We start from the raw sequence: 51735 nt of genomic DNA, 5'->3' as shown, positions 1-51735 counted from the left end.
AATGGAACGGCGGACGGAGACCCAGGCTCTCCCACGGGCTTGGTGTCCCAAAGGTGCGTCGGTCTTCCATCCGCCACCGCGATCGGCATTACAGCCTCGATAGCGGATAAAGGGAAGTTACAAAGGTGCCCGAAGGGCGGATGAGGGGGGCCGCGGGCGCAATGTTGGATGTAGCTCTCAAACCGCCGGGCACTTGTCCGTATTCGAATAATCCACAGTCCCATCGGCCTTAAACACCTCCGGGTTCTTCGTGTAGAACGGCCCGACCACCAGCGGCTTGCTGGGTAGCATAGCCGCCTGATCGACATCGGAGACGAACTGCGTCTGCAGTTCCTGCAGCGTCTTGCCATCGGCGGCCACCAGCTTGATCTTTGCCCCGTAAGGTTTGTCCTTGCGCACGCAATGGATTGCAGGGCTCTGCAGCGTGATCTTGTCCCAGGCGGGAAAGATCTTTTCCTGCAGCACGATCGGATCGCCGCCCGCCGGGTCCTCGAATTCAGCAATCGCCACCGTCCCATCCGGGATCGGCGAGGTCTTGCGCAGCGTCACCAGATAGGTGGCGGTCGCCACGCGGTAGTTGAAGACGAAGATGTGGCCGGATACCTCGACCATCTTCTCCATCTCGCGCTGGCAGCCTGCGATCAGCAGGGCCGAAAGGCCGAGCGCGGCAATCGCGTTGATCTTCATGGCGTCTCCTCCTTCTTGCGCCGGTAGTGGCGGCTGGCCTTCGCCCGGTTGCCGCAGACGGTCATGTCGCACCAGGCACGGCTTCTGTTCTTGCTGCGGTCGATGAACAGCCAGCGGCAGTTGCGGCAGATCTTCATTCTCTCGGGATCAGGCATGGCGATCAGCCGCAGCGCCGAATGCGCCGTCGCCGCGTCGAGCCCGCCCGGCGCAGCCCCGCGCAATGCGGCGGCAATCCGCTCAAGCAGATCGGCCAGAAGGCCACCATCATCCTCACCGGCCACGCGGCTGCGAAAATAGCGGTCGGTAGCCTCGCGCAGGCTGAGAAAGGCCGGGCGGTTCGCTGCTTTGACCGGCATCATATCACCGAACAGAGCCCGCTCGGCGCAAAACGCCGCCGCCGCGGCCGGAAAGCTGTCGAGTTGATCGGGTGTTGCGAAGCGATCGATGCTCTGCCCGGCGTCATGGCGCAGGATCACGCTGTTGGCGACATCAAGCGCGAGCGCGCCTCCGGAAAAGCGGTGTTGGGTCCAGGTGAAGCTCATGATGAAAATATAACTGGTAAAAGCCATTTTGCCAGTTATTATTTTACCGGAAATCCGGAGGACTGGAATGGCCTATCTTCTGCAGCAGCTGGCGAATGCGGTGCCTCTTGCGGCACTCTACGCCGCGCTGGCCTTCGGCTATGCGATCGCCTTCGGCGTCACCAAGCGAGCCGACATCACCTATGGGGCGATGTTCGCCTTTGCCGGGCAGATGCTGCTGCTGTTTACCGACTTCGCCTATAACCGCCTGTGGCTGATCCTGCCCGCGGCGCTGGCGATCGGCGTTGCCATGTCCTTCGTCTATTCGCTGCTGACGGGCTTCTGGATCGGCCGCAGCATCATGCAGCCTCTGGTGCGCCGTTCCGCCAACACCGTGATCGTCGCCGCACTCGGCGTCACCATCCTGTTGATGGAGACCGCAAGGCTGGCGTCGGAGACCCGCGAGATCTGGCTGCCGCCGCTGCTGAACGGCACTGTGGTGTTCTGGAGCGATGCCGCTTTCAAGGTGACGCTGACCTATATCCAGCTGCTCAATACGGGATTGATGATCCTATTGATTGGGGTGGGAACGCTGATCCTGCGCCGCACATCGCTCGGGCGCATCTGGCGGGCTGTCACCGACGATCCCATGGCCGCAGAACTCTGCGGCACCAGCGCCAGCAAGGTATTCCTCGTCGCTTATGTCGCCGCTGCCTTCGTGGCGACGGTCTGCGGCATCCTCACCACCTTCTATTACGGCTCGATGGATTTCGGCGCCGGCCTGCTGTTCGGCCTAAAGGTGCTGATGATTTCGGCTGCAGGCGGCTATTCCGATCCGTTGAAATCGGCGGGCGGGGCGGCAGGCATCGGCTTTGCCGAAACTCTCTGGACCGCCTACGGCCCGTTCCTCTGGCGCGACTTCGTCGTCTTTTCGCTGCTGGTCTTCCTGCTGGTCATGAGCAGGCGCGAGCGGGCGATACCTTGACTTTCAGTTTCTAACTGCAACCGGCCCGTGAGCCGGTTGCGATTTCAGACGCATATGGCTATGCGGCTTGGATTAGCATCCAAGTCACTGCTCGGCCGGCGTAGGGAGGCATCATGTTGCCTTTGGCAATAGGAGCGGTTGTGGTGGGAGTGCTGGTGACTTTCCACACGCCGCTTTCCGGGCATTTCTGGCCGGTGCTTGCTGTAGTTCCGATCGACATCGCTATTCTCCTTTCTCCCGCCGGTTGACTTTTCAGTCGCAAAAGAACAGCATGTCGAGGCTGTCAAAAGCACTCGAACAAAGAGGCGGCGGGACCGCTTTTGTGTTCTGTGGGTGAATCGAGCTGGAACTCGATTCACCCAATTCCATATTCTCCCCGCTTATTTTTACGGTCAACGACGATTCGCAATTTGCATCGCCGTGGATAAGCTCGAATTTACAATGCTGCACTGCGACGAAGGCTTTGTTGACCTACATGTAGTGCCTGCGGCAATTAATCGCATAGATATGGTATGTGCGCAAGATCGATTCTTGAGCGATGTCACGCGAACAATCCTGTGAATAACCGATTATCCACAAGTCATTCACAGGGTTTCAACAGCTGGACTCACTTCCACTTGTCGCGGGCGACATCGTCGCTGCGTTTGGACTCGATCCATTCGCCGGTCTTGCCGTCCTTGCCATACTCCTTCTTCCAGAAGGGCGCTGACGTTTTCAGGTAATCCATGACGAAGTTCGCACCGTCGAAGGCGGCTTGGCGATGCGGGGCTGCGGCGATGACGAGGACAATGTTTTCGCCGGCGGCGATCTTGCCGAAGCGGTGGATGGCGGTCAGGCCGTTGAGATTGAAACGCTCGATCGCGAGATTGGCAATCCGCGTCATCTCGGCTTCGGCCATGCCGGGGTAATGTTCCAGCTCCAGCGCGTCCAGCGTCCCGCCTTCGTCGCGGCAGAGGCCGGTGAAGGTGACGATGGCGCCGATGCCGGGGTTGCCCTTGGAGAGCAGGTTGAGCTCGCGCTGCAGGTCAAAGTCTTCGCGCTGGACGCGGATGGTGGGGGAGGTGGTCATTGGTGCAGTTCTCGCCTTGATCCGCTGGGCTCGCCAGATTCTCCCTCATTCCTGTGCTTGTCACAGGAATCCAGCCACCGCGCGTCTGCGCGGTGAATGACTCCGAATGAAGACAAATGTCTCTCGCGCCCAAGGACTTGGGCGCACTGGATTCCTGTGACAAGCACAGGAATGAGGGGGAGATTGGGGTGTGCGATCCTGCCCATCATCAGCTTTCCGGGTGCGAGCAGTCGTCGCTTCTCACCCACCCGTCATCGGCGGAAAGATCCCGATCTCGCGGGGCGTGCCGATCGGTTCGTCGTGCTCCACATGCTCCTGATCGAGCGCCACGCGGATAACGTTTTCATATTGAAGCGCGGTCTCATACTCTTCGCCCAAGCCCTTCAGATGACTCAGAAGATCGGCGACGGTGACGACGAAGGCGGGGAGATCGATCTCCTCCTCGCTCTTGCCGATCCGCTCGCGCACCCAGGCGAAATAGACGAGACGCGTCATCACTCTTCGTCCACGATATGCTTCAGGCCGGCGCGGAAATAGTCGTAGCCGGTATAGATCGTCAGGATTGCCGCGACCCAGAGCAGGCCGATGCCGATCTGCGTCGTGTAGGGCAGCACGGCGTCACCGGCCGGGCCTGCCAGCAGGAAGGCGATGGCGACCAGCTGCAGCGTCGTCTTCCACTTGGCGATCCGCGTCACGGGAACGCTGACCTTCAGCGCCGCCAGATATTCGCGCAGCCCGGAGACCAGGATTTCGCGGCAGAGAATGATGATCGCCGCCCAGATCGACCAGCCGGCAATCGTGCCATCAGCGGCAACCAGCAGCAGGATCGAGGCGACCAGCAGCTTGTCGGCGATCGGATCGAGCATGCGGCCGATATTCGAAGTCTGGTTCCAGATGCGCGCCAGATAGCCATCGAGAAAGTCGGTGACCGAGGCGATGACGAAGATCCAGAAGGCGACCCAGCGGGCGAGATCCGAGCTCTGCAGCCGTCCCTCGACGAAGAAGCAGATGACGATCAGCGGCACCGCAAGAATGCGTCCGTAGGTCAGCAGGTTCGGGATATTGTATGCGCGCGATGCCATGAATCTGTTCTCTGAAATGATGTGCCCGTAGATGACGGCTTTGGCCCTCGACCGTCAACATTCTTTCTGGTTTTCGCTGTCCTTTGCGTGGAATTTGCGACCGTGACAGCCTATTTCGCGGCGTCGTCGTGAAAATGATTGTAGACCACCTTGGCGACCGCCTCCGAAATACCCTCGACCGCCATCAGATCCGAAAGCGCGGCGCGCGAGACGGCCTTGGCCGTGCCGAAATGCTGCAGCAGCGCGCGCTTGCGCGACGGGCCGATGCCGCCGATCTCGTCGAGCGGGTTCTTGACCATTTCCTTCTTGCGCCGCGCCCGGTGCGAGCCGATCGCGAAGCGGTGCGCCTCGTCGCGCATGCGCTGGATGAAATAGAGCACCGGATCGCGCGGCGGCAGCGAGAAGCTTTCCTTGCCCGGCGGAAAGAAGCGTTCGCGCCCTGCTTCGCGGTCGACACCCTTGGCGACGCCGATGGCGATGACGCTGTCGGTGATGCCGAGTTCTTCGAGGATCGCCCTGACAGCCGTCATCTGCCCTTGGCCGCCGTCGATGAGGATGACGTCGGGCCAGGCAGGGAAGGGCATGTCGGCGGCGTCGATGCCGGCAGCAGCGGGCTGCGAACGATCAGGAATGCCTTCTTCCTTGATCAGCCGCTGGAAGCGCCGGGTCATCACTTCCTTCATCATCCCGAAGTCGTCGCCGGGGGTGATGTCGGTCGATTTGATGTTGAATTTCCGGTACTGGTTCTTCACGAAGCCCTCAGGCCCCGCGACCACCATGCCGCCCACCGCATTGGTGCCCATGATATGCGAGTTGTCGTAAATCTCGACGCGTTGCGGCACATAGGGAAGGTTGAAGGTGGTCTTGAAACCGTCGAGTAGCCGTGACTGCGATGCGGTTTCGGCGAGCTTGCGGCCATGCGCCTCGCGGGCATTACCGACGACGTGATCGACCAGGTCGCGCTTCTCGCCACGCTGCGGCACGAGGATCGAGACTTTGTGCCCGGCCTTCTCGCCGAGGGCGGCCGACAGCAGCTCCATCTCCTCCACCGTTTCCGACAGCATGATCTGCTTCGGTACCGGCTTGTCGTCGTAGAACTGCGCCAGGAAGGCACTCAACACTTCGGCGCTCGTCAGCTGCGGGTCGGCTTTCGGGAAATAGGCGCGGTTGCCCCAGTTCTGTCCGGTGCGGAAGAAGAACACCTGAATACAGGAAATCCCACCTTCGTGGTGGATCGCGAAGACATCGGCCTCTTCGACACCGGCAGGATTGATGCCCTGATGGCTGGAAACATGCGACAGCGAGGCGAGGCGATCGCGATAGACGGCGGCGCGCTCGAAATCGAGATCCTCGGCGGCGGCATTCATCGCTTCCGCCATATGCGCCTTCACCTTCTGGCTCTTGCCGGACAGAAAGTCCTTCGCCTCCTGCACCAATTCACCATAGCCGGCATCGCTGACCTCGTGGGTACATGGCCCCGAACAGCGCTTGATCTGGTAGAGAAGACAGGGGCGGGTGCGCGTCTCGAAGACGCTGTCCGTACAGGTGCGGATCAGGAAGGCGCGCTGCAGCGAATTGATCGTGCGGCCGACGGCGCCAGCAGATGCAAAGGGTCCGAAATACTCGCCCTTGCGGGCACGCGCGCCGCGATGCTTGAAGATGGCCGGTGCTCGGTGATCTCCAGTGATCAGGATATAGGGAAACGACTTGTCGTCGCGCAGCAGCACATTAAAGCGCGGCCGCAGGCGCTTGATCAGATTCGCTTCGAGAAGCAGCGCCTCGATTTCCGTGCGGGTGGTGACGAATTCCATGTGGGCCGTCTGGCGGACCATCTGGGCGATGCGGTTCGAGTGGACGCGCCCCATCGCATAGTTGCTGACGCGCTTCTTCAGGCTTCGCGCCTTGCCGACATAGAGCACGTCGCCATCGGCATTGAACATGCGATAGACGCCCGGGCTGTTCGGCAGCCGCTTGACGAATTCGCCGATCAGCTCCTGGCCGATCAGGCCGGTTTCGTTGATCCCGCCCTCGTTCCAGTCGATCCCGGCCGAAATCGGCGAGGCGGAAGGTTCACCTTCCACCTCGATATCGTCTTCGTTCTCGTCGGCTTCATCATAAAGAACACCGCCATCCGGCAGCTTCTTGGCATTCATTCCTTGATCTCCAGCACATCCGGCGTCTGCCACGCGAGATGCTGGCCGCCGTCGAGTGCAATCATCTGGCCTGTGACCGAGGGCGTTTCGAACAGAAAACGAATCGTCCGTCCGAATTCCTCCAGTTCAGGACCTCTCTTCAAGATAAGGGCTGCGACCTGCGCTTGGAAGTCTTCTTGCCGTTGCCGCTCGCTTGGAATCGACGGCCCGGGGCCGATGGCATTGACCCGGATGCGCGGCGCCAGCGCCTGCGCCATGGTTTGCGTCGCCGTCCAGAGCGCCGATTTCGACAGCGTATAGGAGTAGAAGCTCGGCCGGAGCGCCCAGACGCGCTGATCGATGATGTTGACGATCAGCCCATCGGCAGCCTGCGGCAGCTGCTCGGCGAATTTCGCAGCCAGAATCGACGGCGCCCTGAGATGGACGGCAAAATGCTCTTCCCATATCCCGGCATCGAAGGCCCGCAGCGAATCCTCGTGGAAAATCGAGGCGTTGTTGACGAGCAGATCGAGCGGTCCAAGCGCGTCGGAGGCCTTTTGAATCAGCTTTTCCGTCTCATTTATTTTTGTGAGGTCGCCCTGGACCGCAACGGCCCGATGACCGCTTTGCCGCAATTCCGCCGCAAACTCCTCCGCCTCGGCGAGCGAGCCGTTGGCATGGATGGCAACCGAAAAGCCGTTATCTGCCAAATCCTTGGCAATGGCGCGTCCTATTCTTTTGGCTGCACCTGTTATCAGGGCTGCCCTAAGTCTCTTCTCGCTCAAAAGCTTGCCTTCTTAACCCGTGATTCTAGGTGCTTCCTATATAGGGGCGGGTACACATTAGATAAATAGGGTGCCGCGATTGCGCTGTGGGTGGCGATATTCTATGTATTATTTGAGAATATAGATCGGTAAAATAAGTATTCATGATTTAACCATTCGTTATGGTTAATAAATAGTCTGTTGCGCTATAGCAACATCGAATTTCAGCCACCCCGCCGCCACAATCATTTCACAATTTGGCTCTTTCAAATCCGCAATTGGGCTCCACTTTCACCCTCGATCCGAGAGGGACATCTAGTAATTGCTCGCGAATGCTTCGGTGTAAAACAGTTGACGAAGAGCGCGGGACTGAAAGGAGACAAGTATGCGTACACTCATTGCTAGCCTGATGGCTTCTGCCTTCGTCGTAGCCGGGTTCACCGCTGCAAACGCTGCCGATGCAGTTGACCAGGTCCCGGAAGCTCCGGTAGCCCAGAACGAGCCGGTTACCCCGGCCGGTAACTGGGAAGGCTTCTACCTCGGCGGTGCAGGCACCTACAACATGGGTGACTTCAACAACAGCCGTAACGGCTACGCCATGGGCGGTCAGCTGTACACGGGCTACAACTGGCAGGCTGGCCAGATCGTTTACGGTGTTGAAGCCGACCTCGGCTATTCCGGCCTTGATCACTCGGCTGGCGGCATCACCGAAAAGAACCGTTTCAACGGCTCCGTTCGTGGCCGCGTCGGTTACGACCTGAACCCCTTCCTGCTGTACGGCACGGCCGGTCTGGCTGCGACCAACAACAAGGTTAGCGGTCTCGGCGACTCTGATAGCAAGATGGCTTACGGCTACACCGTCGGCGTTGGTGCAGAAGCTTTCGTCACGAGCAACATCACGGCTCGCGTCGAATACCGCTTCAGCGACTACCAGGACAAGGACTACAATCTGGGCGGCACGAACGTTTCGCGCGGCTATGACGAACAGAGCGTCAAGGTCGGTATCGGCGTAAAGTTCTAATCAGATCATCTGATCAACGAAAAAGCCGGGGTTTTGCCCCGGCTTTTTTGTGTCTGATTATTGCGGCTTGAAATCGGAATAGGTGGGGAATTTCTTCTCGAATGTCCGCAGCCAGCCGATCAGTTCCGAGTGATCGGCCTCCCACTGTCCCTTGAAGCGCAGATCGAGATAGCCGATCGTCGCGGCAAGAGCGAAATGGCCGCCATGCAGCTTCTTGCCGAGTTTCGGCGGATGGGCGCTGATATGGTTCAGGCCGCTGACGGCCTTCTTCCACTGCCGGTCGATCCAGGGTTGGTGGATTTTTTCCTCATCGCGGAAGCGGCGCTCATAGACGATCGCCAGCAGGCAGTCGCAGATGCCGTCGCAGAGCGCTTCGAGGATCTCGGCCTCGGTGCGCTTGCCGTTCTTTTCCGGATAGAGCTTCCGTTTCTTCAGCCGGTGGAAATAGTGCATGATGGCGATGCTGTCGAAAACCGACGTGCCATCGTCGGTCAAAAGCGTCGGGATCTTTCCGAGCGGATTGTTATCGACGAGGATCGCCGGACCGGCATTGGTGTCGACGCGAATCTCGGTGACATCGAGCTCGAGATAATGCGCCGCCATGCGCACCTTGCTGGAGTAGGGCGATGTCGTGGCGCAGAGAAGCTTCATGTTTCACCTGTGAAAATGCATTGGCGCGGCGGACTATTCCGCACGCTGCCGTCATGGTCAATCGTTTGCGACAGCCTTCTCTTCACCGCGAAGCCAGAAGGCACGGTGCGACGCATAGCGGTCCTGAGCCATGATATCCTTGAGGGCAGGGAGCATGCGGTGCAGCTCGTCCTTCAGCGTGAAGGGCGGATTGACGATGATCAGCCCCGAGCCGGTCAGCCCGGTAATGCCGCGGTCGCTGCGCACGCTGAGTTCGGCGCAGAGGATTTTCGGAATGCCGGTCGCCTGCAGTGCCTCGTGGAATTCCTTGACCGGCGCGCCCTTCTTCAGCGGGTACCACAGGCAGTAGGTGCCGCCTGGAAAACGCCGATAACCCTTGACCAGACCATCGACCAGCCGGTCGTATTCGCCATCCTCTTCGAACGGCGGATCGACCAGAACCATGCCGCGCTTTTCCTTCGGCGGCAGATGCGCGCCGAGCGACAGCCAGCCGTCGAGCTCGGTGATACGAACGTGATGATCGCCCTCGAAGAGGCGGTGCAGCCGCGCGAAATCCTCGGGATGCAGCTCCATCGCCGACAACCGGTCCTGCGGCCGAAACAGCATGCGCGAAAGCTTTGGCGAACCGGGATAATAGCGGATACCACTGTCAGGATTGAGCTCGCGAACCGCCGAGAGATAAGGCTCCAGCAATTCGGCGACCTGCGGATCCAGATCGGCTTCCATGAGTTTGCCGATGCCGGTCTGCCATTCGCCGGTCTTCTGCGCCTCTTCGGAAGACAGGTCGTAAAAACCGATGCCGCCATGCGTATCGAGCACGCGGAAGGCGGCGTCCTTCTTCTGCAGATAGCGGATCAGCCGGGCCTGAATGGCGTGTTTCAGCACATCGGCAAAATTGCCCGCATGATAGATATGGCGGTAGTTCATCGTTGCTGATGCCTGTCATGAATTCGCCTGATCGGCGCACTTTCCGGCTTTTGGCCGCTTTCCGGTTGGCATATAGAAATCACATGAACATTGCGACCCCCATTCACGCCAAATCCCGGGTCGGGCACACGGCCTGTCCCCACGACTGTCCATCCACCTGCGCGCTGGAGGTCGATATCACCGACGACGGCCGGATTGGGCGCGTGCGCGGCGCGGGCGACCACAGCTACACCTCGGGCGTCATCTGCGCCAAGGTGGCGCGCTATGCCGAGCGTCTCTATCATCCCGACAGGCTGATGCACCCGCAGCGCCGCAAGGGCGCCAAGGGGGCGGGGAGCTGGCAGCAGATTTCCTGGGACGACGCGCTGGATGAAATTGCCAATGCCTTCGTCAAGGCGGAAGCCAGGCACGGCAGCGAAGCGGTCTGGCCCTATTTCTATGCAGGGACCATGGGCTGGGTACAGCGCGATTCGATCGAGCGCCTGCGCCACGCCAAGCGCTATTCCGGCTTCTTCTCGTCGATCTGCACCAATCCCGCCTGGACCGGCTTTACCATGGCGACCGGTACGCTGCGCGGCCCGGATCCCCGCGAGATGGCCCGCACCGATTGCGTCGTCATCTGGGGGACGAATGCGGTTGCGACGCAGGTCAACGTTATGACCCACGCCATCAAGTCGCGCAAGGAACGCGGCGCCAAGATCGTCGTCGTCGATATCTACGACAACCCGACGATGAAGCAGGCCGATATGGCGCTGATCGTCAGGCCCGGCACCGATGCCGCACTCGCCTGCGCCGTCATGCATGTCGCCTTCCGCGACGGCTATGCCGACCGGGCCTATATGGCGAAATTCGCCGACGATCCCGCCGGTCTCGAAGCGCATCTGAAGACCAAGACTCCGGAATGGGCGGCTGCGATCACTGGTCTCTCCATCGGCGAGATCGAGGCGTTCGCAGCCCTCGTCGGCCAGACCACGAAGACCTTCTTCCGCCTCGGCTACGGCTTTACTCGCCAGCGCAACGGCGCGGTCGCCATGCATGCGGCGGCCTCGATCGCCACCGTGCTCGGCTCCTGGCAATATGAGGGCGGCGGCGCCTTCCATTCGAACAGCGATATCTTCCGCATGAACAATGCAGAACTGACCGGCAAGTCGATGAAGGATGCGGATATCCGCATGATCGACCAGTCGCAGATCGGCCGGGCGCTGACCGGCGATGCCGTGGCGCTCCGCCATCGCGGCCCGGTGACCGCGATGCTGATCCAGAACACCAATCCCGTGAATATTGCCCCCGAACAGCGCCTCGTGAAGCAGGGCTTTGCCCGCGACGATCTCTTTGTTGCCGTCCACGAGCAGTTCATGACCGATACCGCCGAGACGGCCGATATCGTCATCCCCGCCACGATGTTCGTCGAGCATGACGATATCTACCGCGCCGGCGGCCAGAACCACATCCTGCTCGGCCCCAAGCTGGTCGAGCCGCCGGAAACCGTGCGCAGCAACCTCTTCGTCATCGAGGAGCTGGCAAAGCGCCTCGGCGTCTCCGATCGCCCGGGCTTCGGCTTCACGGCGCGTGACATGGTGGATCGCGTCCTGAAGGACAGCAATCTTCCCGATTACGACTATTTCCTCGAACACAAGTGGTTCGACCGCCAGCCGGATTTCGACGACGCGCATTTCCTGAATGGTTTCGCCCATGCCGACGGCAAGTTCCATTTCCGTCCGGACTGGGTAAACGGCGCCGCACCGAACAAGCCGCCCGCAGCCGTCGGCGCCCTTGGCCCGCACGAGGAGCTGCCGCAATTTCCGGATCAGGTCGATGTCATCGAACTGGCCGACGCTGAGCATCCGTTCCGGCTCGCCACCTCTCCGGCCCGCAACTTCCTGAATTCGAGCTTCGCCGAGACCAAGACCTCGCGGCAGAAGGAGGGACGCCCGGAACTGATGGTCAATCCTGAGGATGCGCTGGCACATGGCTTGGAAGCCGGTGATCTCGTCCGTATCGGCAACACCAGAGGCGACCTGCGTATCCACGTGAAGGTCACCGAGGAAGTGAAGCCCGGCGTTCTGATCGCCGAGGGACTGTGGCCGAACAAGGCACATGTCGATGGCGAGGGCATCAATGTGCTCACCGGCGCCGATCCTGTTGCGCCCTATGGCGGTGCTGCCGTCCACGACAACAAGGTCTGGCTACGCAAGGACGCCGCATGACGAAATTCGAGAAGGCTGGCGCGAAAATCGTCAGCGAAACCGTGCTCTCCAGGGGCTGGACCAAGCTCAGCGCCTACAAGATCGATTACACGGATTCGGACGGCATCACCCACCGCCTCGACCGCGAGGTCTATCACCGCACGCCCGCCGCAACGATCCTGCTCCATGATCCCAAACGCGGCACCGTCGTGCTCGTGCGCCAATACCGATTGCCGCCGGACCTCCACGGCGAGGCGTCCTTCCTGTTCGAAACCCCGGCCGGGCTGCTGGATGGCGACGAACCGGAAGCCGCGATCCGCCGCGAAGCGATGGAAGAGACCGGCTTTCAGGTCCGCGATATCCGGTTCCTGTTCAAGGCCTATAGTTCGCCCGGTTCCAACAGCGAAGTGGTGCACTTCTTCGCCGCCGAGATCGACACGTCGGATCGCGTTTCCGATGGCGGCGGGCTGGCGGAGGAGCATGAAGATATCGAAGTGCTGGAAATCCCGCTCGATGACGCGCTTGTTATGATCGGAAGCGGCGAAATTCTGGATATGAAGACCATCATCCTGCTGCAGTGGGCAGCGATGAACAGAGAGACGTGGCGTTAGCCGGAAAATAATGGCGCGCTCCGGCGTTTCATCCGCCTGTCACGAATCCGGCCTATGCGCTGCGGTTTGTCCCCGCCTTGCCCCAATCAGGAGAAAACCATGTGGCTCAGTAATTTCACGCTCGTCCTTCCCGGTGAAATCATCAGCCAAGGCTCGGTGCGGGTCGAGGATGGCGTCATCGCCGAAATTCGCGACGAGGCTGTCGCGGGTGCTGCCATCGATGGTGGCGGACGGTTTCTGATGCCGGGTTTCGTCGATCTGCATGGCGACATGATCGAGCGCGAGATCGCGCCGCGCCCGAACGCGATGATGCCGATCGATTTCGGTATCCATGAGCTCGACAAGAAGCTCGCAGCCGCCGGCGTCACCACGGCCTATGCGGCGATCTCCTTTGCCACCGAAAGTGTCTACGGCCACGTCCGTTCGCTGGAAACGACCTCCGCCGTCATCGAAGGCATCAACCGGCTGCGCAATTCGCTGCTGATCGACCACAAGGTTCACGCCCGCTACGAGATCACCAATGTCGGCGCTGCTCCGGCGCTGGAGAAGCTGCTCGCCGCCGATCAGGTCGATATGGTGTCGCTGACTGACCACACGCCGGGGCAGGGGCAATACAACAATATCGAAGCCTACGTCACCAGCATGTCGGAGCGCCGCGCCATCACCAGAGAGATGGCGCTCGAAGTCGTCCAGAAGCGCATCGCCATGCGCGAGGATCCGACAATCGACGTCAAGCTGCGCGAGATCGTCGCGCTGTCGCTGCGCCACAAGCTGTCGCTGGCCTCGCACGACGACGACAGCGCCGCCAAGGTGGCCGAAATGCATGATCTCGGCGTGACGATCAGCGAATTCCCGGTGACGCTCGATGCCGCCGAGGAAGCCCGCCGTCGTGGCCTGTGGACGCTGATGGGCGCGCCGAACGCGCTCCGCGGTCAGTCGATGTCCGGCAATCTGAGCGCGCTTGACGCCGCAAGCGCCGGCCTCTTGTCCGTTATCGCTGCCGATTACCACCCGGCCGCATTCGTCCCCGGCATCTTCAAGATCGCCGACGCGATGGAAGGCAATTTGCCGGCAGCCGTTGCCATGGCAACGTCGAACGCAGCGCGTTCTGCGGGCCTCCTGGATCGCGGCGAGATCGCCATCGGCCAACGCGCCGATCTCGTGGCGGTCGAGAAGGGCGACGTGCACCGCATTCGCGCCACGTTCCGGGCGGGGCGGTTCGTCTATAGCGACGGGACGCTGCATCCGCTTCAGGCGATCGCGGCCTAATCATGAAAGCAGCGGCACGCCTTCGCGCGCTGCCGCTGCGATCAATTGCTTGTCCAGTGTGGCGAGCGGTAGCTTGGATTCGATTGCCAACGCCAGATAGGCCGCGTCGTAGGCGGTGAGCTGATGCCGCTCTGCTAGGTCGAGAATCATGTCGTCGCTCGACGAGCGCCGCGTGAAGATGCTCAGTCCACGCAAGAGTTTCACACCCTCACAAGCCTTGTCGAAGTCGATCCGATTGCGCTTTCTGGCCATCATCAGGACATTGCGCACTTCATGCCACAGCAAGTCGGGAGCAATGGCATCAGAGGTTTGAAGGTGAACGAACGCGGCAGCCGCGACCGATGAGCTTTCGTCTGGGAGAACCCAGCTGCAGACAACAGAGGAATCGACGACGAATTTGGCCGTCATCGCCGGCCGGTCGCCTTCCATTCCGCAATTTCCTCCTGCGTGATGGCAGGCATTGTCTTCCGGAAGGCACGGATGGCCTCTATCGCTTGCCTGCGCTTCTCGCCATCCGCAACGACCGCAGCCATCTTGGCCACCGGCATCCCGTCGCGAACGATGACAATCTCCTCGCCCGCTTCGACCATGGCAAGAAGCTCAGCGAGCGTTGTATCATCTATGCTGACGGTTATCGTCATGCGCGTGCTCCATCGATAGCGGAGCCATGATGATCCGCATCAGCGGACCGGTCAACCGTTACCCGATCAGCGAAATCACCCGGTCCGTCCCCGCCGAAGCCGCACTACCGCTCCCGACAGCCTTGCCGCCTTCCATCCGCACCTTGCCCTCGGCAAACAGGCGGAGCGCCTGCGGATAGAGCTGGTGCTCAACGGTCAGCACGCGGCCTGCCAGGGCATCCGCGGTATCGCCTGATAGCACCGGCACAGCTGCCTGGCCGATCACCGGGCCTTCGTCCATGCCCTCGGTGACGAAATGCACGGTGCAGCCGGCGATGCGCATGCCGGCGTCGATGGCGCGCTGGTGGGTGTGGAGGCCCGGGAAGAGCGGCAGCAGGGACGGGTGGATGTTGATCATCCGGCCCTCGTAACGCTGGATGAAGGTAGCGCTCAAAAGGCGCATGTAGCCGGCGAGGCAGAGGATATCAGGCGACAGCGTATCGAGCGCTTCGAAGATCGCAGCCTCGTGGGCGTCCTTGCTGGCATAGTCCTTGCGCGCGAAGGCGAAGGTCGGGATGCCCTCGGCAGCGGCCTTGGCGAGGCCGCCCGCATCAGGCTTGTCCGAGATGACACCGACGATCTCGGCCGGAAAGTCCGCAGCCTTGGCGGCCGCGACCAGCGCCATCATGTTGGAGCCGCTGCCGGAAATGAAGACGACAGCGCGTTTGCGCGGTGTGCTCATAGGCCGAGCGTACCCTGATATTGCGTGCCCTGGGCACCTTCGGCGCGGGCAATCATCCGGCCGAGAACGACGATCTTTTCGCCTTCGGCTTCCAGGGCCTTGGTGACGGCTTCGACGTTTTCAGGCGAGACAACGGCGATCATGCCGACGCCGCAGTTGAAGGTGCGCAGCATTTCCTTGGCTTCGACGCCGCCGGTCTTGGCAAGCCACGAGAACACGGCCGGAACCTTCACAGCAGACAGGTCGATTTCGGCAGCCAGATGCTTCGGCAGAACGCGCGGAATATTCTCGGGGAAGCCGCCGCCGGTGATGTGGGCGAGCGCCTTGATCGCCTTGGTCTCGCGGATCGCCTTCAGGAGCGGCTTCACATAGATGCGGGTCGGCGTCAGCAGCGCTTCGCCGAGCTTCTTGCCGTCGGCAAAGGGTGCCGGTGCATCCCAGCCGAGGCCGGAAAGTTCGACGATCTTGCGCACCAGCGAGAAGCCGTTGGAGTGAACGCCGGAGGAGGCGAGGCCGAGAATGATGTCGCCTTCGGCAATGTCGCCAGCCGGAAGAAGTTCGCCGCGCTCGGCAGCGCCGACGGCAAAGCCTGCGAGGTCATAGTCGCCGGAGGAATACATGCCCGGCATTTCGGCGGTTTCGCCGCCGATCAGCGCGCAGCCTGCGTCACGGCAGCCGGCGGCAATACCTTCGACGATCGCCGCACCCTGGTTCGGGTCGAGCTTGCCGGTGGCGAAATAGTCGAGGAAGAACAGCGGTTCGGCGCCCTGGACGACGAGGTCGTTGACGCACATGGCGACGAGGTCGATGCCGACGGTGTCGTGATAGTCGGCGTCGATGGCGATCTTCAGCTTGGTGCCGACGCCGTCATTGGCGGCGACGAGAACCGGATCCTTGAAGCCAGCGGCCTTGAGATCGAAGAGGCCGCCGAAGCCGCCGATCTCGCCGTCTGCACCCGGGCGGCGCGTCGAGCGCACGGCGGGCTTGATCTTCTCCACCATCAGGTTGCCGGCATCGATATCGACGCCTGCATCGCTATAGGTCAGACCGTTTTTTCCAGACTGGCTCATGCTGATCTCCGATGGCTGGTTCAGGCGGGATTTAACCCTGTGTCACATGCGGGTCGCAATTGCATGAGAGTGCGCTTTATGCAAGGCGGTGCATGGAGAAAAGCCCCAATTTCCCGCTCTTTTCATAGGCGCGGCGCGGTTTTTCGGCAGCAGGGTTGACCATCTTCCGGGCCGCATCCTATGTGCTTGAAAGGTGGTTGCGGCTGAAACCGCGCCGCGATGCGGGATGAACGGGGTAATCGATGCCAAATCAGGTCAGCGGAACAAGTCTGAAGCGCCAGGTCTTCTTCTGGCTCGGCGTGCTCGTTTTCTTCATCCTCTTCCTGCTGGTTTTCAGCTCCATCCTGCTGCCGTTCCTGGCAGGCATGGCGATCGCCTATTTCCTTGATCCGGTCGCCGACAGGCTGCAGCGCATCGGCCTCAGCCGCATGATGGCGACGGTGGTCATTCTCGTGTCCTTCGTTCTGCTGATCGTCGTGGCACTGATGACGCTGATCCCGATCCTGGCGAGCCAGTTCACCGACTTCGCCGGCAAGTTCCCGGGCTATATCGATCAGCTGCAGCAGTTCATCACCACCTCGCAGAACTCGCTGCTGCCGGAATGGATCAAGAGCCAGCTCGGCACCATCAAAAACAATTTCTCCGAGATCCTGTCGCAGGGCGTCGGCTTCATGACTGGCCTTTTCGCGCAGATCTGGAGCTCCGGCCTCGCGGTCGTCAACCTGATCTCGTTGCTGATCGTCACGCCCGTCGTCGCCTTCTACATGCTGCTCGACTGGGACCGCATGGTGGCGCAGATCGACCGCTACATCCCGCGCGATTACGTTGCCAATGTCCACCAGATCGCCCGCGAGATCGATCAGGCGATTGCCGGTTTCATTCGCGGGCAGGGCTCGCTCTGCCTGATCCTCGGCATCTATTATGCTGTCGGCCTGTCGCTGGTCGGCCTCAATTTCGGCCTGCTGATCGGCCTCTTCGCCGGCATGATCAGCTTCATCCCTTACGTCGGCTCGATGCTCGGCCTGCTGATCGCCGTCGGCGTCGCCATCGTGCAGTTCTGGCCGGATTATATCTGGGTCGGCGCCGTGCTCGCGGTCTTCTTCAGCGGCCAGTTCCTGGAAGGCAACATTCTGCAGCCGAAGCTCGTCGGACATAGCGTCGGCCTGCATCCGGTCTGGCTGATGTTCGCGCTCTTTGCTTTCGGCGCGCTATTCGGCTTCGTCGGCCTGCTGATTGCCGTACCGGCCGCCGCCGCCGTCGGCGTTCTTGTCCGCTTCGCGCTGTCGCGCTACCTTGAGAGTGATCTTTACGCGGGTCAGTCGAAGCCATCTGTTATCCGCAAGTCCAAAGCCGACACGAAATGAACGACGTAAAGCGCAAGGCGGGAGAGCAGCTTCCGCTGGTCTTTTCTCATGATACCGCAAGCGGGCGCGACGATCTCCTGATCTCCGACCGGCTGAGTGCCGCCGTCACCATCGTCGATGCCTGGCCGCAATGGCCGTCGCCGGTTGTCATCCTCGCCGGTCCGGTAGGCTCGGGAAAGTCGCATCTGGCAAGCATCTGGAAAGAGCATAGCAGCGCCACCAGCATTCATCCGAAGGCCGGGGCGCAGGCGGCGATCGCGGCTGCCAATGGCCCGGTGCTGTTCGAGGACGTCGATCGCGAAGGCTTCGACGATACCGAGCTCTTCCATGTCATCAACAGCGTACGCGAAAACGGCCACAGCCTGATGATGACCAGCCGTCTTTGGCCGATGTCTTGGCCAGTGGAGCTTGCCGATCTGCGCTCGCGGCTGAAGGCGGCGACCGTCGTCGAGATCGGCGAGCCCGACGAAGAGTTGCTGTCGCAGGTCATCGTCAAGCTGTTTGCCGACCGCCAGCTTAATATAGATGACAAACTCGTGCTCTATATCGTCAACAGGATGGAACGCTCGCTGAATGCCGCTCAGACGATCGTCGAGCGGCTCGACCGGCTGGCATGGTCGCGGGGGACCAAGATCACCCGGGCGATGGCGGCTGAAGTATTGAATGAATTGGGAAATTCAGGCCCGCTCGATTGACTGTCACAGTTCCGTCGTGAAACTGATATAATTCGCAGGGACGAATAAACGGGACGGACCGACATATGGACAGTGCAGTTGCCGAGCATCAGGAACCGAAGCCGGAAGCGCCGTCCGCCGTCCCCCCGCTGGAAGAGTTGCTCTCAAGCCCGGAGCGCTTCATCAACCGTGAATTCTCCTGGCTGCAGTTCAATCGCCGCGTCCTTGAAGAAACGCTGAATACCGAGCATCCGCTGCTCGAGCGCGTCCGCTTCCTGTCGATCTCGGCGGCCAACCTCGACGAATTCTTTATGGTCCGCGTCGCGGGTCTGGAGGCGCAGGTCCGCCAGAACATCGCGGTCCGCACGCCCGATGGCAAGACGCCGGCCGAGCAGCTGGACGCCATCCTGCAGGAAATCGACAATCTGCAGATGGAGCAGCAGGCCTCGCTCGCGGTGCTCCAGCAATATCTGGCCCGCGAAGACATCCTGATCGTCCGCCCGGGCGCGCTGAGCGACGTCGATCGCCAATGGCTGGCAACCGAATTCGAACAGGCGATCTTCCCGGTGCTGACGCCGCTGTCGATCGACCCGGCGCATCCGTTTCCGTTCATTCCGAACCTCGGCTTCTCGATCGGCTTGCAGCTGACCAGCAAGCATGGCCGCGAGCCGATGACGGCGCTGCTGCGCCTGCCGCCGGCGCTCGACCGCTTTGTCCGCCTGCCCGATGACGGCAACACCATCCGCTACATCACGCTCGAAGACGTCGCGAACATCTTTATCCACCGGCTCTACCCGGGCTATGAGGTGCAGGGTTCTGGTACCTTCCGCATCATCAGAGACAGCGATATCGAAGTCGAGGAAGAAGCTGAAGACCTCGTGCGCTTCTTTGAGACGGCGCTGAAGCGTCGCCGCCGCGGCAAGGCGATCCGCATCGAGACCGATTCCGAAATGCCGCCCTCGCTCCGCCAATTCGTCGTCCAGGCGATGGCCGTTCCCGACAATCGCGTCGCCGTTCTTCCCGGTCTCCTGGCGCTGAACACCCTGTCGGAGATCACCAAGGCGCCGCGCGACGATCTCCGTTTTCAACCTTACAACGCCCGATTTCCCGAGCGCGTCCGCGAACATGCCGGTGATTGCTTCGCCGCCATCCGCGAAAAGGACATGGTGGTCCACCATCCCTACGAGTCTTTCGACGTGGTGGTCCAGTTCCTGCTCCAGGCTGCGCGCGATCCTGATGTCCTGGCGATAAAGCAGACGCTTTACCGCACTTCGAACGACAGCCCGATCGTGCGTGCGCTGATCGATGCTGCCGAATCCGGCAAGTCGGTGACGGCGCTAGTCGAGCTCAAGGCGCGTTTCGACGAGGAAGCCAACATCCGCTGGGCCCGCGACCTCGAGCGTGCAGGCGTGCAGGTTGTCTTCGGCTTCATCGAACTGAAGACCCATTCGAAGATGTCGCTGGTCGTACGCCGCGAGGAGGGCAAGCTGCGCAGCTACTGCCATCTCGGCACCGGCAACTATCACCCGATCACGGCGAAAATCTACACCGACCTGTCCTTCTTCACCTGCAATCCCGTCATCGCCCATGATATGGCGAACATCTTCAATTTCATCACCGGTTATGGCGAACCCGAAGAGAGCATGAAGCTCGCGGTCTCGCCCTATACGCTGCGCTCGCGCATCCTTCGCCATATCGACGAAGAGATCATGCACGCCAAGAACGGCGCCCCGGCGGCGATCTGGATGAAGATGAATGCGCTTGTCGACCCCGAGATCATCGACGCGCTCTATACGGCAAGCCATGCTGGCGTCGAGATCGATCTCGTCGTGCGAGGCATCTGCTGCCTGCGTCCGCAGTTGCCGGGTCTGTCGGAAAACATCCGCGTCAAGTCGATCGTCGGGCGCTTCCTGGAGCACAGCCGCATCTTCTGCTTCGGCAATGGTTATGGCCTGCCGTCGGACAAGGCGCTGGTCTATATCGGCTCGGCCGACATGATGCCGCGCAATCTCGACCGACGCGTCGAAACGCTGGTGCCGCTCACCAATCCGACTGTGCATGAACAGGTTCTGTCCCAGATCATGCTGGGCAATATCATTGACAATCAGCAAAGCTACGAGATATTGCCCGACGGAACGTCTAGGCGCATGGAGGTGCGCAAGGGCGAGGAGCCGTTCAACGCGCAGCAGTATTTCATGACAAACCCCAGCCTTTCCGGCCGCGGTGAAGCCCTGAAATCCAGTGCGCCCAAGCTGATCGCCGGTCTGCTTTCCGGCCGGACCAAGAGATAACTGGACCTGCATGGTTGAATCAGAAGCCCAGGGGCGCCTTCCAGGGATTGCCCCGGTCTCCGTCGTTGATATCGGATCGAACTCGATCCGTGTGGTCATCTATGAAGGCATGTCGCGCTCACCGGCGATCCTTTTCAACGAAAAGGTTCTTTGCGGCCTCGGCAAGGGCATCGCGCTGACCGGCAAGATGGACGAGGCCAGCGTCGAACGCGCGCTCACCGCGCTCCATCGCTTCAAGGCACTCTCCGATCAGGCCCGCGCCGCCACCATGTATGTGCTGGCGACAGCCGCCGCCCGCGAGGCATCGAACGGCCCGGATTTCATCCACAAGGCCGAGACCATCCTGAAGCGCAAGGTGCGCGTGCTCTCGGGCGAGGAGGAGGCGAAGTTCTCCGCACTCGGCATCGTCAGCGGCTTCTTCCATCCTGACGGCATCGCCGGCGACCTCGGCGGCGGTTCGCTGGAACTCATCGATATCAGGGAACGCGAGATCGGCACCGGCATCACGCTTCCGCTCGGCGGCCTGCGCCTGTCGGAATATGCCGGCGGCTCGCTCGACAAGGCCCGCAGCTTTGCGCGCAAGCATGTGCGCAGCGCCGCAAAGATCCTGGGGCAGGGGAATGGCCGCACCTTCTACGCCGTTGGCGGCACCTGGCGAAACATCGCCAAGCTGCACATGGAACTGACTCAGTATCCGCTGCACATGATGCAGGGATACGAAGTCACGCTCGACGGTATGATGCAGTTCCTCGATCAGGTCGAAATCGCCAGGGACAGCAAGGACCCGGCCTTCCAGGCCGTTTCCAAGCATCGCCGCGCGCTGCTTCCCTTCGGTGCCGTCGCCATGAAGGAAGTGCTGAGCGCCATGAAGCCCTCGATCATCTCCTTCTCGGCGCAGGGCGTGCGCGAAGGCTATCTCTATTCGCTGTTGTCGGAAGGCGAACGCCGCGCCGACCCGCTGCTGGCCGCTGCCGGCGAACTGGCGATCCTGCGTGCCCGCTCGCCGGAACATGCCCGCGAGCTTGCCGAATGGACTGGGCGGATGATCCCGTCCTTCGGGATTTCGGAGACGGAGGAAGAGGGGCGCTACCGCCAGGCCGCCTGTCTGCTCGCCGATATAAGCTGGCGCGCCCATCCCGATTACCGCGGCCTTCAGGCGCTGAACCTGATCGCCCATTCCTCCTTTGTCGGTATCAGCCATCCGGGCCGAGCCTTCATCGCGCTCACCAACTACTACCGCTTCGAAGGCTTGCATGACGATGGCTCGACCGCGCCGCTGGCAAAGATCGCCGGTCCGCAATTCGTCGAGCGTGCCAAACTGCTCGGCGGCCTGCTCAGGGTCGTCTATCTGTTCTCGGCATCGATGCCCGGCGTCGTAAAGAACCTGCATTTCCGCAAGTCTTCACAGCCGGATGTCGATATCGAGCTGGTCGTCCCGCACGATTATCACGACTTCACCGGCGAACGCCTCGAAGGCCGCCTGCAGCAGCTGTCGAAGCTGACCAACAAGCGGCTGGCTTTCGTTTTCGAGTAGGCGCCCGGACGGCTACGCCGCGTTCTGCGGGAAGAGGGCGCGGCGCGTTTCCTCATCCAGCGTATGCTTGAAACTATGGTCCTCTTTCATCGCCAGCGCCCGCTGCACGGCGGGCCGCTCCGACATGCGCTGCATGAACCGCGCGACGTGCGGATAGTCTTCAAGCCCTCTCTCGCCGAACACGTAACCGGCCGAAGCGGCCCAGCCCCAGAGGGCCATGTCGGCGATCGTGTATTCGTCGCCAGCGAGCCAAGGCGATTGCGAAAGTCTGGCATCGAAGACGCGGTAGTGCCGCTCCAGCTCCTTGACGTATCGGTTCTTCGCATAGGGCAGATCTTCCGGCGCGTAGTGCAGGAAGTGGATCGCCTGTCCCGAGAAGGGCGAGAGTCCGGTCGCCACCAGCTGCAGCCACGACAGCATCGCTGCCTTGCCGCCGATCCCGGCCGGAATGAAGCGCCCATGCTTTTCCGCGAGATACAGCAGGATGGCATGCGAATCGAAGACCGTGACCCCGTCGTCGACGAGAGCGGGAACCTTGGCATTGGGATTGATCTTCAGAAATGCCGGCGCGTGCTGCTCGCCCTTGAAGATATCGACCGGGCGGACGGTAAAGGCAAGGTTCAGCTCTTGCAGCAGAACCGCGACCTTCATCGAGTTCGGTGTCGCATGGAAATAGAAATCAAGCATCGGAAATCCTCATAAGCGCTGATCGCAACCTTCGACGATGGAAGGTTCAGGCTGAAGATGCCGATGCCCGGGACGCCTTACCAATCAATCCGGTGGATCGCACCTAGCGCCGGGATCGATGCCTATCCGGATAGTCACGTGCCGCCTTTCCGCGAGACGCTCATCACCATCTTGCGCAGCCACATATGGGCGGGATCGGCGCGCATCTTCGGATGCCAGAAAACATTCATGCTGAAGGGAGAAAGCGCGACCGGCGGCTCGAACAGGTCGAGCGATTGCGTGAAGCGCTGGAGGAACCGCAGCGGCAATGTGCAGATGCAATCGGTGCTGGCGAGCACGAGAGGCGCCATTGCGTAACTCTGAACCGATACCGAAACCTGGCGCTCCCGGCCGATTTCCGCCAGTGCGTTATCGATCATTCCGGTGAAATGGCCGCCAGTCGTCGAGATCAGCAGGTGATCGAGGCGGCAGAACTCGTCGAGACCAAGCTCGCCCGTGCCGCGCGGATGACCGCGCCGCTGGGCGGTCATGAACTTCTCTTCGAACAATGTGCTTGATATCAGCTCGTTGGAGCCATCCTCTGCGGCCCCGACGAACAGGTCGATCTCGCCCTGTTCCAGCAGCCGGGCAATCCTCGACGTGTCGGGCAGGGTGAAGGCGATCTTCAATTCGGGCGCGTGCGCTTTGATCAGCGGAATGAGGTCGGGCGCCAGGATTGCCGCCGGATTGTCGGTTGCGGCGATCCGGAAGACGCGCTTGCTCGTCAGGGGATCGAAGAGGTGGGCGGTGTTGACGAAGTCCTCGAAGCGCTCCAGCAGCCGCGCCAGCTCCGGCTGAAGGGCGATCGCGTGCGGCGTCGGGGTCATGCCGCGGCCGGAAATAGACGGAATGAACAGCGGATCGTTCAGCAGGTGCCGCAAGCGGGTCAATCGTGCCGAGAGCGCCGATTGGCTGATATTCAGCCGGACCGCCGCATGGGTGACGTTCGGCTCCTTGAGAAGCGCATCGAGCGTCATCAGCAGTCCGGAATCGAAATCTGAAATTCGCTGGCCCAATCGCATGCTCCCTGATCACGGTCACCGCCGTTTCAATATAGGAGCGAAACACGTTGTCATAGGTGGATTGCCATCGGCGTCGCGGAAGGCGCTTCGGCCGGTATCAGGAGACCGGCCGAGACTGTTGTTTCCAGCGAGGATTTCAGGCCTTCACGCTAGAAGTGCGATAGGCCGCAATGGTCAGCCAGATCGCTGACACGAGGAAGTAGAATGCGCCGAAACTTGCATAAGGCGCGATGTCCAGGATGCCAGGCATCTGAGTGCCGAGGGACTGACTGATCATGAAGCCGCCGGCCAGCGTCGATTGCGCACCACTCAGCACCATCGCCCATTGCGCGCCGTACGAGCGCCAGCGGCGTACGCCGGTATAGAGCTGCAGCAGCCCCGACAGGATCGCCCAGATGCCGAAGGCTGCGAGAACTGCGTGATTGTCCTTCATCACCGCGAGAATGACCACGATTGTCATGACGGTGCTGGCGGCGACGTTGAGGCTTTGGGACGGGTTTACCTTGAGGCCGCCATTGGCTCTGGCATCGACCAGATTGGCAGCGGCATCCCAGGCCGGATACATGACGAGCAGGATAGCCGCGATGGCAGGATGCGCACCAAGGGCAACGGCTGCGGCCACCCAGGCAATCGAGAATATTGCGCGGGCGAAATAGTAAGACCGCAGCCAGTTGGTCTGCGATGAGGATTGAACTTGCATGTCAGGCTCCTTATTTTTACGTCTACCAACTAGTAGGTAGTTAAATTTAGGGAGTCAATGCTTTTGATGTTTTTCTCGCAAAAGGCAGGCGGCTTGACATTTTTGCCTACCAAAAGGTAGGTGATGCTCATGGAGCAATCGACCTCAGAAAAAATCCTCGATATCGCGCAATCCCGCATTATCGCCGGCGGCTATAATGGCTTCAGCTATGCGGATATTTCGGATGCGATCGGTATTCGTAAGGCGAGCATCCATCACCACTTCCCGACAAAGGCCGAACTCGTTTCCGCCCTTGTCGGCCGCTATACGGGTCAGGTGAAGTCCGGCCTCGGAGGAGTGCTCGAGCAGATACCGCAGCCTGCGGCACAGTTGGATGCCTATGTCGGCCATTGGCAGAAATGCATCGCTGATGCCTCGCTGCCATTCTGCATGTGCGCCATGCTGGCAAGCGAGATCCAGATGCTGCCTCCTGATGTCGCATCGCTGGTTCGCGGCCATTTCGAGTATCTCGCCAGATGGCTGGAGACGGTTTTCGACGCCGGGGCCAGGCACAATGTCTTTCGCCTCAACGCTTCGCCGGAAGCCCATGCACAGATATTCATGGCTTCGGTTCATGGGGCCATGCTCTCCGCCCGTGCCCTGGACAAGCCTGAACTCTTTGCCGCGGTTATCGGCCCGCAGGTCGCCGCACTGAAAGCATAATTCATTGTCCGGAAATCCGGACAGCCCGTTCGGATTGTCTGCGGTTATCGCTTCGGCCCGCTTGCCCTATCTCTCGTGTTATTCAAACGGAGATAGACCATGTCCAATCTTGAAAAGTCCGGCACATACGCTCTCGGCCACCGCAAGGTGAAGCGGCTCGGCTACGGCGCCATGCAGCTCGCAGGCAAGGGCGTTTTCGGCCCGCCGAAGGATCGCGCCGAGGCGGTTGCCGTGTTGCGCGAGGCAATCGAAAGCGGCGTCGATCACATCGATACCAGCGATTTCTATGGCCCCCACGTCACCAACCAGATCATCAAGGAAGCCCTGCATCCATATCGGGACGATCTCGTCATCGTCACCAAGATCGGCGCAACGCGTGGCGCCGATGCCTCTTGGAACCCGGCCTTCTCGAAAGAAGCGCTGACGCAGGCGATCCATGACAACCTGAAGAACCTTGGTTGCGATGTCATCGAAGTGGTCAACCTTCGTGCGATGTTCGACGTTCACGGTCCGGCGGAAGGCTCGCTGGAGGAACCGCTGACGGTACTGGCCGATCTACAGCGCCAAGGCCTCGTCAAGCATGTCGGGCTTTCCAACGTGACCGCCAGGCAGATTGCCGACGGCCGGAAGATCACCGAGATCGTCTGCGTTCAGAACCAGTATAATCTCGCCCATCGTGAAGACGATGCACTGATCGCGCAGCTGGCCGCGGAGGGCACAGCCTATGTGCCGTTCTTCCCGCTCGGCGGCTTCTCGCCGCTGCAGTCTTCGACGCTTTCGGAGGTCGCCGGTGAACTCGGCGCAACGCCATTGCAGGTGGCGCTCGCGTGGCTGCTACAGCGATCGCCGAACATCCTGCTGATCCCCGGCACATCGTCGCGCGGCCATCTCCGCGAAAACCTTGCGGTCGCCGATATCGTTCTGCCCGCCGAGGCTGTTACGAAGCTCGACGGCATCGGAGCTGCCAAGGGCGTATAATCTATAAATAAGGGCGCCCGGCTTTCACCAGGCGCCCTCGTTGCATCCGGAAAACCGAATTACTTCGCGTTCAGGAACTCGCCCACCTCGAGCAGGCTGAATTCGTTGTTGTCAGCCTTGTCGACGGCGCGGCCGGCCGAGAAGGGCAGGTTGTTGTCGTTGCCGATGATGATGTGGGTGGCATCGACGCGATCGACATTCTCGATCGTCACGAACGGCATGTCGTAGACGCCGTCCTTGCTGCCGGCCTTCTTCTTGTTGTCGGGGTCCTTGATATTGAGCAGATCGATATAGCCGATCTTGCGAACCGCCTTGCCAACATTGGCGTCGTTGAACTCGATCTTGTAAACGCGCTTCAGCTCTGCAGGAGCCTCGAAGCAATCCGGCTTCGGCTGCTTCGGATCGGCGCAGGCCTTGTCCTTGGTGCCGGCGCCATTGTCGCGCTCGATGACCAGAGCGGTCGTCTCGTCCAGCATGTTGAAGTCGCCGATCGATGCGCCCTTGTCTTCGAACGGGTAGAACCAGCTGCGGCCGGTCCACTTCTTCGAGGCGACGTCGAATTCGATGACGCGGATCGCAGTATGGCCATCGACCGTTTCCATCTTGCCGTCGTCCTGGAAGAGCGCGCCTTCGAGCAGACCGTAGAGCTTGGCTCCATCCTTCGACATCGCAAGTCCCTCGAAGCCGCCGGAGCGCTTCAGGTTGAAGACCGGGTTCTTGCCGACGGGCGTGCCCGGCAGCTGGATCAGCGCGTTGTCAGGCGAGATCACCGGCTTGCCATCGACAACAGTCGGGATGACCTCCGTCAGTGCGCCCTTCGCGTCGAATTTCAGCAGATAGGGACCGAACTCGTCGCCAACCCAAAAGCCGTCGGCAACCGGCTGCACGGATTCGATGTCGAAGTCGGCGCCGGTCAGATAACGGGTGTCCGAGCCTTCCATGACGATCGGGAAGGGGGCGATCTTGTTCGGGTCGGAGAGGAAGAGGTTCTTGACGACTTCGGCCTTGTTGGAGGCCCAGTCGAACTTCATCTGATGTAGGAAAAGCATCGAGTCGGACGAGGTGAACTTGGAGCCGAAGCCGTTGTCGGACAGCGTCCAGAAGGTGCCGTCGGCCATCGTCTTGATACCGGAGAAGCCCTGGATCGGCTGGCCGTCGAACGGCAGCTTGAGGTCGGTGACGCGGGCGCCATCCTTGCCCGGAACGGTGCCGAGCGCTTCGGTGCGCTTGCGGTCAACAGTCGTGAACTTGCCGGAATGCTTCAGGAATTCAGGTGCATCGGCAGGAGCGGGTGTCATCGTGTTGGCAGGCAGGATCGCCTGGCCTGCGAGCGTGGCGGTAAATTCCTGCTGGTCGGCCGAAGCGGACGTGGCGATCAGAAGCAATAGGGAAACGGAAGCAAAAAGAGCTTTCTTCATGGAGACCCCCAAAAAATGAAGTGGCGGTCTCGATTAGCAGCCGATCTATGTCGCCGCGTTGACTGTTGAGTGAAGCTTTGGTGACTGCGCCGAAAGCGGGATGGCTTGCGCCAGCGCCATGACGCCGAGGCCTTGGCCGCGGCCCTTGAGCGCATGCACGCCGAGATCCTCGGCATTGACGAAATCCGGCAGCGTCATGCGGCCGGCGAGTTCGCTGGAGATGAGGATCGGCCGGTTCAGCGCCTTGCAGAGCGATTCAAGCCGCGACGTGGTGTTCACCGTGTCGCCGAAATAGGTGATCTTGTGATGATCGACGCCGATTTCGGCGGTGATGACGAAACCGCCATGCAGGGCGGCGCGCAGCCGCGGAACCTGCCCGTAGCGCTTCAGCCAGCCCTCCGCTTCGTCTTCGATAGCGTTCAGGATATCGAAGACGCAACGCACGCAGCGGCCGTTCTTCATGCCGCGGGCAAGCGGCCAGGTGATGATCGCGGCATCGCCGACATAATCGTCGATCGTGCCCCGGTTGCGCCGGACCGGCTCTGCAAAGGCGGCAAACAGCGAGTTCAGCATCTGCTGGGCGCGCAGGTCGCCGTGCTTCTCGGCAAAGGGTGTCGAATCCACCAGGTCGATGAACAGGAAAATGCGCTCTTCGCTCACGGGGTTGCGGTAGCGGCCGGTCAGCATCGCAAGAAAGACGTCGCGGCCGAGCAGTTCGCGGACGCGTACGACGAAGATCACCGCGGCGCAGACGACGAGCGCATACATGAAGACGTTGAACGGCAGGACGATCGCCTCGACCCAGGATGTCGACGGGATGGCGCCGATGCCGCGCAGGAAAAGCCCGGCAACGGCAAAGCCGAGGCTCATCAGGATTTCATAGATGAACAGCTGCGCCAGAAAATAGGTCAGCGTCGGCAGCCGCTGGATGCGGCGTGAAAGACCGCGAAGGATCGCCTTGCGCTCGAAGGCGAGGATCGGCATGCCGATGAACAGCGCGAAGGTTGCCCCGATGAACGGCCTGCTGTCGCCATAGAACAGCACGTCGTAGAGAACGCCGCTGCCGGCCATGACAATCGAAAGCAGAAGCCAGTTCTGTACCGGTGATATTTCTCGCATCAGCGCTATCGCCTTGATTTGCCGAATAGTGTCCGGCCATGTAGGCGGCCGGTCAAGGCATTTCAAAGGCAAGAACCCTCAGAGAGTGACCGTATCCACCTTCCGGCCGGCAAAACGGAGCGCGATTTCGCCCTTGATCAGCTGCAGCGCAGGCTCGCCGAACAGTTCGCGGCGCCAGCCGTGCAGGGCTGAAACTTCGGCCTTCTCGCCTTCGGCAGCGATCTTGTCGAGATCCTCGCTGTTGGCGATGACCTTTGGCGCGACGCCATGCTTTTCGGAGATCAGCTTCAGCAGGACCTTGAGCAGCTCGACGGCAGCTGCGGCGCCTTCCGGTGCCTGGGTGTGGCGCGGCACATGCGGCATGTCGGCCTTCGGCAGCGCCAGCGCCTCGTTGACGGCTTCGAGCACAGCGGTTCCGGAGGAGGAGCGCTCCCAACCCTTCGGGATGGTTCGCAGGCGCCCGAGTGCCTCGGTATCCTTTGGCTGCTGCTGCGCGATTTCGTAGATCGCATCGTCCTTCAATACGCGCGAGCGCGGCACATTGCGGGCGCGGGCCTCGCGCTCGCGCCAGGCGGCGACATATTTCAGGATCGCCAGTTCCTGCGGCTTGCGCAGGCGCATCTTGAGGCGCTGCCAGGCATCGTCAGGATGCATGTCGTAGGTTTCGCGCGCCTCGAGCACATCCATTTCTTCCGAAAGCCAGGAGGAGCGACCTTCGCGCTCCAGTTCGTCCTTCAGATAGAGATAGGCGTCGCGCAGATGCGTGACGTCGGCCAGCGCGTAATCGAGCTGCTTTTCGGAAAGCGGGCGGCGGCTCCAGTCGGTGAAGCGCGACGACTTGTCGATCTGCACACCCTTGGTGCGGCTGACGAGCTGGTCGTAGGAAACGCTGTCGCCGAAGCCGCAGACCATAGCGGCGACCTGCGTGTCGAAGATCGGATGCGGGATCAGCCCGCCGCGGTTGAAAATGATTTCGATGTCCTGCCGCGCGGCATGGAACACCTTCAGAACCGCCGTATTGGCCATCAGCTCGAAGAACGGTGTCAGATCGATGCCCTTGGCCAGCGGATCGACGATGACCTCGGTCGTCGGGCTCGCCATCTGGATCAGGCAGAGCTCCGGCCAGAAGGTCGTTTCACGCAGAAACTCGGTGTCGATCGTGATGAAGTCGGACTTGGCCAGCTCTTTGCAGGCGGCCGCCAATTCGGCGGTTGTTTCGATCATATCAATTCATTCACAAGGAAAAAGGACGTTTAACCTTCCTTCTCCTTTCGAAGTGATATGTCAATACGTTGAAGGCGCTGCTTGCCATACGGATGTGGGCTATTCGCCGGGATGAGGCTTCTCGTTGTGTTTGCGATCGCCTCTGGTCGCGAGGAACACGGTCAAGCCGAGCACAAGGCCACCTACCGGCACGATCAACATATTCAGAAATTGATCAATGGTCATGGCGAAAGGCCTTTCAGAGTTCTCCGTGCAAGGAAATGTAGTGCGCCGGAAGCTCCCAAGCAAATCACGACTACGAGGTTGCCTACGGATAGCAAACTGCTGGTGTTATTCAGACTAGCGATTGCGGGTGCAAATGAGCCAACGGCGAAAACCGCGATCGCAACGCCATTAATGTAAGTAGCGGTCAGTTTGGTCCGCTCATTGTGGACAAGGCTCATGGTGCAGACTGTTCCAATATGGATGTCACGCATTTTTATACAATCTAAGCGTTCATTACGCAATCACCTCAAACAACCCTGACGTAGCTCGTCATCCCCGTCTTCTGATGCTCGATGATATGGCAATGGAGCAGCCAGTCGCCCGGATTGTCGGCGACGAAGGCGAGTTGCACCTTTTCGTCGGGCTGGATCAGATAGGTGTCGGAGACGACGGGCATCACCTCCCGCGTCGAGGACGAGATCACCTTGAAGCTCATGCCGTGCAGATGGATCGGGTGCAGGTGAGGGGTGACGTTCTCAAGCTGGAAGATGTAGCTCTTGCCCAGCTTGAGTTCGGCAAGCGGCGCCGTCGGGTCCGGCGTGTCGCCGGGCCACGGAACCTTGTTGATCGCCCAGAAACTGTAGCCGAGCGTTCCGCAGATGCTGTCGACAGGCGCATTTTCGGCAGTGGCGCTGAGCAGCAGCGGGATCTTCTCGGCGGACGAGAGATCGGCCTCCGGAACGGGATTGGCAGCAAGCGCCCCAAGATCGCCTGCGTTCCGCTTCAGCGATTGCCCCGTGGCGCGCAGGCTCGCAAGCGTCTTCGGGTTTGTGCCGCGAATATCCTCGAGCGTGGCGATGCCACCTTCGCTGTCAGGCATGCGAACCGCGAGATCCAGACGCTGGCCGGGGCCGATCTGCAGCAGTTCGAGTGGGAAACGCTTCGGCACCGGGTTGCCGTCGATGGCGATCACGGTCGCTTCGGCGCCTTCCATTTTCAGCGAATAGATGCGGGTGACGTCAGTGACGGCGACGCGTAGGCGCACGAGACCGCCTGACGGCGCATCATATTGCGGCTCCTGGTGCCAGTTGGCGGTGCGCACCGTGCCGTAGGTGCCGGTCTTCGCCGCATCGCGCGGCCGGAACGGGGCAATGAACTGCCCGTCGCCGCCGAGCCGCCAGTCGCGCAGATTAAGCACCACTTCGGCGTCGAAGACCGGATCAGCCGGATCCTCAACGACGATGACACCGGTCATCCCGTGGCCCATCTGGGTCAGCGTGTTGCAATGCGGGTGATACCAGAAGGTCCCGGCATCCGGCGGCGTGAAATGATAATCGAAGCTGTCGTTGGTATAGACATAGGGCTGCGTCATGAACGGCACGCCGTCCATCCGGTTGTCGATCCGCAGACCGTGCCAGTGGATCGTCGTCGGCTCGTCGAGCGTGTTCGTCAGCTTCGCCGCATAGGGCTTGCCGCGTGCCATGCGCAGCACCGGCGGCATGCCCTGGTCGCCCCAGGTCATGATGTCCTTTGTCGGCCCGAACTCCGTCAGCGCCGCCTGCGTCTTCACCGCCTTCAGCACCTGCGGTTCGGGCGCTGCCTCGGCAAAACCGAATTTGCCGGCGACCCCGATCCCGACGCCATAGGCGCCTGCGACTGCGGAAGCTTTGAGAAGGTTACGGCGGGTGAGGAGAGGCATGGAACGCTCCGGCGGCAGGGATGCGCCATCTTTAAAGTTGACTGGCGGTTTCATCAATAAGCAACTGCCAGCCAAACTGCCGCAGCCGCCTCCGCAATAAACCGGCGTCTAACCGGCGCGAATGTCCGCCAAGCCTTGACAAATCAGACCGTCCATGCGCTTTTCCGCCCGATTTTCTTGTCGGCGCTTGAGGGTGGAATTTGCCCTTGCAGCCGTCTCAGCAGATACCGGGAATAGAGATTATGCATCGCTACCGCAGCCACACCTGTGCCGCCCTCCGCAAGTCGGACGTCGGCTCGACCGTCCGGATTTCCGGCTGGGTTCACCGCGTTCGTGACCATGGCGGCGTGCTCTTCATCGACCTTCGCGATCACTACGGCATCACCCAGGTCGTCGCCGATCCGGATAGCCCGGCCTTCAAGACCGCCGAAATCGTGCGTGGTGAGTGGGTCATCCGTATCGATGGTCTCGTGAAGGCCCGCACGGAAGATACCGTCAACAAGACCATGGCGACCGGCGAGATCGAACTCTACGCCCAGGAGATCGAAGTCCTGGCGATTGCCAAGGAACTGCCGCTCCCGGTCTTCGGCGAGCCTGATTATCCTGAAGACGTTCGCCTCAAGTACCGCTTCCTCGACCTGCGCCGCGACACGCTGCACAAGAACATAGTCAAGCGCACGCAGATTATCTCCGATATCCGCAACCGCATGGCATCGGCCGGCTTCGGCGAATACACGACGCCGATCCTGACGGCTTCGTCGCCGGAAGGCGCGCGCGACTTCCTCGTTCCGAGCCGCATCCATCCCGGCCAGTTCTTCGCCCTGCCGCAGGCGCCGCAGCAGTACAAGCAGCTGCTGATGGTCGCCGGTTTCGACCGCTACTTCCAGATCGCGCCGTGCTTCCGCGACGAAGATCCGCGTGCCGACCGTCTGCCGGGCGAATTCTACCAGCTCGACGTCGAAATGAGCTTCGTCACCCAGGAAGACGTCTGGGATACGATGGCTCCGATCGTCACCAACGTGTTCGAGCAGTTCGCCGAAGGCAAGCCGGTCACCAAGGAATGGCCGCGTATTCCTTACGACGTCGCGATCCGGAAATACGGCTCCGACAAGCCGGACCTGCGCAACCCGATCGAGATGCAGGCCGTCACCGAGCATTTCGACGGCTCCGGCTTCAAGGTTTTCGCCGGCATGATCGCCGCAAACCCGAAGGTCGAAGTCTGGGCGATCCCGGCCAAGACCGGCGGTTCGCGCGCATTCTGCGACCGCATGAATGCCTGGGCGCAGTCGTTGGGACAGCCGGGCCTCGGCTACATCTTCTGGAAGGAAGAGGACGGCAAGGTCGGCGGCTCCGGCCCGCTCGCCAAGAACATCGGCGAAGAGCGCACCGAGGCGCTCCGCGTTCAGCTCGGTCTTGAAGCAGGCGACGCCGCCTTCTTCGTCGCCGGCGAACCATCCAAGTTCTACAAGTTCGCAGGCGAAGCCCGCACCAAGGCCGGCGAAGACCTGAACCTCGTCGATCGCGACCGCTTCGAGCTGTGCTGGATCATCGACTTCCCGTTCTACGAATGGAGCGAGGAAGACAAGAAGGTCGACTTCGCGCATAACCCCTTCTCGATGCCGCAGGGCGGTCTCGAGGCGCTGCAGACCAAGGAGCCGCTGTCGCTCAAGGCCTACCAGTACGACGCTGTCTGCAACGGCTTCGAAATCGCTTCGGGCTCGATCCGTAACCAGTCGCCGGAGGCCATGGTCAAGGCTTTCGAACTGGTCGGCCTCAGCCAGACGGATGTCGAAGAGCGCTTCGGCGGCATGTACCGCGCGTTCCAGTACGGCGCGCCTCCGCATGGTGGCTGCGCATTCGGCATCGACCGTATCGTCATGCTGCTGCTCGGCGCCAAGAACCTCCGCGAGATCACGCTGTTCCCGATGAACCAGCAGGCCCAGGATCTGCTGATGAACGCGCCGTCGCCGGCAACGCCGAAGCAGCTCATGGAACTGTCGCTGCGCGTCATGCCGCAGCCGAAGAAGGACTGAGTCTAGTTCCTTCACTCATTTCAAAGAGCCGCCTTCGTCACGCGAAGGCGGCTCTTTCTTTTTGAGGTTCCGGCGGCAAAGACAAACCCGGCCGCTGAACGGCCGGGTTATCAGAATGCAGGTTGGAGATGCCTGATCTTACTGGTTCGCGTTGATCTTCACGCCGAGAACGTTGGGCAGCGTGTTCGGAGCGCCCATAGCGGCACCCATGATCGTCGGGAACGGCACGGCCTGCGCCGGTGCCGCGCTGACGACGAAGCTCTTCGGGTCGTCGAGATAGGTGTTCACGGCTGCGGAGATGGCGTTCTGCAGTTCGGGAACGTTGAGCTGTGCAACAGCCAGTGGTGCCATGGCCTTCAGCGCGTCGCCCATCTGTTTGCCGGTCATGTTCTGCTTGGAGCCCGCATAGTCGAGCGCACGCTTGGTGATCGAAGCGTCGTCGAAGCGGATTTCGGCGCTGTTGAAGGACAGCTGCTGCAGCAGGCCGAGCATGGCAAGGCCGAGGGCCTGCTGGGCTTCTTCCTTGTTCGGGTTGGCTTCGGAGGCCTTGGTGGCTTCTTGCAGTGACTTCATGAAGGCGGGCGTGTAGCCCGAAATCTTGAAGGCGAGGTTCAGGCGGCCGACATTGGTGACGTCGAAGGCGAACTCGGAAATGTCGATCGTGCCGGGAGCCAGATCCCAGGCGCCCTTCATGGTGATGTCGCCATTGACATGCTCGAGCGCGAGCTTCTCGATCGCTTCCTTTGACTGCGGGTCAGGAGCATTGCTGAGATCGGCCTTCATGCTCTTGAAGGCGCCGTCGAAATCGAAGCCGGACTCGTCTTCGCGAACCGTCAGGTTCATGTCGGTCTCGGCCAGCGAGAACACGTCCTTGCCGTCCTTGGTGACCTTGAACGGGCCGGTATGCGCCGTTTCATAGAGCAGCATGGAATCGATGCCGTCGCCCGTCGCATCAGCCGGGATCGAAATGCCGCCAAGCTTCATGTCGCTGGCGCTGACGGTCGCGCCGTCTTCCGTGACGTTGATGTCGGGGAAGGTGGCCTCTTCGATATAGTAGCCGCCGTCTTCGTCTTCTTCGACACCTGTCAGCGTAATGTCGCCGATCTTCAGCGCTTCGCCGGCGGCAGGCTTGAAGCCGGCATTCTTCAGCGTCACCGTCGTGTCGTTGACATCGACGCCATCGGCAACGATCGTGCCGCCCTGCGCGATATAGGCGGCGTTCAGCTTTTTCAGCAGATCCTGGCCGTCGAGGGCGAACGCGCTGGTGGCGAGTGACAGGAATGCTGCGCCGGAAAGCATAAGCCGGGTGGTCCGGTAAAATGTCATGACGAAATCCTCTGGTGGCGGTTGGGGCTAGTCTATTGCGAGGTCGAGGCGCGTTATATTTGTGCGAACTCTAAATTTTAGTTGATACGCAAAGCAAACGAAGTCCAAATGACGTGGCGATGCTTGATGGCCACATGATGTCATTCTGGCACGTCATCCACAGGCGCAAGCCCCCCGATTCCTTGCCGTGGAGAGCCTTCTAGGCTAGGCAAGGCCTATGGGACAAGAGATTTTGCCGCCTTCCGGCGGAGACGACGACAGCATTCTTCCGGTTGACCTCAAGGCCGCGCTCGAAGAGCGTTACTTGGCCTATGCGCTGTCGACCATCATGCACCGCGCTCTTCCTGATGTGCGCGACGGCCTGAAGCCGGTGCACCGGCGTATCATCCATGCGATGAGCGAGATGGGCATCCGCCCCAACGCGGCCTTCAAGAAATGCGCCCGTATCGTCGGTGACGTCATCGGTAAGTTCCACCCGCATGGTGACCAATCGGTCTACGACGCGCTGGTGCGTCTGGCGCAGGACTTCTCGCAGCGCTATCCGCTGGTGGACGGGCAGGGGAACTTCGGCAATATCGACGGCGACAATGCGGCTGCCTATCGTTACACCGAAGCCCGCATGACCGAGGTCACCGCGCTGCTGCTCGACGGTATCGAGCAGGACGCCGTCGATTTTCGCCTGACCTATAACGAGGAAGACGAGGAGCCGACGGTTCTGCCGGGCTCCTTCCCGAACCTGCTCGCCAACGGCTCTTCCGGTATCGCCGTCGGCATGGCGACGTCCATTCCCTCGCACAACGCCCATGAGCTCTGCGACGCAGCACTACATCTGATCAAGCATCCGGATGCCACGGTCGAGACGCTGGTGGAATCCTTCATTCCCGGCCCCGACTTCCCGACCGGCGGCATCATCATCGATAGCCGCGCCAGCATCATCGAGGCGTACAAGACCGGCCGCGGCGGTTTCCGCACGCGCGCCAAGTGGGAGACCGAGGATCTCGGGCGCGGCGGCTACCAGATCGTCGTCACCGAAATCCCCTTCCAGGTTCAGAAGTCGCGACTGATCGAAAAGATCGCCGAGCTGCTGATTGCCCGCAAGCTGCCGCTTCTGGAAGATATTCGGGACGAGTCCGCCGAAGACGTGCGCGTTGTCCTGGTGCCGAAGAATCGCACCGTCGATCCAACGATCCTGATGGAATCGATGTTCAAGCTGACGGAGCTCGAAAGCCGCTTCCCGCTGAACATGAACGTTCTGTCGATGGGCCGCGTTCCGCGCGTGATGGCGCTGAACGAAGTGCTGAAGGAATGGCTCGATCACCGCCGTGACGTGCTGCAGCGCCGCTCGCGCTTCCGCCTTGCCGCCATCGAACGGCGCATCGAAATCCTCGGCGGTCTGTTGATCGCCTACCTGAACATCGACGAAGTCATCCGCATCATCCGCGAGGAAGACGAGCCGAAGCCGGTGATGATCGCCCGCTGGGACCTCACGGATAATCAGGTCGAGGCAATTCTCAACATGCGGCTGCGCTCGCTGCGCAAGCTCGAGGAATTCGAGATCCGCAAGGAGTTCGACGAACTGACCGCCGAGAAGGCCGGCATCGAAGCGCTGCTCGCCTCCGACGAGAAGCAGTGGCAGACGGTTGCCTGGGAAATCGGCGAGGTGAAGAAGAAGTTCGCCAAGGCGACCGAGCTTGGCCGCCGCCGCACCCAGTTCGCCGATGCGCCTGAGGCCGATGAAGATGCCATCCAGCAGGCGATGATCGAGAAGGAACCGATCACCGTCGTCGTCTCCGAAAAGGGCTGGATCCGCGCTCTGAAGGGCCATATCTCCGATACCGCGTCGCTGACCTTCAAGGAAGGCGATGCGCTGAAGGTCGCATTCCCGGCGCAGACGACCGACAAGATCCTGATCGTCACCACCGGCGGCAAAGCCTTCACGCTGGGCGGCGACAAGCTGCCAGGCGGCCGTGGCCATGGCGAACCACTGCGCATCATGATCGACATGGACAACGATCAGGACGTGCTGACCGCCTTCGTTCACGATCCCGCCCGCAAACAGCTGATCGTCTCGACGGCCGGCAACGGCTTCGTCGTTGCGGAAGCGGAAATGGCTGCCAATACCCGCAAGGGCAAGCAGATCATGAACGTCTCGATGCCCGATGAGACCAAGCTCTTGGTTCCCGTTAGTGGCGACCACGTGGCCGTCGTCGGCGAAAACCGCAAGCTGCTGGTCTTCCCGCTGGCGCAGATCCCCGAAATGGGCCGCGGCAAGGGCGTTCGCCTGCAGCGCTACAAGGATGGCGGCATCTCGGATGTCCGCTGCTTCGCGATCGATGCCGGCCTCTCATGGGAAGACAGTGCAGGCCGCATGTTCAACAAGAACAAGGACGAGCTGGCCGAATGGCTGGCCGACCGCGCCACGGCCGGACGCACCGTCCCGAAAGGTTTTCCGCGTAGCGGCAAATTCGCCGGCTGACACCGGTAACATTTTGGCGAGCCGCTCTTGGCGAGCGGTTTGCCTCCTCTATCTCAGTCCTGTCACCAAAAACTGGGAACGGCTCCATTCCGAAAGGCGGACGGAATGGCCCCGCAGGGAAGCTTGCGGCGTGCATTGGGCCTGTTACACGGAGGAAAATCGATGTCCGCAGAGAAGATCAAACTCACCGTTACGCATACCTATAGAGCGCCGCCGTCGGTGGTCTATGATTCCTGGCTCAACCCGGCGATCGCCAGGCGCTTCCTGTTTGCCACCGATGACGGCCATGTCATCCGCGCCGAAATCGACGCCCATGTCGGCGGACGCTTCCTCGTCGTCGACCGCCGCCCGACCGGCGATGCCTGCCACAGTGGCATCTTCCTGGAACTGCACCGCCCGAAACGCATGGTCTTCAGCTTCTCCGTAGAAGATCACGACCATTGCACCGACCGCGTCCAGATCGATTTCGAACAGCTGGGCAGCGGCTGCCGCCTGACGCTGACGCACGAAATGTGCTCGGAATGGGCCGCCCATGAGGAGAAGACCCGTCAGGGCTGGGCGCATGTGATGGAAGGTCTGGAACGGGAAGTCGATCAGGTCGACCGGCTAGCGAGCTAGCTGTCGGCCAAACGCTTAAGCGCGGTTTTGTATTTTTCCATGCAAATCCGCGCTGCCTCCAATGTGAAGGCCTCGCGCCCGCGATTAATGCACTGTGACCGCACAAGCGATCGGGAGTGTCTTAATCCGTGCCGCCCTCGGCAAGCACTGATGAATCGAAACGCTCCCATCCGCGCGGCGTCAGATGTTCCTGTGGCTGGAAGCGGGTCTTGTAATCCATCTTCCGCGATCCCTGGACCCAATAGCCGAGATAGACATGGGGAAGGCCGAGCGCCTTGGTGCGCTTCACATGGTCGAGGATCATGTAGGTGCCGAGCGAGCGGCGGTCGTAGTCGGGGTTGAAGTAGGAATAGACCATCGACAGGCCGTCGCTCATCGTATCCGTGAGTGCGGCGGCGATCAGTTCTCCGCGCGGACGGGTCTCGAGGCCGGAGCCTTCCTCCCGCTTGCGGTATTCGATGATGCGGGTGTTGACGTGGGTGTCCTCCACCATGATCGCATAGTCGAGCACAGTCATGTCAGACATGCCGCCCTGCTGGTGGCGATAGTCGAGATAGCGGCGGAACAGCGAATATTGCTCGCTGGACGGCTGGGCCGGAAATTCGGTGGCGATCAGATCGCTGTTATTGCCCATCACCCGCGTCATCGATTTCGTCGGCTGGAACTCCTGCGCCAGGATGCGCACGGAGACGCAGGCGCGACAGGCTTCGCAGGCCGGGCGGTAGGCGATGTTCTGGGAGCGGCGGAAACCGCCTTGCGTCAGGATATCGTTCATCTCGGCCGCGCGCGGGCCGACCAGATGCGTAAAGACCTTGCGCTCCATCTCCTGCGGCAGATACGGGCATGCAGCCGGTGCCGTCAGATAAAACTGAGGGGATGGCGTGGTCTGCGTATTCATCTGACGCGGATGGTTCCTTCGGTGACCGTCAATCTTGAGAGCATGACTTAAGAATAAAAAACGTCAACAGCGCGGCCGGTTTCTCCGCGCTATCATTTTGTCGTAGATATTTGATATGGCGCCCCGAACTGGCACGCAAAGGCCAGCCGGGGACTTTATTTCCGTAATCAGTTGGTGCGCACCGTCACGGTACCGACCAGGAAGTCGTGAATCATCCGGCTGCGTTCGGTGAAAAGGCCGACCAGAAGAATCAGCGGCGTCAGCACCGAGTTCAGGATCCAGAACAGTGCCAGGTGAACGATCGCCGTCAGGAAATCGAGCGGACGTCCGTCGACGCGCATCATCTGGATGCCCATCGCCCGCATGCCGAGCGAAGCCTGCGCCGGGCCGCCGACCGTCAGGCCGAAGTAGATGCCGGCCACCAGCACGAAGAGCGCCGGATAGAGGAAGAAGCCGAGGCCGAGCGTCACGATCGACAGGAAGAACAGCACGACCGCCGCCGGAATGCACAGCAGCAGCACGATGATGTAATCCAGGATGAACGCAAAGACCCGCCGGCTGAGCGTCCCGCTATAGGCGCGCCAGTCGTCCGGTGCGGCGTAGACGGGATTGGGGTTCAGGCTCATCGAGGTCTCCTTTGAAAAACGATGCCACTGATATGGTGTCGGCGGCCGGAGATGCAATGATGCGCGATTTTCAGCCTTTGGCGAGCTTGCGCGCGACCTCGATCGCGAAATAGGTCAGGATCCCGTCGCAGCCGGCGCGCTTGAAGGCGAGCAGCGTCTCCATCATCGCCCGGTCGCCATCGATCCAGCCGTTCGCCGCCGCCGCCTTGATCTGCGAATATTCGCCCGACACCTGATAGGCGAAGGTCGGCAGGCCGAAGGCTTCCTTCATCCGCCAGCAGATGTCGAGATAGGGCAGGCCGGGCTTGACCATCAGCATGTCCGCGCCTTCCTCGACGTCGAGTGCCGCATCGCGGATCGCCTCGGTGCCGTTGGCGGGGTCGATATAATAGGTCTTCTTGTCGCCTTTCAGCAGGCCGCCGGTCGAGATCGCCTCGCGGTAGGGACCATAGAAGGCGGAGGCGAATTTCGTCGCATAGCTCATGATGCCGACATTCTGGTGGCCGGCCGCATCCAGCGCGTAGCGGATGGCGCCGATGCGCCCGTCCATCATTTCGGAGGGCGAGATGATGTCGGAACCGGCATCGGCCTGCATTACCGCCGCACGCGCCACCTGATCGACCGTCTCGTCGTTGACGATTTCGCCGTCGCGCAGAATGCCGTCATGGCCGTGGCTGGTGAACGGGTCGAGCGCCACATCGGTGATCACGCCGATAGTGGGCACATGCTTCTTCAGCGCGATCGTCGCCTGATTGATGAGATTGTTGACCTCGAGGCTGTTCGAGCCGGTGGCGTCGCGCAGCTCCATCTCGATATTCGGGAAAGTGGCGATCGCGGGAACGCCGAGATCGGCCGCTTCCTTCGCGGCTTCCACCAGCCTGTCGACGCTCATCCTGTTGACGCCGGGCATGGCCGGGATCGGCTCGACGATGCCGTTGCCGGGCACGACGAAGACCGGCCAGATCAGATCGTCCACCGTCAGCCGGTTTTCCTGCACCAGCCGGCGCGTCCAGTCGGCCTTGCGGTTGCGGCGCATGCGGCGGTGTCCGGTAATGTCGTCGACGAGGTGGGTCTTGTCCTGCATTGTCTTGTCCCTGGCCATTCCATTTGCTGGCGCGCTCATTATCATGCCATCTTCGAAATCCAAACCGGACGATTGGCCGCGCCGCCTGATCCCGTCTGGCGAAGTGCAGAAGGCAAACATAAAGTCCGCCCCATGGAAAATGATTCTCCGGCCCTGCCGAAACGCACGCTGACCGACCTGATGTTCATCCTCTTCCTGAGGCTGGTGGCGATCACCTGCTTCTGGTTCGGCCTGCAATATTGGGGAATGCTGGTCGGCTACTCGCTTGTTGGCGCCGGCCGCTTCGATCTGCTCAGTCTGCCCTGGAAGGTTTGCGCCACGACGCTGGCCGTCGTCTTCCCCGTCGCCTCGCTGGGCCTATGGCTGACGGTCTCCTGGGGACCGGTCGTCTGGGTGCTCGCCGCAGGCCTGCAGGTGCTGATGCACGGCGTCCTGCCGGAGATCTTCGGCTCCAACAAACTCATTGTTTTGACACATGGTTTGGTGGCCCTGATGTACCTGGCTTTCCGTATCGCATTGTGGTTTGAGAAGCGCAGGCAGCGCCGTCAGGTAAGCGTTGATTTACCCTGATACAACGGGGGGTTTCCGGTAAGGTGCTGTTAAGCCTGCAGTTTAAGTAGAATTTTATTTGTATTCGATAGGGTCTGTCTCAAGGCGGGAAGAAAACCAACACCGCCAAACAAACAGTGAGGCAGTCATCATGAACACGAAAATCAAGCCGCAGGCGGTATCGAACTTCCGTGACCAGCAGGACCAGGACATCCGTGATCTTTACATGGAATCCCTTCATCTTGTTGAACGTCTTCACCGCCGTCTTCTGGATGTCATCAAGGACGAGTTCGACCGTCAGGGCCGCAGCGACGTCAACGCCATCCAGGCTCTCCTGCTCTTCAATATCGGCAACTCGGAACTGACCGCCGGCGAGCTGCGCTCGCGCGGTTACTACCTGGGCTCCAACGTTTCCTACAACGTCAAGAAGCTCGTCGACCTCGGCTTCATCAACCACCAGCGCTCGCGCATCGACCGCCGCTCCGTCCGCATCAGCCTGACGGAAACCGGCACCGAGATCGCCGAGACGGTCGCCAAGCTCTACGAGCGCCACATCACCTCGATCGACAAGGTCGGCGGCATCGGCACCGACGAATTCACCCAGATGAACAAGCTCCTGCAGCGCCTCGACCGCTTCTGGAACGACAGCATCATGTATCGCCTCTAAGTTCCTGAGCCGTTATTCCCGATGGCTCGGTAACAATTCAAAGTGGCAAACGGACCTAACGGGGCGAGAGAAGGCGCCCCGTTAGGTCCGTTTCTGTGCAGATTGGTCTGTGTCTGAAAGAACCCTCGGGTACGAGCTTTGCTGTGTTTGAGAGCCTAGGAATTCTTGAACCAGTTTTCGACGTTCTCAGCTCGACGCTTATGGAATTCTTCCACTTGTTGCTGAACGTCCGAAGAAAAGTAGCTGTGAATGATGCTATTGGATCCATTTACAATGGCGATGAAACAGTCAAGCGAGGCAGCCAATGAGTGCGGTTCTACTTCTTCGAAGATCACCACCTCTACCAAGCCAACGCCTTCTTCAACTCGGAAATGCCTGTCCAGCAGCGCACGCACGTTATTGTGAGTTTCTTGGCAGAGGCTGTGATACATTGACCGGTATTCGTTGAACATTCCGGCCCTCTGGAATCGTTCAAAGATTTTAAGGATCGGCCCTCTTGCTTCGATGATTGCCAACTCATTTTTATGATAAGCAAGCTGTTCAAGGGCTTCTGGGTTTTCTTTGAACAGCAAAAATGGATTCTCTCCTTTGAGCCCTTCTTGGGTGAACTTGATCCATTCTTTGTGAAAGCTAGCCATCATCTGGTCGATGTAAGTTTCTTCGTTAGCCAGATTAATCAGATCGACGTGCGCTTCGAATGCAGACCTTAGGAGATGGTTGACGCCAGTCCAACGGTCGTTTTCGAGCAACACGACAGCGCTATCCGCAAGCTCTATGATTGTCGCGTAGAGGGCGATTAAAGTCCTGTGCGTGGCTCTACCCTTGTCGAAAGTCACATTCGGGAGAAAAGCGACAGTGGCTTGCAACAGTTCTTTCAAAAATTCCAACATTGGGCGCTCTACAGTTTAGCCGTCGGCTCTGAAAGAATACAGTTGAATGTGCTCGCCGGTCACGCCCCTTCCTGCGCGTGCTTCCCCACTCACCACCAGCGTGTCATCTTTGCAACGCATGCCACCCAAGCGTAATCGCCTGTATTCAGGCCGTTTTTTAGCCGTTATTAACCAGCACCGTTTACGCATTGATATGGTTTGGTCCGTGCCGTTCACCCGCCTTGAGCCTACCGCCGGTAGGTCTTCGAGAGGGCAGGCGACACGAATTGGCCATATTGGTATGGCAGCGGAAAGACGGTAGACGGCGCCCTCAGACAGTATTTCACGCCTTCACGTTTCCGGCTCGCAATCTTGTGATGCCCGGTGGCGGAAATTTTGTGATGCGCCGGAGAACGGAATGATAGTGGTCTGCGTTATCGCGCAGTGACTCGCAAAGCCCGCGGTTTCCTCTCAAGCCTGCGGCATTCATTGGTTGGGACTATGTCGAAGAAAAACGGAATTGAAGCTCTCTCGCGCCGTGCATTTCTGGCCTCCGCGGCCACGTTCGGCGTCAGCGCCTTGGCCGCCCCGGCATTGGCGCAGACGGCCGTCGATGCGCTGATCAACGCGCCGCGCCGCGGCGACTGGGATGATCAGTTCGATGCCAAGGCCGCATCGCGCACCGCCAACGCCATCGTTTCGAATACGCCGATCCTCGGTCCCCAATCCGTTTCCAGCATGCAGCAGGCGATCGCCCAGTACCAGCAGATCGCATCTGCCGGCGGCTGGCCGACGGTCAATCCGCCTGCCGACCAGCGCCTGCAGCTCGGCGTCACCGATCAGTCGGTCCAGGCGCTGCGCCAGCGTCTCTTCGCCACCGGTGACCTTCCGCAGGAAGCCGGCATGTCGTCCTCGTTCGATTCTTATGTCGACGGTGCCGTCAAGCGCTTCCAGGCTCGTCACGGTCTGCCGTCCGATGGCGTTATCGGCGAGTTCACGCTGAAGGCGATGAACATTCCGGTCGATGTCCGCCTGCAGCAGCTGAACACCAACCTGATCCGCCTGCAGACCTTCCCGGAAGAGCTCGGCCGCCGTCACGTCATGGTCAATATTCCGGCAGCTTACGTCGAAGCCGTTCAGGATGGCGCCGTCGCCACCCGCCACAACGCCATCGTCGGCCGCCTGAGCCGCCCGACCCATCTCGTCAATTCGAAGATCTACGAGGTCATCCTCAATCCTTACTGGACCGCGCCGCGCTCGATCGTCGAAAAGGACATCGTGCCGCTGATGCGCAAGGACCCGACCTATCTGACGCGCAACAACATTCGCCTGATCGACGGCAAGGGCACCGAAGTGGCGCCTGAAACCATCGACTGGAACGCCGAGAAGGCCCCCAACCTGATGTTCCGTCAGGACCCGGGCAAGATCAACGCCATGGCCTCGACGAAGATCAACTTCTACAACAAGAACGGCGAGTATATGCACGACACGCCGCAACAGGGCCTGTTCAACAAGCTGATGCGCTTCGAATCCTCGGGCTGCGTCCGCGTCCAGAACGTCCGCGACCTGACGACTTGGTTGCTTGGCGAAACCCCCGGCTGGCCGCGCCAGCAGATGGAACAGGTCATCGCCAGCCGCGTCAACACGCCGATCAAGCTCTCTGAAGAAGTCCCGGTCTATTTCGTCTACATCTCCGCCTGGGGCATGCCCGACGGCGTCGTCCAGTTCCGCGACGACATCTACCAGATGGACGGCAATGCCGAACTGGCGCTGGATACGACGGCGACGACGGAACAGCCGGTTCAGTAAGGGGCTGGTGTTTTGAGTTTGGAAAGGCCGCGCGATTGCGCGGCCTTTTTGTTTGGCGTCGGCACGTGTGGCCCCCTCATCCGGCCCTGCGGGCCACCTTCTCCCCGCTGGGGAGAAGGGACGCCAGAGCCGCAGCGCCAACTTCCCCTCTCCCCTCGGGGAGAGGGTAGGGTGAGGGGGCTCCGGGCGCTGAGGGCGCCTTTTCGGCCCAATACTGGCTGCCTCAACACCCCGCGCGTAGATTGCCCAGCAAATGTCGTTCTTCGTATTGCTCTGGCGCAAACGGAAGGCTAAAGCTGCGGCCATTCAAGTTGAGGAGCCCGCCATGACCAATGCTTCCACACAGACCTTCTTCAATCGTTCGCTCGCCGATACCGATCCTGAGATCTTCGGCGCGATCGGCAAGGAGCTCGGCCGCCAGCGCCATGAGATCGAACTCATCGCCTCGGAAAACATCGTTTCCCGTGCGGTTCTGGAAGCCCAGGGCTCGATCATGACCAACAAATATGCCGAAGGTTATCCGGGCAAGCGTTACTACGGTGGTTGCCAGTTCGTCGACATCGCCGAAGAACTGGCGATTGAGCGCGCCAAGAAGCTCTTCGGCGTCAACTTCGCCAACGTTCAGCCGAATTCCGGTTCGCAGATGAACCAGGCCGTCTTCCTGGCGCTGCTGCAGCCGGGTGACACCTTCATGGGTCTCGACCTCAATTCGGGCGGTCACCTGACGCACGGTTCGCCTGTCAACATGTCCGGCAAGTGGTTCAACGTTGTGTCCTACGGCGTGCGCGAAGGCGACAACCTGCTCGACATGGACGAAGTCGCCCGCAAGGCCGAGGAAACCAAACCGAAGCTGATCATCGCCGGCGGCACCGCTTACTCCCGCATCTGGGACTGGAAGCGTTTCCGCGAGATCGCCGACAGCGTCGGTGCCTATCTGATGGTCGATATGGCCCACATCGCCGGTCTCGTTGCCGGTGGCCAGCATCCGTCGCCGTTCCCGCATTGCCACGTTGCCACGACCACGACCCACAAGTCGCTGCGCGGCCCGCGCGGCGGCGTGATCCTCACCAATGACGAGGATCTGGCGAAAAAGTTCAATTCGGCCGTCTTCCCGGGTCTCCAGGGTGGTCCGCTGATGCACATCATCGCTGCCAAGGCAGTTGCCTTCGGCGAAGCGCTGCAGCCCGAGTTCAAGGATTACGCGGCACAGATCGTCAAGAACGCCAAGGCGCTTGCCGAGACGCTCATCGCCGGCGGCCTCGATGTCGTTTCCGGCGGCACCGACAACCACCTGATGCTGGTCGACCTTCGCAAGAAGAACGCGACGGGCAAGCGCGCCGAACAGGCGCTCGGCCGCGCCTTCATCACCTGCAACAAGAACGGCATTCCGTTCGACCCTGAAAAGCCCTTCGTCACCTCGGGCGTGCGCCTCGGCGCGCCTGCCGGTACGACCCGCGGCTTCAAGGAAGCGGAATTCAAGGAAATCGGCAAGCTGATCGTCGAGGTTCTCGACGGCCTGAAGGCCGCCAATTCCGACGAAGGCAATGCCGGTGTCGAAGCCGCCGTGCGGGACAAGGTGATGAACCTCACCAACCGCTTCCCAATGTACGATTACATCGGCTAAGGATAGCGCATGCGCTGCCCATTCTGCGGATCGGAAGACACACAGGTCAAGGATTCACGCCCGGCGGAGGACAACACGTCCATCCGCCGCAGGCGTATCTGTCCCGATTGCGGCGGCCGCTTTACGACCTTCGAGCGCGTGCAGCTGCGCGAGCTGATGGTCGTCAAGAAGACCGGCCGCAAGGTGCCGTTCGACCGTGACAAGCTGGTTCGCTCCTTCGAGATCGCGCTGCGCAAGCGCCCGGTCGATCGCGACAGGATCGAGCGGGCGGTTTCCGGAATCGTGCGTCGTCTCGAAAGTTCGGGCGAAGTGGAAATCAGCTCCGAGGCCATCGGCCTGCAGGTGCTGGAGGCGCTGAAAAGCCTCGATGACGTCGGCTTCGTCCGCTATGCATCCGTCTACCGCGATTTCTCGCATGCCGAGGATTTCGAAAAGGTCATCTCGGAGATCAACGCCAAGATCGGCCGCGATACGCTGGACAGCTGAGCGATGAGCACTTCGACAGATGACGAACGCTATATGGCCGAGGCGATCCGCCTCGGCCTTTTGCATCTTGGCCAGACCGCGACCAATCCGTCTGTCGGCTGCGTTGTCGTCAAGGACGGCGAGATCGTCGGCCGCGGCACCACGGCTATAGGCGGCCGCCCGCATGCCGAGCCGCAGGCGCTTGCCGAGGCAGGCAGCCGCGCCGAGGGCGCCACTGCCTATGTGACGCTCGAACCCTGCTCGCATTTCGGCAAGACACCGCCTTGCGCTAATTCGCTGATTGCGGCGGGCGTCTCCCGCGTGGTGATCAGCGTCACCGATCCCGACGAGCGCGTGTCCGGCCGCGGCATCGCCATGCTTGAGGATGCCGGCATCACCGTCGATACCGGCGTTCTGGAAGAGGAGGGCAGGCGCTCGCTCGCCGCCTATCTCACACGCCAGACGAAGAAGCGGCCCTATGTGACTCTCAAGCTTGCGGTTTCCGCCGACGGCATGATCGGCCGCCGGGGCGCGGGGCAGGTGGCGATCACCGGGCCGCTAGCGCGCGCCGAGGTGCAGAAACTCAGGGCGGAGTCGGATGCGATATTGATCGGCATCGGCACGGCGATTGCCGACGATCCGGAACTGACGGTGCGGATCGCCGGGCAGGAGACCCGCTCGCCGGTGCGCATCGTGCTGGATCCCATGCTGTCGCTGCCGGTGACCGGCAAGCTGGCGCTGACGGCGCTGGATGTGCCGGTGATCGTGGTGGCGCGGGAAGAGCTATCGGATCTGGCTGTCGTCGAGGGAACACCCCCCTCTGTCCTGCCGGACATCTCCCCCTCAAGGGGGGAGATCGACTCTCGGATAGCATCTCCCCAAACAATCGAAGCTGGAACGAGTGGGTCCGCCCAGCCAATCTCCCCACCTGTGGGGGAGATGCCCGGCAGGGCAGAGGGGGGTAACCCAACCACTGACACCAGCGAATTGGACTCCCGCCGCACCGCCCTCGAAGCTCTCGGCATCGAAATCCTCTACTGCAACCCCTACCACCCGGAAGTCCTGCTCCCGGCGCTCGCATCCCGCGGCATCTCCTCGCTGATCGTCGAGGGCGGCGCCCGGACGGCAAAGCTTTTCCTCGACGCCGGCCTCGTCGATCGCGTCCAGCTCTACCAGGGCGATGTGGTGATCGGCGCCGATGGTATTGAATCGCCGGTGACGAAGACCGATATGCCATCCGGTTTCGCCCTGAGGGGCACATTTGCATTCGGGCCCGACCGAATGGACGAATACGAAAGAGAGCTTTGATGTTCACCGGCATTGTTACCGATATGGGCAGGATAGAATCCGTTTCCGCGATGAACGAGGGCGTCAAGCTGCGCGTCGCCACGAGTTACGATCCTGCGACCATCGACATGGGCGCATCGATCTCGCATTCCGGCGTCTGCCTGACAGTCACGGGATTGCCCGCCGAAGGCAGCAACGGCCGCTGGTTCGAGGTCGAGGCCTGGGAAGAGGCGCTGCGGCTGACGACGATCGCCACCTGGAAGGAAGGTAGCCGGGTCAACCTCGAGCGCTCGCTGAAGATCGGCGATGAACTCGGCGGCCATATCGTTTCCGGCCATGTCGACGGCAAGGCCGAAATCCTCTCGGTGACCGCCGAAGGCGACGCCACCCGCTACCGCCTGCGGGCGCCGGAGCATCTGGCGAAATTCGTCGCTCCCAAGGGCTCGATCGCCCTCGATGGCACCTCGCTGACGGTCAATGCCGTCGATGGCACCGATTTCGATGTGCTGCTGATCCGCCACACGCTCGAAGTGACCACCTGGGGCGAGCGCAAGGCGGGCGACTTCGTCAATTTCGAAGTCGATACCATGGCCCGCTACGCCGCTAGGCTGGCAGAGTTTCCGTCCGCGAAAAGAGAATGATCTCACCGTTGTAATCGGTGCGCGTCACTTCGCGGAAGCCGAGCTTTCCCGCAAGGCGGATCGACGGCGCGTTTTCCGGCGAGATGATGCAGGTCATCTCCATGTCAGGAAAGCGCTGCTCGGCCCAGGCGATCATCGCCTGCAGCGCTTCGCTCGCATAGCCGCGGCCATGGAAGTTCGGCGACAGCGCCCAGCCGGTCTCCAGCGTGCCCTCGATCGAGGGCGTCATCTCGCGGCGGGTTTCGAGAAAGCCGCATTCGCCGACGAAGCGGCCGCTTTCCTTTTCCTCGATGGCCAGGAAGCCGAAGCCCATATGGTGCCACATGCCGGTGGCGCGCAGCAGCCGCGCCCAAGTCTGTTCGCGTGTGCTCGGCACGCCGGTGATGTGGCGCACCACGTCCTCGTCAGCCCAGAAGGTGACATAGGCTTCGAAATCGGTCTTGCGGTGCGGGCGCAGGATCAGGCGCTCCGTCTCGATCGTCGGAATATTCAACATCGAAAATCGCTTTCTGTTTTTATGCGCCAGGCTCGTTATGCCAGTAGTCCAGGCTTTCATCGGTGCGGCCGATGACCCGGAAGCTCGGGTAGCCGCCATCCTTGCGGGTCTTGGCCAGGAACTTGCCGGAGTCGGGATATTCGACGATCTCCGTCGGCGACATGGTCGAGACGCCCATGTAGATCAGCGGTTCACTCCCGGTATTGAGGATCTGATGCGCCGTCTCGGGGCCGCCGGCCGGTGCGCCGAGAACCGATCCTTTGGAGATCGCGTGCCGTTCGGCACCGAAGCGGTATTCGCCGCTTCCGGAGAGAACGATGAACAGCTCATCTTCGACATGATGATTGTGGAAGGGGCAACCCGATTTGCCTGGCGGCACTTCATTATAGCTGATGCCGAGATTGGAAAGGCCGAGAAGCTTGCCGAAGGAAATATCGGTGCTTTCGTAAAGCGTGCCTTGTGTCCAATGATCGAGTTCGAGGGTGGCCGGGTTGATAACCGGTGTCGTCTTTTCTGATGGCATGTTTTGTCTCCCTTGGCGGGCAACAGACCATCATTCGGCAGTGGTTTTCAAGAGCGGGAATAGAGATATAGGGAAAGGCGGGGCTCAGCACGCCGCCTTTCCCTGGTCGTGGTTGATGTCAATCGGTGAAGATCGTCAGGCTGCCATCGGCCGCCTGTTCGACGTTGATGACGTTGTTGACGCTGATGCCCTGATCAGCAAGCTTTCGGGTAAGGCTCCTGTTGGCGTCGATCGAGGCCTGGATCTGGTGGACTTCCTGAGCATCGCGGATCGGGGCCGAGCGCGGGCCGAACTGGTCCATGCTGTCGATGTTGCGCCAGTCCTGATATTGCTGGACGGCGAAGTTGCCCTGGAACGAGCGCAGGGTCTGCTCGATGCCGGGGGCGGAGTTCATCCCAAGGCTTTCCGCACGGCTGACGCCGGCAAAGGCGAGGGAGGAGAGAGCGGAAACGATGGCGAGTTTGGCAACGCGGTTCATGGTAGTATCCTTTCATCTGCCCGGACGGTCGGCTGTCGTGCAGGGGATCGTCGGCGTTACGAGAAAGGAATTGGGGCGCCAAAGCCGCCCCTTCAATGGCTTAAGTCACTGAAATCGCGTTAATTATTCTTCATCTTCCTTGCCTTTTTTATGCCTTATTCGGGGCGGTGGAAAGTGCATGTTGATGCGCTGCAGCATGGCTTTGTTCTATGCACTTGCAAGGATTTCAGGTTTTGCATTTCAGCCATGATCGGAATTTGCTTGCCATTCGCGCGAAGGCATGTTTTGACCGCGGCCTGCCGCATGGCGAGTTCTCTAAAACCGAAGGTGACACATGGCGCGGGCCGATGCTCCCCACATTTTGATCGTTGAAGCACGCTTCTACGACGACATGGCTGACGCACTCCTCGAAGGTGCGAGCTTCGCGCTGAAGGAAGCCGGCGCGACCTTCGACGTGGTGACGGTTCCCGGCGCGCTGGAAATTCCGGCGGCGATTGCCATGGCGCTCGACGGCGCAGATAATGGCGGCGTGCTGTACGACGGCTTTGTCGCCCTCGGCATGGTCATTCGCGGCGAAACCTATCATTTCGATATCGTCTCCAATGAGTCGTCGCGCGCATTGATGGACCTCGCCGTCAGCGAGTCGCTTGCCATCGGCAACGGCATTCTGACGGTTGAAAACGACGAGCAGGCTTGGGCACGCGTCCGCCGCTCCGACAAGGACAAGGGCGGTTTTGCCGCCCGTGCAGCTCTCACGATGATCGAGCTGAAGAAGAAACTGGGTGGGCTTGAATGAGCAATGAAACTCCGGAGCGTCAGGTAAAGGCGGCAAACCAGCGGGGCGCTGCGCGTCTTGCTGCCGTTCAGGCGCTCTATCAGATGGATATCGGCGGTACCGGCGTTCTGGAGATCGTCGCCGAATACGAGGCGCATCGCCTCGGCCAGGAAATCGACGGCGAAACCTATCTCAAGGCTGATCCGTCGTGGTTCCGCTCCATCGTCTCGGGCGTCGTGCGTGAACAGCTGCGCCTCGACCCGCTGATCGCGTCCGCGCTGCAGGACGACTGGGCGCTGTCGCGCCTCGACAGCACCGTGCGTGCAATCTTGCGCGCCGGCGTTTTCGAGCTGACCGACCGCAAGGACGTTCCCGTCGCCGTCATCGTCACCGAGTATATGGAGATCGCCCAGGCGTTCTTCGAGGATGACGAGCCGAAGCTCGTCAACGCCGTTCTCGATCGCATTGCCAAGCAGGTACGCGGCGACACCAAGAAGTA

General features: G+C 60.9%; 53 protein-coding genes (1 of these 53 running past the window's edge). 24 read left to right on the top strand and 29 right to left on the bottom strand.

The features are described 5' to 3' along the window. Nucleotides 1-177: 177 nt before the first annotated feature. A complete protein-coding gene (locus tag AC1DIJ_RS20230) occupies nucleotides 178-687 on the bottom strand; it encodes a hypothetical protein (protein ID WP_112389551.1) in 510 nt (169 codons plus the stop codon). Continuing rightward, nucleotides 684-1229, bottom strand: a complete 546-nt coding sequence (locus AC1DIJ_RS20225) for a CGNR zinc finger domain-containing protein (protein ID WP_112389738.1) — start codon at nucleotides 1227-1229, stop codon at nucleotides 684-686. Before AC1DIJ_RS20225 ends, AC1DIJ_RS20230 begins: the two co-directional genes overlap by 4 nt. 67 nt (nucleotides 1230-1296) lie before the next feature. Here AC1DIJ_RS20225 and AC1DIJ_RS20220 point away from each other — a divergent pair, with 67 nt between their 5' ends. Next, on the top strand, nucleotides 1297-2193 hold the full coding sequence (locus tag AC1DIJ_RS20220) for a branched-chain amino acid ABC transporter permease (RefSeq protein WP_112389552.1): 897 nt from the start codon (nucleotides 1297-1299) through the stop codon (nucleotides 2191-2193). A 113-nt stretch (nucleotides 2194-2306) separates the two neighbouring features. Beyond that, complete coding sequence (locus AC1DIJ_RS20215) at nucleotides 2307-2441, top strand: hypothetical protein (protein ID WP_477831528.1); 135 nt, start codon at nucleotides 2307-2309, stop codon at nucleotides 2439-2441. A 359-nt stretch (nucleotides 2442-2800) separates the two neighbouring features. Here AC1DIJ_RS20215 and AC1DIJ_RS20210 read toward each other — a convergent pair whose 3' ends face one another. The 5 genes from AC1DIJ_RS20210 to AC1DIJ_RS20190 form a co-directional block, all read right to left on the bottom strand. Further along, entirely contained in the window at nucleotides 2801-3262 is a 462-nt protein-coding gene (locus AC1DIJ_RS20210; RefSeq protein WP_112389553.1) for a molybdenum cofactor biosynthesis protein MoaE, read from the bottom strand. 240 nt (nucleotides 3263-3502) lie between these two features. Then, nucleotides 3503-3757 carry a molybdopterin converting factor subunit 1 gene (gene moaD / locus AC1DIJ_RS20205; RefSeq protein WP_112389554.1) on the bottom strand — a complete coding sequence of 85 codons (255 nt, stop codon included), beginning with the start codon at nucleotides 3755-3757 and terminating at the stop codon, nucleotides 3503-3505. Continuing rightward, on the bottom strand, nucleotides 3757-4344 hold the full coding sequence (gene pgsA, locus AC1DIJ_RS20200) for a CDP-diacylglycerol--glycerol-3-phosphate 3-phosphatidyltransferase (RefSeq protein ID WP_112389555.1): 588 nt from the start codon (nucleotides 4342-4344) through the stop codon (nucleotides 3757-3759). The genes moaD and pgsA overlap by 1 nt, the downstream gene beginning before the upstream one ends. A gap of 110 nt (nucleotides 4345-4454) precedes the next feature. Continuing rightward, nucleotides 4455-6497 (bottom strand): excinuclease ABC subunit UvrC, encoded by a 2043-nt coding sequence (gene uvrC / locus AC1DIJ_RS20195; RefSeq protein WP_112389556.1) that lies wholly within the window; start codon nucleotides 6495-6497, stop codon nucleotides 4455-4457. After that, complete coding sequence (locus tag AC1DIJ_RS20190) at nucleotides 6494-7261, bottom strand: SDR family oxidoreductase (RefSeq protein WP_112389557.1); 768 nt, start codon at nucleotides 7259-7261, stop codon at nucleotides 6494-6496. The genes uvrC and AC1DIJ_RS20190 overlap by 4 nt, the downstream gene beginning before the upstream one ends. Before the next feature lie 364 nt (nucleotides 7262-7625). Between AC1DIJ_RS20190 and AC1DIJ_RS20185 the strand changes: the two genes are divergently transcribed. After that, entirely contained in the window at nucleotides 7626-8261 is a 636-nt protein-coding gene (locus AC1DIJ_RS20185; protein WP_112389558.1) for an outer membrane protein, read from the top strand. Between the two features lie 57 nt (nucleotides 8262-8318). Here AC1DIJ_RS20185 and AC1DIJ_RS20180 read toward each other — a convergent pair whose 3' ends face one another. Further along, nucleotides 8319-8912 carry a glutathione S-transferase gene (locus AC1DIJ_RS20180; protein ID WP_112389559.1) on the bottom strand — a complete coding sequence of 198 codons (594 nt, stop codon included), beginning with the start codon at nucleotides 8910-8912 and terminating at the stop codon, nucleotides 8319-8321. A 57-nt stretch (nucleotides 8913-8969) separates the two neighbouring features. Next, nucleotides 8970-9839 carry a 23S rRNA (adenine(2030)-N(6))-methyltransferase RlmJ gene (locus AC1DIJ_RS20175; RefSeq protein ID WP_112389560.1) on the bottom strand — a complete coding sequence of 290 codons (870 nt, stop codon included), beginning with the start codon at nucleotides 9837-9839 and terminating at the stop codon, nucleotides 8970-8972. 83 nt (nucleotides 9840-9922) lie between these two features. Here AC1DIJ_RS20175 and AC1DIJ_RS20170 point away from each other — a divergent pair, with 83 nt between their 5' ends. The 3 genes from AC1DIJ_RS20170 (at nucleotide 9923) to AC1DIJ_RS20160 (ending at nucleotide 13905) form a co-directional block, all read left to right on the top strand. Further along, nucleotides 9923-12046 carry a molybdopterin oxidoreductase family protein gene (locus tag AC1DIJ_RS20170; protein ID WP_112389739.1) on the top strand — a complete coding sequence of 708 codons (2124 nt, stop codon included), beginning with the start codon at nucleotides 9923-9925 and terminating at the stop codon, nucleotides 12044-12046. Beyond that, a complete protein-coding gene (locus AC1DIJ_RS20165; RefSeq protein WP_112389561.1) occupies nucleotides 12043-12636 on the top strand; it encodes an NUDIX domain-containing protein in 594 nt (197 codons plus the stop codon). The genes AC1DIJ_RS20170 and AC1DIJ_RS20165 overlap by 4 nt, the downstream gene beginning before the upstream one ends. 99 nt (nucleotides 12637-12735) lie before the next feature. Continuing rightward, complete coding sequence (locus AC1DIJ_RS20160) at nucleotides 12736-13905, top strand: alpha-D-ribose 1-methylphosphonate 5-triphosphate diphosphatase (protein ID WP_112389562.1); 1170 nt, start codon at nucleotides 12736-12738, stop codon at nucleotides 13903-13905. Here the strand turns inward: AC1DIJ_RS20160 and AC1DIJ_RS20155 are convergent, their stop codons facing one another. Genes AC1DIJ_RS20155 through purM form a run of 4 tightly spaced genes read right to left on the bottom strand, consistent with a single transcriptional unit; the run spans nucleotide 13906 to nucleotide 16337 of the window. Further along, nucleotides 13906-14334 carry a type II toxin-antitoxin system VapC family toxin gene (locus AC1DIJ_RS20155; protein ID WP_477831527.1) on the bottom strand — a complete coding sequence of 143 codons (429 nt, stop codon included), beginning with the start codon at nucleotides 14332-14334 and terminating at the stop codon, nucleotides 13906-13908. Further along, nucleotides 14310-14546 (bottom strand): type II toxin-antitoxin system Phd/YefM family antitoxin, encoded by a 237-nt coding sequence (locus AC1DIJ_RS20150; protein ID WP_112389563.1) that lies wholly within the window; start codon nucleotides 14544-14546, stop codon nucleotides 14310-14312. The genes AC1DIJ_RS20155 and AC1DIJ_RS20150 overlap by 25 nt, the downstream gene beginning before the upstream one ends. A 58-nt stretch (nucleotides 14547-14604) precedes the next feature. Next, complete coding sequence (purN, locus tag AC1DIJ_RS20145; RefSeq protein WP_112389564.1) at nucleotides 14605-15267, bottom strand: phosphoribosylglycinamide formyltransferase; 663 nt, start codon at nucleotides 15265-15267, stop codon at nucleotides 14605-14607. Further along, nucleotides 15264-16337, bottom strand: a complete 1074-nt coding sequence (gene purM, locus AC1DIJ_RS20140) for a phosphoribosylformylglycinamidine cyclo-ligase (protein WP_112389565.1) — start codon at nucleotides 16335-16337, stop codon at nucleotides 15264-15266. Before purM ends, purN begins: the two co-directional genes overlap by 4 nt. Before the next feature lie 242 nt (nucleotides 16338-16579). Here purM and AC1DIJ_RS20135 point away from each other — a divergent pair, with 242 nt between their 5' ends. The 4 genes from AC1DIJ_RS20135 (at nucleotide 16580) to ppx (ending at nucleotide 22200) form a co-directional block, all read left to right on the top strand. Beyond that, the gene (locus tag AC1DIJ_RS20135) at nucleotides 16580-17701 is read left to right on the top strand and encodes an AI-2E family transporter (protein ID WP_112389566.1); all 1122 of its coding nucleotides are present in this window, start codon (nucleotides 16580-16582) and stop codon (nucleotides 17699-17701) included. Continuing rightward, entirely contained in the window at nucleotides 17698-18396 is a 699-nt protein-coding gene (gene hdaA / locus AC1DIJ_RS20130) for a DnaA regulatory inactivator HdaA (protein ID WP_112389567.1), read from the top strand. Before AC1DIJ_RS20135 ends, hdaA begins: the two co-directional genes overlap by 4 nt. 65 nt (nucleotides 18397-18461) lie before the next feature. Further along, the gene (locus AC1DIJ_RS20125) at nucleotides 18462-20666 is read left to right on the top strand and encodes an RNA degradosome polyphosphate kinase (protein WP_112389568.1); all 2205 of its coding nucleotides are present in this window, start codon (nucleotides 18462-18464) and stop codon (nucleotides 20664-20666) included. Nucleotides 20667-20676: 10 nt separating this feature from the next. Continuing rightward, nucleotides 20677-22200 (top strand): exopolyphosphatase, encoded by a 1524-nt coding sequence (gene ppx, locus AC1DIJ_RS20120; protein WP_112389569.1) that lies wholly within the window; start codon nucleotides 20677-20679, stop codon nucleotides 22198-22200. Nucleotides 22201-22212: 12 nt separating this feature from the next. Here the strand turns inward: ppx and AC1DIJ_RS20115 are convergent, their stop codons facing one another. The 3 genes from AC1DIJ_RS20115 to AC1DIJ_RS20105 form a co-directional block, all read right to left on the bottom strand. Next, a complete protein-coding gene (locus tag AC1DIJ_RS20115; RefSeq protein WP_112389570.1) occupies nucleotides 22213-22887 on the bottom strand; it encodes a glutathione S-transferase N-terminal domain-containing protein in 675 nt (224 codons plus the stop codon). 134 nt (nucleotides 22888-23021) lie between these two features. Further along, a complete protein-coding gene (locus AC1DIJ_RS20110; RefSeq protein WP_112389571.1) occupies nucleotides 23022-23948 on the bottom strand; it encodes a LysR family transcriptional regulator in 927 nt (308 codons plus the stop codon). A gap of 136 nt (nucleotides 23949-24084) precedes the next feature. After that, complete coding sequence (locus AC1DIJ_RS20105; protein ID WP_112389572.1) at nucleotides 24085-24648, bottom strand: DUF308 domain-containing protein; 564 nt, start codon at nucleotides 24646-24648, stop codon at nucleotides 24085-24087. A gap of 123 nt (nucleotides 24649-24771) precedes the next feature. Here AC1DIJ_RS20105 and AC1DIJ_RS20100 point away from each other — a divergent pair, with 123 nt between their 5' ends. Both AC1DIJ_RS20100 and AC1DIJ_RS20095 read left to right on the top strand, forming a co-directional pair. Beyond that, nucleotides 24772-25350, top strand: a complete 579-nt coding sequence (locus tag AC1DIJ_RS20100) for a TetR/AcrR family transcriptional regulator (protein ID WP_112389573.1) — start codon at nucleotides 24772-24774, stop codon at nucleotides 25348-25350. 99 nt (nucleotides 25351-25449) lie between these two features. Next, entirely contained in the window at nucleotides 25450-26328 is an 879-nt protein-coding gene (locus AC1DIJ_RS20095) for an aldo/keto reductase family oxidoreductase (protein WP_112389574.1), read from the top strand. Nucleotides 26329-26387: 59 nt separating this feature from the next. Here AC1DIJ_RS20095 and AC1DIJ_RS20090 read toward each other — a convergent pair whose 3' ends face one another. The 5 genes from AC1DIJ_RS20090 to AC1DIJ_RS20070 all read right to left on the bottom strand — a co-directional run bounded on the left by AC1DIJ_RS20090 (nucleotide 26388) and on the right by AC1DIJ_RS20070 (nucleotide 31992). Then, nucleotides 26388-27746, bottom strand: a complete 1359-nt coding sequence (locus tag AC1DIJ_RS20090; RefSeq protein WP_112389575.1) for an esterase-like activity of phytase family protein — start codon at nucleotides 27744-27746, stop codon at nucleotides 26388-26390. 45 nt (nucleotides 27747-27791) lie between these two features. Continuing rightward, nucleotides 27792-28865 carry an adenylate/guanylate cyclase domain-containing protein gene (locus tag AC1DIJ_RS20085; protein WP_112389576.1) on the bottom strand — a complete coding sequence of 358 codons (1074 nt, stop codon included), beginning with the start codon at nucleotides 28863-28865 and terminating at the stop codon, nucleotides 27792-27794. A 78-nt stretch (nucleotides 28866-28943) separates the two neighbouring features. Continuing rightward, nucleotides 28944-30089: a ribonuclease D gene (rnd, locus tag AC1DIJ_RS20080; RefSeq protein ID WP_112389577.1), complete on the bottom strand. Its 1146-nt coding sequence runs from the start codon at nucleotides 30087-30089 to the stop codon at nucleotides 28944-28946. A gap of 99 nt (nucleotides 30090-30188) precedes the next feature. Beyond that, complete coding sequence (locus tag AC1DIJ_RS20075) at nucleotides 30189-30314, bottom strand: hypothetical protein (RefSeq protein WP_310298238.1); 126 nt, start codon at nucleotides 30312-30314, stop codon at nucleotides 30189-30191. Between the two features lie 286 nt (nucleotides 30315-30600). After that, nucleotides 30601-31992 carry a multicopper oxidase family protein gene (locus tag AC1DIJ_RS20070; protein ID WP_112389579.1) on the bottom strand — a complete coding sequence of 464 codons (1392 nt, stop codon included), beginning with the start codon at nucleotides 31990-31992 and terminating at the stop codon, nucleotides 30601-30603. A 242-nt stretch (nucleotides 31993-32234) separates the two neighbouring features. Between AC1DIJ_RS20070 and aspS the strand changes: the two genes are divergently transcribed. Then, nucleotides 32235-34025, top strand: a complete 1791-nt coding sequence (gene aspS / locus AC1DIJ_RS20065; protein WP_112389580.1) for an aspartate--tRNA ligase — start codon at nucleotides 32235-32237, stop codon at nucleotides 34023-34025. A gap of 138 nt (nucleotides 34026-34163) precedes the next feature. Here aspS and AC1DIJ_RS20060 read toward each other — a convergent pair whose 3' ends face one another. Then, nucleotides 34164-35351, bottom strand: a complete 1188-nt coding sequence (locus tag AC1DIJ_RS20060; protein WP_477831526.1) for a hypothetical protein — start codon at nucleotides 35349-35351, stop codon at nucleotides 34164-34166. Nucleotides 35352-35568: 217 nt separating this feature from the next. Between AC1DIJ_RS20060 and parC the strand changes: the two genes are divergently transcribed. Together parC and AC1DIJ_RS20050 are read left to right on the top strand one after the other, a co-directional pair. Further along, on the top strand, nucleotides 35569-37827 hold the full coding sequence (parC, locus tag AC1DIJ_RS20055) for a DNA topoisomerase IV subunit A (protein ID WP_112389582.1): 2259 nt from the start codon (nucleotides 35569-35571) through the stop codon (nucleotides 37825-37827). Nucleotides 37828-37989: 162 nt separating this feature from the next. Then, complete coding sequence (locus tag AC1DIJ_RS20050) at nucleotides 37990-38445, top strand: SRPBCC family protein (protein WP_112389583.1); 456 nt, start codon at nucleotides 37990-37992, stop codon at nucleotides 38443-38445. A 121-nt stretch (nucleotides 38446-38566) separates the two neighbouring features. Here the strand turns inward: AC1DIJ_RS20050 and AC1DIJ_RS20045 are convergent, their stop codons facing one another. The 3 genes from AC1DIJ_RS20045 to hemB form a co-directional block, all read right to left on the bottom strand. Next, a complete protein-coding gene (locus tag AC1DIJ_RS20045; RefSeq protein ID WP_112389584.1) occupies nucleotides 38567-39343 on the bottom strand; it encodes an arginyltransferase in 777 nt (258 codons plus the stop codon). Between the two features lie 167 nt (nucleotides 39344-39510). After that, entirely contained in the window at nucleotides 39511-39969 is a 459-nt protein-coding gene (locus tag AC1DIJ_RS20040; protein ID WP_112389585.1) for an RDD family protein, read from the bottom strand. 70 nt (nucleotides 39970-40039) lie between these two features. Then, nucleotides 40040-41053, bottom strand: coding sequence for a porphobilinogen synthase (gene hemB / locus AC1DIJ_RS20035; protein ID WP_112389741.1), 1014 nt, complete (start codon nucleotides 41051-41053; stop codon nucleotides 40040-40042). A 132-nt stretch (nucleotides 41054-41185) separates the two neighbouring features. Between hemB and AC1DIJ_RS20030 the strand changes: the two genes are divergently transcribed. After that, on the top strand, nucleotides 41186-41623 hold the full coding sequence (locus AC1DIJ_RS20030; RefSeq protein ID WP_112389586.1) for a DUF6163 family protein: 438 nt from the start codon (nucleotides 41186-41188) through the stop codon (nucleotides 41621-41623). A gap of 130 nt (nucleotides 41624-41753) precedes the next feature. After that, nucleotides 41754-42269, top strand: a complete 516-nt coding sequence (gene ldtR / locus AC1DIJ_RS20025) for a transcriptional regulator LdtR (RefSeq protein WP_112389587.1) — start codon at nucleotides 41754-41756, stop codon at nucleotides 42267-42269. Nucleotides 42270-42424: 155 nt separating this feature from the next. On the opposite strand, the gene AC1DIJ_RS20020 is transcribed toward ldtR, so the two are convergent. Beyond that, nucleotides 42425-43159, bottom strand: coding sequence for a DUF5677 domain-containing protein (locus AC1DIJ_RS20020; RefSeq protein WP_112389588.1), 735 nt, complete (start codon nucleotides 43157-43159; stop codon nucleotides 42425-42427). Nucleotides 43160-43639: 480 nt separating this feature from the next. On the opposite strand from AC1DIJ_RS20020, the gene AC1DIJ_RS20015 reads away from it, so the two are divergent. From AC1DIJ_RS20015 to AC1DIJ_RS19995, 5 genes are all read left to right on the top strand, one after another. Further along, nucleotides 43640-44947 (top strand): L,D-transpeptidase family protein, encoded by a 1308-nt coding sequence (locus tag AC1DIJ_RS20015; protein ID WP_112389589.1) that lies wholly within the window; start codon nucleotides 43640-43642, stop codon nucleotides 44945-44947. Nucleotides 44948-45272: 325 nt separating this feature from the next. Further along, nucleotides 45273-46571: a serine hydroxymethyltransferase gene (gene glyA, locus AC1DIJ_RS20010; RefSeq protein WP_112389590.1), complete on the top strand. Its 1299-nt coding sequence runs from the start codon at nucleotides 45273-45275 to the stop codon at nucleotides 46569-46571. A 9-nt stretch (nucleotides 46572-46580) separates the two neighbouring features. Then, nucleotides 46581-47057, top strand: a complete 477-nt coding sequence (gene nrdR, locus AC1DIJ_RS20005; RefSeq protein WP_112389591.1) for a transcriptional regulator NrdR — start codon at nucleotides 46581-46583, stop codon at nucleotides 47055-47057. Between the two features lie 3 nt (nucleotides 47058-47060). Beyond that, entirely contained in the window at nucleotides 47061-48344 is a 1284-nt protein-coding gene (ribD, locus tag AC1DIJ_RS20000; RefSeq protein ID WP_112389592.1) for a bifunctional diaminohydroxyphosphoribosylaminopyrimidine deaminase/5-amino-6-(5-phosphoribosylamino)uracil reductase RibD, read from the top strand. Next, entirely contained in the window at nucleotides 48344-48964 is a 621-nt protein-coding gene (locus tag AC1DIJ_RS19995; RefSeq protein ID WP_112389593.1) for a riboflavin synthase, read from the top strand. The genes ribD and AC1DIJ_RS19995 overlap by 1 nt, the downstream gene beginning before the upstream one ends. On the opposite strand, the gene AC1DIJ_RS19990 is transcribed toward AC1DIJ_RS19995, so the two are convergent. From AC1DIJ_RS19990 to AC1DIJ_RS19980, 3 genes are all read right to left on the bottom strand, one after another. After that, nucleotides 48927-49460: a GNAT family N-acetyltransferase gene (locus AC1DIJ_RS19990; RefSeq protein ID WP_112389594.1), complete on the bottom strand. Its 534-nt coding sequence runs from the start codon at nucleotides 49458-49460 to the stop codon at nucleotides 48927-48929. The genes AC1DIJ_RS19995 and AC1DIJ_RS19990 overlap by 38 nt on opposite strands. 19 nt (nucleotides 49461-49479) lie before the next feature. Beyond that, complete coding sequence (locus AC1DIJ_RS19985) at nucleotides 49480-49983, bottom strand: cupin domain-containing protein (protein ID WP_112389595.1); 504 nt, start codon at nucleotides 49981-49983, stop codon at nucleotides 49480-49482. Between the two features lie 118 nt (nucleotides 49984-50101). Continuing rightward, nucleotides 50102-50461: a hypothetical protein gene (locus AC1DIJ_RS19980; RefSeq protein WP_112389596.1), complete on the bottom strand. Its 360-nt coding sequence runs from the start codon at nucleotides 50459-50461 to the stop codon at nucleotides 50102-50104. Between the two features lie 334 nt (nucleotides 50462-50795). On the opposite strand from AC1DIJ_RS19980, the gene ribH reads away from it, so the two are divergent. Beyond that, nucleotides 50796-51257, top strand: coding sequence for a 6,7-dimethyl-8-ribityllumazine synthase (gene ribH, locus AC1DIJ_RS19975; RefSeq protein ID WP_112389597.1), 462 nt, complete (start codon nucleotides 50796-50798; stop codon nucleotides 51255-51257). Then, nucleotides 51254-51735 carry the 5' portion of a transcription antitermination factor NusB gene (gene nusB, locus AC1DIJ_RS19970; protein WP_112389598.1) on the top strand. It continues 1 nt past the right edge of the window, so 482 of the gene's 483 nt are visible here — the first part of the coding sequence; it begins with the start codon at nucleotides 51254-51256; only part of the stop codon is in view: it crosses the right edge, with 2 bases visible at nucleotides 51734-51735. The genes ribH and nusB overlap by 4 nt, the downstream gene beginning before the upstream one ends.

It is taken from the genome of Rhizobium sp. 10N427 (genome assembly GCF_056394605.1).
The sequence above is the reverse complement of the archived record's forward strand: the minus strand, read 5'-3'. Positions and strand labels throughout refer to the sequence as shown.

What these genes read in the sequence shown, in the direction of transcription:
- AC1DIJ_RS20155 (WP_477831527.1), bottom strand. Translation starts at nt 14,334, where the DNA reads ATGGAAGGCGACCGGCCGGCGATGACGGCCAAATTCGTCGTCGATTCC.
- ribD (WP_112389592.1), top strand. Translation starts at nt 47,061, where the DNA reads ATGAGCACTTCGACAGATGACGAACGCTATATGGCCGAGGCGATCCGC.
- ldtR (WP_112389587.1), top strand. Translation starts at nt 41,754, where the DNA reads ATGAACACGAAAATCAAGCCGCAGGCGGTATCGAACTTCCGTGACCAG.
- AC1DIJ_RS20215 (WP_477831528.1), top strand. Translation starts at nt 2,307, where the DNA reads ATGTTGCCTTTGGCAATAGGAGCGGTTGTGGTGGGAGTGCTGGTGACT.
- AC1DIJ_RS20160 (WP_112389562.1), top strand. Translation starts at nt 12,736, where the DNA reads ATGTGGCTCAGTAATTTCACGCTCGTCCTTCCCGGTGAAATCATCAGC.
- AC1DIJ_RS20095 (WP_112389574.1), top strand. Translation starts at nt 25,450, where the DNA reads ATGTCCAATCTTGAAAAGTCCGGCACATACGCTCTCGGCCACCGCAAG.
- AC1DIJ_RS20150 (WP_112389563.1), bottom strand. Translation starts at nt 14,546, where the DNA reads ATGACGATAACCGTCAGCATAGATGATACAACGCTCGCTGAGCTTCTT.
- AC1DIJ_RS20050 (WP_112389583.1), top strand. Translation starts at nt 37,990, where the DNA reads ATGTCCGCAGAGAAGATCAAACTCACCGTTACGCATACCTATAGAGCG.
- nrdR (WP_112389591.1), top strand. Translation starts at nt 46,581, where the DNA reads ATGCGCTGCCCATTCTGCGGATCGGAAGACACACAGGTCAAGGATTCA.
- ppx (WP_112389569.1), top strand. Translation starts at nt 20,677, where the DNA reads ATGGTTGAATCAGAAGCCCAGGGGCGCCTTCCAGGGATTGCCCCGGTC.
- AC1DIJ_RS20220 (WP_112389552.1), top strand. Translation starts at nt 1,297, where the DNA reads ATGGCCTATCTTCTGCAGCAGCTGGCGAATGCGGTGCCTCTTGCGGCA.
- hemB (WP_112389741.1), bottom strand. Translation starts at nt 41,053, where the DNA reads ATGCAGGACAAGACCCACCTCGTCGACGACATTACCGGACACCGCCGC.
- moaD (WP_112389554.1), bottom strand. Translation starts at nt 3,757, where the DNA reads ATGACGCGTCTCGTCTATTTCGCCTGGGTGCGCGAGCGGATCGGCAAG.
- AC1DIJ_RS20175 (WP_112389560.1), bottom strand. Translation starts at nt 9,839, where the DNA reads ATGAACTACCGCCATATCTATCATGCGGGCAATTTTGCCGATGTGCTG.
- AC1DIJ_RS20115 (WP_112389570.1), bottom strand. Translation starts at nt 22,887, where the DNA reads ATGCTTGATTTCTATTTCCATGCGACACCGAACTCGATGAAGGTCGCG.
- AC1DIJ_RS20040 (WP_112389585.1), bottom strand. Translation starts at nt 39,969, where the DNA reads ATGAGCCTGAACCCCAATCCCGTCTACGCCGCACCGGACGACTGGCGC.
- AC1DIJ_RS19990 (WP_112389594.1), bottom strand. Translation starts at nt 49,460, where the DNA reads ATGTTGAATATTCCGACGATCGAGACGGAGCGCCTGATCCTGCGCCCG.
- AC1DIJ_RS20230 (WP_112389551.1), bottom strand. Translation starts at nt 687, where the DNA reads ATGAAGATCAACGCGATTGCCGCGCTCGGCCTTTCGGCCCTGCTGATC.
- AC1DIJ_RS19980 (WP_112389596.1), bottom strand. Translation starts at nt 50,461, where the DNA reads ATGAACCGCGTTGCCAAACTCGCCATCGTTTCCGCTCTCTCCTCCCTC.
- AC1DIJ_RS20180 (WP_112389559.1), bottom strand. Translation starts at nt 8,912, where the DNA reads ATGAAGCTTCTCTGCGCCACGACATCGCCCTACTCCAGCAAGGTGCGC.
- purM (WP_112389565.1), bottom strand. Translation starts at nt 16,337, where the DNA reads ATGAGCCAGTCTGGAAAAAACGGTCTGACCTATAGCGATGCAGGCGTC.
- AC1DIJ_RS20070 (WP_112389579.1), bottom strand. Translation starts at nt 31,992, where the DNA reads ATGCCTCTCCTCACCCGCCGTAACCTTCTCAAAGCTTCCGCAGTCGCA.
- AC1DIJ_RS20060 (WP_477831526.1), bottom strand. Translation starts at nt 35,351, where the DNA reads ATGACATTTTACCGGACCACCCGGCTTATGCTTTCCGGCGCAGCATTC.
- AC1DIJ_RS20110 (WP_112389571.1), bottom strand. Translation starts at nt 23,948, where the DNA reads ATGCGATTGGGCCAGCGAATTTCAGATTTCGATTCCGGACTGCTGATG.
- AC1DIJ_RS20030 (WP_112389586.1), top strand. Translation starts at nt 41,186, where the DNA reads ATGGAAAATGATTCTCCGGCCCTGCCGAAACGCACGCTGACCGACCTG.
- glyA (WP_112389590.1), top strand. Translation starts at nt 45,273, where the DNA reads ATGACCAATGCTTCCACACAGACCTTCTTCAATCGTTCGCTCGCCGAT.
- purN (WP_112389564.1), bottom strand. Translation starts at nt 15,267, where the DNA reads ATGAGCACACCGCGCAAACGCGCTGTCGTCTTCATTTCCGGCAGCGGC.
- AC1DIJ_RS20135 (WP_112389566.1), top strand. Translation starts at nt 16,580, where the DNA reads ATGCCAAATCAGGTCAGCGGAACAAGTCTGAAGCGCCAGGTCTTCTTC.
- parC (WP_112389582.1), top strand. Translation starts at nt 35,569, where the DNA reads ATGGGACAAGAGATTTTGCCGCCTTCCGGCGGAGACGACGACAGCATT.
- uvrC (WP_112389556.1), bottom strand. Translation starts at nt 6,497, where the DNA reads ATGAATGCCAAGAAGCTGCCGGATGGCGGTGTTCTTTATGATGAAGCC.
- AC1DIJ_RS20165 (WP_112389561.1), top strand. Translation starts at nt 12,043, where the DNA reads ATGACGAAATTCGAGAAGGCTGGCGCGAAAATCGTCAGCGAAACCGTG.
- AC1DIJ_RS20210 (WP_112389553.1), bottom strand. Translation starts at nt 3,262, where the DNA reads ATGACCACCTCCCCCACCATCCGCGTCCAGCGCGAAGACTTTGACCTG.
- AC1DIJ_RS20090 (WP_112389575.1), bottom strand. Translation starts at nt 27,746, where the DNA reads ATGAAGAAAGCTCTTTTTGCTTCCGTTTCCCTATTGCTTCTGATCGCC.
- AC1DIJ_RS20020 (WP_112389588.1), bottom strand. Translation starts at nt 43,159, where the DNA reads ATGTTGGAATTTTTGAAAGAACTGTTGCAAGCCACTGTCGCTTTTCTC.
- hdaA (WP_112389567.1), top strand. Translation starts at nt 17,698, where the DNA reads ATGAACGACGTAAAGCGCAAGGCGGGAGAGCAGCTTCCGCTGGTCTTT.
- AC1DIJ_RS20015 (WP_112389589.1), top strand. Translation starts at nt 43,640, where the DNA reads ATGTCGAAGAAAAACGGAATTGAAGCTCTCTCGCGCCGTGCATTTCTG.
- AC1DIJ_RS20170 (WP_112389739.1), top strand. Translation starts at nt 9,923, where the DNA reads ATGAACATTGCGACCCCCATTCACGCCAAATCCCGGGTCGGGCACACG.
- AC1DIJ_RS20100 (WP_112389573.1), top strand. Translation starts at nt 24,772, where the DNA reads ATGCTCATGGAGCAATCGACCTCAGAAAAAATCCTCGATATCGCGCAA.
- pgsA (WP_112389555.1), bottom strand. Translation starts at nt 4,344, where the DNA reads ATGGCATCGCGCGCATACAATATCCCGAACCTGCTGACCTACGGACGC.
- AC1DIJ_RS19985 (WP_112389595.1), bottom strand. Translation starts at nt 49,983, where the DNA reads ATGCCATCAGAAAAGACGACACCGGTTATCAACCCGGCCACCCTCGAA.
- AC1DIJ_RS19995 (WP_112389593.1), top strand. Translation starts at nt 48,344, where the DNA reads ATGTTCACCGGCATTGTTACCGATATGGGCAGGATAGAATCCGTTTCC.
- aspS (WP_112389580.1), top strand. Translation starts at nt 32,235, where the DNA reads ATGCATCGCTACCGCAGCCACACCTGTGCCGCCCTCCGCAAGTCGGAC.
- rnd (WP_112389577.1), bottom strand. Translation starts at nt 30,089, where the DNA reads ATGATCGAAACAACCGCCGAATTGGCGGCCGCCTGCAAAGAGCTGGCC.
- AC1DIJ_RS20125 (WP_112389568.1), top strand. Translation starts at nt 18,462, where the DNA reads ATGGACAGTGCAGTTGCCGAGCATCAGGAACCGAAGCCGGAAGCGCCG.
- AC1DIJ_RS20045 (WP_112389584.1), bottom strand. Translation starts at nt 39,343, where the DNA reads ATGAATACGCAGACCACGCCATCCCCTCAGTTTTATCTGACGGCACCG.
- ribH (WP_112389597.1), top strand. Translation starts at nt 50,796, where the DNA reads ATGGCGCGGGCCGATGCTCCCCACATTTTGATCGTTGAAGCACGCTTC.
- AC1DIJ_RS20105 (WP_112389572.1), bottom strand. Translation starts at nt 24,648, where the DNA reads ATGCAAGTTCAATCCTCATCGCAGACCAACTGGCTGCGGTCTTACTAT.
- AC1DIJ_RS20225 (WP_112389738.1), bottom strand. Translation starts at nt 1,229, where the DNA reads ATGAGCTTCACCTGGACCCAACACCGCTTTTCCGGAGGCGCGCTCGCG.
- AC1DIJ_RS20075 (WP_310298238.1), bottom strand. Translation starts at nt 30,314, where the DNA reads ATGACCATTGATCAATTTCTGAATATGTTGATCGTGCCGGTAGGTGGC.
- AC1DIJ_RS20085 (WP_112389576.1), bottom strand. Translation starts at nt 28,865, where the DNA reads ATGCGAGAAATATCACCGGTACAGAACTGGCTTCTGCTTTCGATTGTC.
- AC1DIJ_RS20185 (WP_112389558.1), top strand. Translation starts at nt 7,626, where the DNA reads ATGCGTACACTCATTGCTAGCCTGATGGCTTCTGCCTTCGTCGTAGCC.